Raw genomic sequence first — 55,438 nt, forward strand, 5'->3', positions numbered from 1 at the left:
TCGGCCAGCGCTCACCCAAGGCGATCGCCGCGCTCGTCGGCCTTGCCCCGTTCGACAACAAGAGCGGCAAGCTCAACCGCAGGAGCCAGATCCAGGGCGGGCGATCACGCGTGCGCCGCGCCCTCTACATGGCAGCCCTCACCGCCATCAGAACCTGTGAGCGCTTCAAGACATTCTACACAGCGCTTGCTGCCCGCTCGGGGTCCAAGAAACTGGCCATCATCGCCGTCGCAAGGAAGCTCCTGGTCGTCCTCAACGCCATCATTCGCGACAAAACCGCATTCGCGTGAACACAGTTGCCATGCCGAGACTTGGAAGCGCCGCGGCGATCCAGAATTCTGCACCGTTGCACACTTCGGTCCAGGCAACGGCATGGATTCCAGGGTCTGCGCGCGTCGCTTCGCTCCTTGCTCCGCCCTGGAATGACGAGGTTCAGGAGCCTTCAGCTCATCGCCAGCGTTTGCGCTGACCACCCAACAGACGTTGATGGCCTTGCACGACAAGTCTGCGGAACCCGCAATTCTCGGCTCGCCCTGACCTCAATCTCAACGTACCTCAGCGCGGTCCAGCACGAAATCCAGCAGATGCTCCGCCCAGGCGATAGCCTGCTTCGGAAGCGTGGATGCCGTCAGAGGCGAAGCCGGCTTTCGGGTTGGTGATCGGCAGGCGCGAGGCGGGCACGGCGCCGCGTTCGTTGCGGAGCCGCACGCCCATGCGGTTTATTTCCGTGTTAGCGCATGTTTCAGTCGAGGTGAACGAGACGATCACGCGCAGCAGTCCGGCCGGTCCTCGTCCCTGTCCTGGTATTCGTCGTGGAGGCGCACCCAGTCCATCAGGTTGTGATAGGGGCCTGTCTCGCCGCGGCCCTTCGGCGTCATGTCGAGATAGTGATAGGCGCCGATCAGCGCGTCCCCACCGCGGGCCCGCGACAGGAAGGTGAGGAAGATGTCGCCATTGCCGTGGCGGTAGAAGATGCTGGTGCCGGGCAGGTCTTTCGAGCGCAACGGTCGCTTCTCGAAATTGTAGGTGGTGTCGCCCGCCGCGATCTGCATGTCGGTGAAGGAGACCTGCAGGTCGAAGTTGAAATCCGACGCGTAGGACGACACCCAGTCGAACTTCCAGCCCATGCGCTGCTTGTAGGGCAGGATCTCGGCCAGCGGCGCGCGTGCAACAACGACCAGCGATACGTCATGATGTTTCAGATGCTGGTTGGCGCCGTCGATATGGTCGGCGAGGAACGAGCAGCCGTGACAACGATGATCGCAACCCGGCGTCATCATGAAATGATAGACGATGAGCTGGCTCTTACCGGCGAACAGGTCGCCAAGGCGTTTCGGCCCCGCTTCGCTCTCGAAGACATAATCCTTGCGCAGCTTGAACCAGGGCAGCTGCCGCCGCTCGGCGGCAATAAGGTCGCGGAACTTTGTCAGTTCCTTCTCGCGTTCAAGATGCTTTCGGTGCGCTTCGAACCAGTCCTCGCGTGAAACCACGGCATTGCGTTGCATGACCATCTCCTGTCCTCTCCTGCCAAGGACGTTCGACATGGGCGCGACCCGACATCGCTGCCTCAGGTAGGAGTGCGGCCTGCAAAAAACAAAACCCGGGCCACTGGCCCGGGTTGTCGATGAACGAGATGGATAAACGTCAGGCGGCTTTTTCAAGCGCCGGCTGCCATTTCCCGAGCGCCGCCAGATGGTTCATATGGGCGCGGTGGGTGAAGGCGGCCTGGCCGGCGGCGATGTTCGAGGCCTTGCCGCTCCATGCCTTCTGCGGCGCGGCCTGCAGGGCCCGGCCGTAGGAAAAGGTCAGTTTCCAGGGGTGCGGGCCGATGGCGTTGATGGCGTTGAGGTTGGCGGTCGCCTCCTCGTCCTCCTGGCCGCCGGAGAGGAAGGCAATGCCGGGCACCGCCGCCGGCACCACTTCGCGGAACAGTTTTATCGTCTTCTCGGCGATTTCCTCGGGGCTGTCCGTCTTGCCCGATTTCTTGCCGGAGATGACCATGTTCGGCTTCAGGATCGAGCCTTCCAGAACGACGCGTGCGGCATAGAGCTCGTCATAGAGCTTGATCAGCGTTGCCTTGGAGACGTCGTAGCAGGTGTCGATCGAATGCGCGCCGTCCATCAGCACTTCCGGCTCGACGATCGGCACGATGCCGGCCTCCTGGCAGAGCGCGGCATAGCGGGCCAGCGCATGGGTGTTCGAGGCGATCGAATTGGCCGATGGCACGCCTCTGCCGGTGTCGATATCGATCACCGCGCGCCATTTGGCGAAGCGGGCGCCGAGCTTGTAGTAGTCGGCGAGCCGCTCACGCAGCCCGTCCAGGCCCTCGGTGATGGTGTCGCCGGGAAAGCCGGCAAGAGGCTTGGCGCCTGCATCGACCTTGATGCCTGGAATGGAGCCGGCCGCCTTGATGATATCGACCAGCGGCGTGCCGTCGGCAGCCTTCTGGCGGATGGTCTCGTCATAGAGGATGACGCCGGAGATGTACTTCGTCATCGCCTCTTTCGAGCGGAACATCATCTCGCGATAGTCGCGCCGGTTGTCGGCGGTCGATTCGACGCCGATGACGTCGAAGCGCTTTTTGATGGTGCCGGAGCTCTCATCGGCGGCCAAAAGGCCCTTACCACCGGCCACGATGGCAGCGGCAATATCTTCGAGACGTTCGCTCATGGGTGCTCTCCTTGACGGTGTCGGTTCCGCGCTTAGCGGAACTCTACCGCCAATGGAATGGCGTCGAAAAGCACGAATCGATTGAAAGTTTTCGCGACTGAAATCGGCCAGCCCAGAGTTGGTCGCCCCTTGCCGGTCTTACCGCTTCAGCACCTCGACGCCGGGCAGCGGCTTGCCTTCCATCCATTCGAGGAAGGCGCCGCCGGCGGTCGAAACATAGGTGAAATCGTCGGCGACACCGGCATGGTTGAGCGCCGCCACCGTGTCGCCGCCACCGGCGACCGACACCAGCTTGCCTGCCTTGGTGCGGGCCGCGGCATGCTTTGCCGCCGCCACCGTTGCGCGATCGAAAGGCTCGATCTCGAAGGCGCCGAGCGGGCCGTTCCAGACCAGCGTCGCGGCACGGTCGATCCAGTCGTTGACGCTCTGCACGGTCTTTGCACCGACATCGAGGATCATGCCGTCGGCCGGCACGGCCTCGATGGCGACGGTCTCGCTCGCAGCACCAGCCTTGAATTCCTTGGCGACCACGCCGTCGGCGGGAAGGATGATGGCGCAGCCGGCTTCCGCCGCCTCGATCATGATCTGCTTGGCGGTGCCGGCAAGGTCATGCTCGCAAAGCGACTTGCCGACATCGGTGCCGCGCGCGGCGAGAAAAGTGTTGGCCATGCCGCCGCCGATCACCAGCGCGTCGACCTTCTTCACCAGGTTCATCAACAGGTCGATCTTGGTCGAGACCTTGGCGCCGCCAACGATGGCCACCACCGGCCGAACCGGATTGCCGAGGCCCTTCTCCAGCGCGTCGAGCTCCGCCTGCATGGTGCGGCCGGCATAGGCCGGCAGATGACGCGCCAAGCCTTCGGTCGAGGCATGCGCCCGATGCGCGGCGGAAAAGGCGTCGTTGACATAGATGTCGCCATTGGCGGCGAGTTTTTCGGTGAAGGCGGGCTCGTTCTTCTCCTCGGCCCTGTAGAACCGGGTGTTTTCGAACAGCAGGACGTCGCCGTCCTTCATGGCGGCAACCGCTTCGGCGGCCTTGTCGCCGACGCAGTCGGCGGCGAAGCCGACCGGGCGCCCGAGAACTTCAGCCGTGGCCCTGGCGATCGGCTCCAGCGAGAACTCGGCAGAGGGGCCGTCCTTGGGACGGCCGAAATGCGCAAGCAGGATCACCTTGGCGCCCTTTTTCGAGAGCTCGGCGATGGTCGGCGCGATGCGCTCGATGCGGGTTGCGTCGGTCACCTTGCCGTCGGCGACGGGAACGTTGAGGTCGACGCGCACCAGCACGCGCTTGCCGCTGACGGCGCCGATATCATCGAGTGTCTTGAAGCTGGCCATGGTCGTCGTTCCTTCCTGGTGCCTTGACGCAATTCCGGACGGAAAACCGCCCACACTTTTCCTGGAATTGCTTTAGCGAAAACGCGGGCGACCTTACCCGGCGCGAAGGACGATGCAAGGGTCGCGTCGACGGCGCGCGCGCAAAAATGATGTCGCCGTGAGACATCAGCCTTCGCCGATAGCCTTTTGCTCGCCCGGTGCCGGCGCCACGGGGTCGATCGGCACGTCCTCGACCGGTTGCTTTTCCACCGGCCTGCGCCAGTTGCGGATCAGGGCGGCTATGCGGTCGCCGATCTCACCGGCGCTCATGAACACCGGCACGCGCGCCACCGGCGCGGTTGGCTCGAAGGAGAGGCCAAGTCCGGTGATCCTGCCCTTTTCGTCGACATCGCGCACGATCAGCTCGATCGGACCGATCACGACGCGGTCGGCATATTCGGGACGGCCGCCGAGCCGCTCCGAAACCAGCGCTGCGACGGTGAGTTTCTGCTCGGCCTCGGTCAGGCCAGGTCCATAGGCAGCTTCCAGTTCGGCCGCCGGGCGGGCCGGATCGAGGGCGAAGGCGCCGAAAAAATCGGCATCCTCGGGATCGACGATGGCACGGCTGGCGAAAAGCTTGTCGAGCAGGCGCGGATAACGGTCCGGCACGAAGATATAAACCTGATCGCCGGCGGTGAGCCGGCCCATGTCCTGGAAGCGCATCGAGCGGCCGTCGCGCAGCACCAGCGAGGGCCTGGCCCAGCGGGGAATGCGCTCGCCGCGCGCCACCGGACTGCCGGGCGCCACGCGATAGGCGAGCAGCTCGTGATGGGCCGAGCCAGGCAGTTCGAGCTCCACCTTGTCCAGCGGCCCGAGACGGGCCGGCACGATCAGGCCGAGGCGGCGCGCCAGCGGGCCGACGGTCCAGCCTTGAACCACCAGCGAGACAAGCACGATGATGAAGGCGGCGTTGAAGATCAGGCGGCCATGCTCGAGGCCGCCAAGCAGCGGCGTGATGGCAAGCAGGATCGAGACCGCGCCGCGCAGGCCGACCCAGGAGACGAAGGCGACCTCGGGCCGCGGCAGGCGGAACGGGATCAGGCACAGCCAGACGGCGACCGGCCGCGCCACGAAGATCAGGAACAGGCCGAGCAGGATCGCCGGCACCAGGATCGCCGGGAACTGCGAGGGCGTGGCGAACAGGCCGAGGATCAGGAACATGATGATCTGCGCCAGCCATGACATGCCGTCCTGGAAGCGCTTCAGGATGGTGACGGCGCGGATATCGGAATTGCCGGCGATCAGCCCGGCTAGGTAGACGGCGAGGAAGCCCGAACCGCCGATCGCGCCGGCCGCCGCGAACACCATCAGCGACAGCGTCAGCACGAAGATCGGCAGCAGGCCATGGTCGAGGTTGAGACGCTCGACCAGCCGCACGATGCCGAAGCCGCCGAGCACGCCGATGACGGCGCCGAGCCCCATATTCACGAGGAAGCCGAGCAAAAGGCTGGTGGCCAGCACATTGGCTTCCGGGTTGGCGTGCGCGGCGATGATCTCGACAAGGGTGATGGTGAGGAAGATGGCGATCGGGTCGTTGGTGCCGGATTCCACTTCGAGCGTCGAACGCACGCGTTCGCGCAGATGGATCTCGCCAGCGCGCAGCAGGAAGAACACGGCGGCCGCGTCGGTGGAGGCGACGGCGGCGCCAAGCAGCGAGGACTCCAGCCAATCGAGTTTGAGAACATAGGACGCGGCGGCGGCAAAGATGCCGGTGGTCAGGATCACGCCGATCGTGGCCAGCGACAGAGCGGGTCCGGCCGCTTGCCTGAGCGCGTTGAGCGGGGTGCCGAAACCGGAATCGAACAGGATGATCGCAAGAGCCAGTGAGCCGGCAAAATAAGCCAGCCGGGCATTGTCGAATTCAATGCCAAGCCCGTCGACGCCGGTGGCAAGTCCAATGCAGAGGAAGAGCAGCAGCAAAGGAGCGCCGAAGCGGAAGGCGATCAGGCTCGAAAACGCGGCGGCGACAATGAGCGCGGTGCCGACCAGCGTCACAAGATAGATCGCATGCTCCATCAGCCAGTGCCCCCCAAGTCCCTCTCATTTGTCGGTTTAAGGGAGAGTGGGGCGAAGACATGACCAGTGCAAGGCAACGGCGTGGTTTTTTGGATTCTGCTGGCATCGGGAAATGGAGGAGCCGCTTTCCTGTCGTCATCCACGGGCTTCGCTCCCTGCTCCGCCCTGGAATGACGACGTGACTTGTGTTCCGCCAGGTCTTAAACGAAAACGCCCGGCCGAAGCCGGGCGTCAAATTGCCGAATGAACCTTGGATCAGGCGATGGTCTTGCCGAAGGCGACGGCGGTGTCGCCCATGCGGTTCGAGAAACCCCACTCATTGTCGTACCAGGACAGCACCGAAACGAAGTTGCCGTCCATGACCTTGGTCTGGTCGAGCGCCGCGATCGAGGAATGCGGATCGTGGTTGAAGTCGATCGAGACGTTCGGGTGGTGGGTGACCGAAAGGATGCCCTTCAGCTTGCCCTTCGAGGCGGCGATCAGCGCTTCGTTGATCTCCTGCGCGGAGGTCGAACGCTTGGCGATGAACTTGAGGTCGACGACCGAGACGTTCGGGGTCGGCACGCGGATCGAGATGCCGTCGAGCTTGCCCTTGAGATCGGGCAGGACCAGGCCGATCGCCTTGGCGGCACCCGTCGAGGTCGGGATCTGCGACAGCGCTGCCGCGCGGGCGCGGTAGAGGTCCTTGTGCATGGTGTCCAGCGTCGGCTGGTCGCCGGTGTAGGAGTGGATCGTCGTCATCATGCCCTTCTCGATGCCGACGGTCTCATGCAGCACGGCCGCCAGCGGCGCCAGGCAGTTGGTGGTGCAGGAGGCGTTCGAGATGACGACGTGGTCCTTGGTCAGCTTGTCGTGGTTGATGCCGTAGACGACGGTGAGGTCGGCGCCTTCGGCCGGTGCCGAGACGAGGACGCGCTTGGCGCCGGCGGTCAGATGCGCGGCGGCCTTGTCGCGGGCGGTGAAGATACCGGTGCATTCAAGCGCGATGTCGACGCCGAGTTCCTTCCACGGCAGCTGGCTCGGATCCTTGATCGCCGTGACCTTGAACTTCTCCTTGCCGACCGAGATCTGGTCGCCGTCGACGGTCACCTCGTGCGGGAAGCGGCCATGCACGCTGTCATAGCGCAGCAGATGCGCGTTGGTCTCGACCGGGCCGAGATCATTGACGGCGACTACGTCGATGTCCTTGCGGCCGGATTCATGGATGGCGCGCAGGATGTTGCGGCCGATACGGCCAAATCCGTTGATGGCAACTCTGACGGTCATTGTTTTCTCCCTAGGGACTGGGGCGATTGGGTCCGCTGCTTCATAGCGGCGATGGGCCAAAGAATCCAGCCGCAGAAGGTCGAACTTAAATCGATTAGGTTGGTCCAGCATCGCGGAGCGCATATTTGCGGCCCCGCGAATTGACGCAGCCGGTCAGCCGTGCAGACGAGTCTCGACCGCCTTCGCCGCGGCCTCGGCGGTGATGCCGAAATGCGGATAGAGCTGCTCGATCGAGCCGGAGGCGCCAAAACCGTGCATGCCGATGAAAATGCCGTCGGTGCCGATCAGGTGATCCCAGCCCTGGCGGATGCCGGCCTCGATCGCAACCTTCACCTTGGCGTTGCCGATGGTCTTCTTGCGGTAATCGTCGCTCTGCTGGTCGAACAGCTCGAAGCAGGGCACCGAGACGACGCGGGTCGGATGGCCGTGCTTTTCGAGCAGCTCGCGCGCGCCGAGCGCGATCTCGACCTCGGAGCCGGTGGCGAAGATCGTCACCACCGCCTCGCCGTTTGCCGCGGCCAGCTCGTAGGCGCCCTGGCTGGAGAGGTTCTTCTGCGAATGCTCGGTGCGCACCGTCGGCAGGTTCTGGCGGGTCAGCGCCAGGGTCGACGGCGTCTTTTCGGATTCGAGCGCGATCTGCCAGCATTCGGCGGTTTCCACCGCATCAGCCGGGCGGAAGAAGTTGTGGTTCGGAATGGCGCGCAGCGCCGCCATGTGCTCGACCGGCTGGTGAGTCGGGCCGTCCTCGCCGAGGCCGATGGAGTCATGCGTCATGACGAAGATCGAGCGGATGCCCATCAGCGAGGCCAGGCGCATCGACGGGCGGGCATAGTCGGAGAAGCACAGGAAGGTGCCGCCATAGGCGATCAGACCGCCATGCAGCGTGAGACCATTGATGGCCGCCGCCATGCCGTGCTCACGGATGCCGTAGTGCACATAGCGCTGGCCGTAGTCGTCGGGCGTGATGTTCTTGGTCTGGCTGGTCTTGGTGTTGTTGGAGCCGGTGAGGTCGGCCGAGCCGCCGATGGTTTCGGGAACCGCGCCGTTGATGACTTCGAGCGCCATCTCGGAGGATTTGCGGGTGGCGACTTTCGGCTTGTCGGCCGACAGCTTCTGCTTGTAGTCGGCGATGACGGCGTCGAAATTGGAAGGCAGCTTGCCGGCGATGCGACGTTCGAACTCGGCCTTGAGCTTCGGCTCGGCCTTGGCCAGGCGGCCTTCCCAGTCGGCGCGCGCCTTGGCGCCGCCGGAGCCGACGGTGCGCCAGGCGTCGAGGATGTCGGCGGGAATCTCGAAGGGCGGCGACTCCCAGTTGAAGAATTTGCGCGCGCCGGCGATTTCCTCGGCGCCAAGCGGCGAGCCATGCGCCTTGTTGGTGCCGGCCTTGGTCGGGGCGCCGAAGCCGATGGTGGTCTTGCAGGCGATCATCGTCGGCTTGTCGGAATGGCGCGCCGCCTCGATGGCATAGGCGATCGCTTCCGGATCGGTGCCGTCGATATGGCTAGCGTTCCAGCCCGAGGCCTGGAAGCGGGCGACCTGGTCGGTGTTGTCGGCCAGCGAAACCGGGCCGTCGATCGAGATGTTGTTGTTGTCCCAGAAGACGATCAGCTTGTTGAGCTTCAGATGTCCGGCCAGCGCGATGGCTTCCTGGGAGACGCCTTCCATCAGGCAGCCGTCGCCGGCCAGCACATAGGTGTAGTGGTTGACAAGGTCATTGCCGAAGGCGGCGTTCATGATGCGCTCGCCGAGCGCGAAGCCGACCGAATTGGCAAGGCCCTGGCCGAGCGGACCGGTTGTGGTCTCGATGCCGGCGGCATGACCGTATTCGGGATGGCCGGCGGTCTTGGAGCCGAGCTGGCGGAAACTCTTGATCTGGTCGATCGTCATGTCCTCGTAGCCGGTGAGGTACAGCAGCGAGTAGAGCAGCATCGAGCCATGGCCGGCCGACAGGATGAAGCGGTCGCGGTCGGCCCAGTGCGGGGCCTTGGCGTCGAATTTCAGGAAACGGCTGAACAGCACGGTGGCGATATCGGCGCAGCCCATTGGCAGGCCGGGGTGACCGGAATTCGCCTTCTCGACGGCGTCCATGGAAAGGAAACGGATCGCGTTGGCCATCCGATCATGTTGTTCACGCGAGGTCATGCTTCCTCCGGAAGTGGGTTGGAGCCTAGGGAGAACCCTTGGAAAAGGATGCCGCGACACATAGCAGGCGCGGCCTTTTAGTCAACAAATCGGGACGGATTTTGCCGGGCTTGTGATGGCGTCTTTTTGTGGGTCGGGCGGCTTACATTAGCGATAGCGGGGGACAGTCGCGAGAGCTTTGTTGACGCGCCCTTCACCCGGCGCCTAATCTTTCCGAGGTAACGCGTTCTGAATGCGTGCGATTCGGTGATGGGCAGGGCATAGGACGAAGGCCATGACCGGGGAAACGACCCTCAAGGAAGTCATCGCCAGGCTGGGCAAGGCCATGGAAGGGCTGGAAAACGCCGTGGCGGCGAAGCTCGAGCATGAGCGTGACTATTCGGAAGCCGAGGCGGAGGTGCAGCGCATGAACGCCGACCGTTCGCGCCTGGCGCAGGAGCTCGACAATTCCGAGGCGCGCGCCGAGCGCCTCGAAGACGCCAACAAGGAAGTGTCGCGACGGCTGGTGACCGCCATGGAAACCATTCGCGCGGTGCTGGACAGGTAAGGCAATGGCACAGGTCACGGTTTCCATCGATGGCAAGCAGTATCGCATGGCCTGCGACGAGGGCCAGGAAGAGCACTTGATCGACCTCGCCGAGCGCTTCGACCGCTATGTCTCGCATCTGAAGGATTCCTTCGGCGAGATCGGCGACCAGCGGCTCACCGTCATGGCCGGCATCATGGTGATGGACGAACTCTCGGAGCTCACCAAGCGCGTCAAGGGCATGGAAAGCGAGGTGCTGACCCTGCGCAAGACGCGCGACGAGGCGCTGACCAAGGCCGACAAGAGCGACAGCGTGCTGACAACCGCGCTTGGCGCGCTTGCGCAGCGCATGGAAGATCTCGCGCTGACGCTCGCGGTGAAGAAGGCCTGAGCGGCTCCCCTATCTCCGCAAGCAGAATAACTGTCGCGGATTACCGGCGGTCGCGGAAAAATTTCGCGCGGTGACGTTCTCGATTGCGGCTCCCGACGTTGGACCGTTACCGCGATGGTGCTAGCTTAGCACCCGCGCCGGTCCATGCCGGCCATTGCTTCACAAAAAAGGGTTGGGAGAGCGTCATGAGTCTTCGTATCAACGATGTCGCGCCGGATTTCACCGCCGAGACCACGCAGGGCACCATCAAGTTCCATGACTGGATCGGTGACGGCTGGGCGGTGCTGTTCAGCCATCCAAAGAACTTCACGCCGGTCTGCACCACCGAGCTCGGCACCATGGCCGGTCTCGAGGGCGAGTTCAAAAAGCGCAACGTCAAGATCATCGGCATCTCGGTCGATCCGGTGTCGAGCCACGACAAGTGGCAGGCCGACATCAAGACCGCTACCGGCCATACGGTGCACTATCCGCTGATCGGCGACAAAGACCTTCACGTCGCCAAGCTCTATGAAATGCTGCCGGCCGGCGCCGGCGAAAGCTCGGAAGGCCGCACGCCGGCCGACAACGCCACCGTGCGGTCGGTCTATGTCATCGGCCCGGACAAGAAGATCAAGCTGGTGCTGACCTATCCGATGACCACTGGGCGCAACTTCGACGAGATCCTGCGCGTCATCGATTCCATCCAGCTGACCGCCAAGCACCAGGTGGCGACGCCGGCCAACTGGAAGCAGGGCGAGGACGTGATCATCACCGCCGCCGTCTCCAACGAGGATGCGATCAAGCGCTTTGGGGCGTATGAGACCGTTCTTCCTTACCTCAGGAAGACCAAGCAGCCGACGGCGTGAGCTTTTTTCCTTCTCCCCGTTCAACGGGGAGAAGGTGCCCGAAGGGCGGATGAGGGGCGGCGCGGCGGTCGATGGATGAGCGCCAAGCTGCTCGGAGATTTGTGTTCAGCAATCAACCTCGCAGCTCGGCGCTGCCCCTCATTGCCCTGCCGGGCATTTCTCCCCGTATAGTGACGGGGAGAAAGGGCTGGTTCGCCGCCTTCGCCAATAAAAAAACGGCGGCGCCAGATCGTGGCGCCGCCGTTTTGTCTTTTGCGTAATGCTTCGAGCTTATTAAGCCGCCGGCTGCGCTTCGATGGTGCGCAGCGCCTGCATCTGGCGCTTGGCGGCGGCCTTGACCGCGTCCTGCACCTTCTCGAAGGCGCGCACCTCGATCTGGCGCACGCGCTCGCGGCTGATGTCGAACTCGGCCGAGAGCTCTTCCAGCGTCAGCGGCTCTTCGGCGAGGCGGCGCGCCTCGAAGATGCGCCGCTCGCGATCGTTGAGGACCGACAGAGCGCCCGACAGCATGGAGCGCCGGTTTTCCAGCTCGTCCTGCTCGATCAGCATCTCTTCCTGGCTTTCGTGGTCGTCGACCAGCCAGTCCTGCCATTCGCCGGACTCGCCTTCGCTTGCCCGGATCGGAGCGTTGAGCGAGGCGTCGCCCGACAGGCGGCGGTTCATCGACACCACTTCGGCCTCGGAAACGTTGAGGCGGGTGGCGATCTCGGCGATCTGGTCGGGCTTCAGGTCGCCTTCGTCAAGCGCCTGGATCTTGCCCTTCACCTTGCGCAGGTTGAAGAACAGACGCTTCTGATTGGCGGTGGTGCCCATCTTGACCAGGCTCCACGAACGCAGGATGTATTCCTGGATCGAGGCCTTGATCCACCACATGGCATAGGTGGCGAGCCGGAAACCACGCTCCGGTTCGAATTTCTTCACGGCCTGCATGAGGCCGACATTGCCTTCCGAAATCACCTCGCCGATCGGCAGGCCGTAGCCGCGATAGCCCATGGCGATCTTGGCGACGAGCCGCAAATGGCTGGTGACGAGCTTGTGCGCAGCCGTGGTGTCCTGATGCTCGGCGTAGCGTTTCGCGAGCATGTACTCTTCCTGCGGCTGAAGCATCGGAAAGCGGCGGATTTCTTCCAGGTAACGGGCGAGACCGCCTTCACCGGAAACAATACTGGGTAACGATTGGGCCATGATAGCGCCCCCTCTCTCTTTGGAGTGGATGCCCCCGAAACGCGGCGGGCATTCGTCACGGATGCCAAAGGCTCATCCGCGACAACCTGTGTATATAGGAACAAAACCAGAAAAGACAGGCATTTGTTCAACGCTAAACAGTCTGTCACGTTGAAGTGAACAACGCCGGTCAGGTTTTTTGATGGCTGGTTTGCAGCTTGTTCGTGGCGGGTGGAATTCAAAGTCTCCGGAAGTCGCCGACGAGTTCCTCCATGTCTCCGGGCATCGGCGCTTCGAACCTCATCGTTAAATGGGTGGTCGGGTGCCGGAATTCAAGGAGCCAGGCGTGCAGGGCCTGCCGGGGAAAGGCTTTGACCTTGGTTTTCAAGGGTTCGGGCAGCCGCTTGGCCTTGGTGCGGAAGGCCTGGCCGTAGTCCGGATCGCCGACAACCGGATGGCCGATATGGGCCATGTGGACGCGGATCTGGTGGGTGCGGCCGGTTTCGAGCCGGCATTCGACCAGGCTTGCGGTGGCAAAGGCCTGCTGTTCCACGCCGAAGCGCTCGACGACGCTGAAATGGGTGACGGCATGACGGGCGTCGTCGCGGCCCTCGGGAACGACCGCGCGGCGCACACGGTCGGCGGCGCGGCCGAGATGGGCGTCGATCGTGCCGGTCGGCCGCTGCGGAATGCCCCAGACCAGCGCCAGATAGGCGCGTTCGAGATCGCCGGTGCGGCCATGGTCGGCAAAGGCCTCCGACAGGGCCTTGTGGGCGCGGTCGGTCTTGGCCACGACCATGACGCCGCTGGTTTCCTTGTCCAGCCGGTGGACGATACCCGGCCGCCTAACGCCCCCGATGCCGGACAGGGTCTCGCCGCAATGATGGATCAGCGCGTTGACCAGCGTACCGGTCCAGTTGCCCGCGCCGGGATGGACGACCAGTCCCGCCGGCTTGTTGATGACGACCAGCTCGTCGTCCTCGTAGAGGATGTCGAGGGGAATGTCCTCGCCTTGCGGCGCGGCCGGTTCGGGTGCGGGGACCAGGATTTCGATGCGCTCGCCGGCCGTCAGCTTGCGCTTGGCTTCCAGCACCGGCTTGCCGTCGATAGAGACCGCGCCTTGTTTGATCAGCGCCTGTACGCGGCTGCGCGAGAGATCCGGGCCGAGCTGGGCGGCAAGCCACTGGTCGAGGCGCTGGCCGGCGGCGTCGGGGCCGGCTTCCAGCGCGACGGCTTCGCCGGATTCCTCGTCGGCCAATTCGTCCTCTATCAATATCGGGGTCTCTTCGTTATGAGCGCTCATCGAAACCCGTTGCGGATTGTTTAGCCATGGCCCGGCCGATCGCCGAAGAAGATGAGGAAAAGCCGCTCGACCCTGCGGCCGAGAATGTGCGCCGCAAGCTCGTTCGCTTCATGATCGTCAATCTCGGCCTTCTGTTTCTCGCCCTTATGGTGGTGATCGGCGCGCTTGTCTACAAAGCGCGCAACGCGCCTGTTGCCGGATCAGCGCCCGTCGGCGATGTCCAGGTTCCGGTCGGCGCGTCGCTCTCGGGCGACATCGTGCTTCCCGTGGGCGCCAAGGTGATCAGCCAGTCGCTCTCCGGCAACCGCCTGTCGATCGATGCCGAGCTTGCCGATGGCAGCCGGTCGATCTTCGTCTACGACATCGCCGAGCGCCGCGTGATCGGCCAATTCCCAATCCGAAACAAATGAGCCCGCAACAAATGAGCGGCTTTGCCGAACGCCGCAGCGTCGCGACCGTGGCCCTCGTCGTCGACAGTTACGACGAGGCGATCTCCTGGTATGTCGAGCGGCTCGGCTTCGTGCTCATCGACGATGTCGACCTCGGCGGCGGCAAGCGCTGGGTCACCGTCGCGCCGGCGAAAGGCCAAGGCGCGCGGCTGCTGCTGGCGGAGGCAGCCGACGAGGAGCAGGCCAGCCGCATCGGCAATCAGACCGGCGGCCGGGTTTTTCTCTTCCTCGAGACCGACGATTTTGCCCGCGACCATCAGGCGATGCTCGCCAGGGGCGTCGAGTTCCGCGAGGCGCCGCGCTTCGAGGCCTATGGCACGGTGGCGGTGTTTGCCGATCTCTACGGCAATCTCTGGGACCTGATCGAGCCGAAACGGCAAGGCTGACCGGGGCATTTCGCAAAGTCTGCGGACAGCCCGAAACCCCAGTTGCTTTTTCCAAGCGGCCAGCCTATGTAGCCGGTTCTTGAGCGCGCCCATCGTCTAGCGGTCAGGACACCGCCCTCTCACGGCGGGAACAGGGGTTCGATTCCCCTTGGGCGTACCAAGCTTCCAAAAACCGACTTTCGAAGAGAATTCCGCAGGGCTGGTCATTCCGCAGCAAGGGAGACGGCGGCTGATTCGGCTGCGGTTCTTTCGCGTGATGCTTGCTCCAACAACCTCGACAGATGCTGGAGGTGCATCGATTGCGCGTCTTCAAGCAATTGCAGGAAGGTGGCCGCCTTGCCCCGCGGCAACCGACGATGCTTCAGCGCGGCGATGCGCGCGCGCTGGCACTTTATGTGTCGCTCGGCTTGCAGAACGTGCCGTTCCGCCATCTGGATGTCATCAGTCAATGCCATCAACCGCTAAACGGTCACTGCGGGCAGAGGGTTCCGTGGGACAGGCGCCATCTTAAAAACGCAGGTCTCGATTGGAGCCTACCCCAGCTACAGCTATCGCGACAATGCAAAGCATGTCCGAGTCGGTCCAGACTGCTGAGCCGTCCGCCGGCCTAGAGGCGCTTTAAGAGCAACTTTCCCAATGGATACACTATGGGACTGCTGCGAAACTTGTCGATGATTTTCACCGGTGAAAGGTCCCAGCAGGACGTTTCACGTTTCCGCATCGGCAGACACGAGCCTGCGCGTTCGCCAGACCGCTCGACGGACTCCGTATGGTGTCTTTGCTGTTCGGCGTAGAAGGCCATGTAGCGATCGAGCGCGGCTCGAAACTCCTCCTCACGACCGGCAGGGCTTGGAGCCTGCCGTACAGTTGGGGCTTCAGTTGCTATCGTCGGGTACTCCCGGCTCCCAGGCATTGCACGCTCTCCTGTGGCTGAGCTGGAGCCAAGATGTCGAGCCGCCTACAAAACGTATCGAAGCGCGGCCGAACAGTTCCGAAAATCCCCGAAAACACATAATGTCTCGCAATGCCGGAGCAGCGGCTCGCATTTGGCCCTTTTGTGCTCAACCCCGAGGCGGGAACGCTTCTGAGGCAGGGCCTGCCTGTCGCGATCAGCTACCGGGGGCTGCTGCTCCTGTCGGCGATGGCAAGGAACGCCGGTGAGGTCCTGACCAAGTCCGAACTACTGGACGCCGCCTGGCCTGGGACCGCAGTCGAGGAAAGCAATCTCTCGGTTCAGGTCGCATCCCTGCGGCGCCTTCTCGGCTCCACGGCAGACGGAACAGAATGGATCGCAACCGTTCCGCGGGTTGGTTACCGTTTCATCGGCGCGATCGAGAGGCTCGACGAGGCAGCAGCCGCGCGAAATTCTGCGGAGCCTGAGCCTTCGATTGCCGTGCTCCCTTTCGTCAACCTGAGCGACGATGCCGAGCAGCAATATTTCGCTGACGGTCTGGCGGAAGATATCATCGTGCGGCTGGCGCGGCTAAGGTGGCTTTTCGTCTGCGCCCGCAACTCGTCCTTCAGCTACAGGAACAAAGCCATCGACGTGAAACAGGTCGGGCGTGAACTCGGAGTCCGCTACGTGCTGAGCGGCAGTGTTCGCCGCTCGGGTCAGCGGCTCAGGATCAGCGCCGAGGCGAGTGACACCTCCACTGGGCGCCAAGTATGGACAGAGCGCTACGACGTCCAACTGGCTGATTTCTTCACGCTACAGGATCAGATCGCCGATAGCGTCATCGGTGCCGTCGAACCTAAACTCTATGCGGCAGAGCATCAGCGTTACATCAGCCGGCCTCCCGCCAGCCTGGACGCCTGGGGCTTCGTAATGAAGGCGATGCCTCACATATGGAGCTGGAGCTCAGAAAGCGAACTCGCGGTCGCCGAGCAACTGCTACGCAGGGCCGTAGACGCTGACCCGGATTACCCGCGTGCCAATAGCCTGCTCGCCTGGACGATGGCATCCCGGGTGCTGCTCGGATTGGCGGAGCCGGCCGAGGTTCTTCCGAAGGCGAATGAGATGGCTCAGCGAGCCATTGCGCATGATGCCGACGATCCTTGGACGCATTTCGCCGCCGGTTACGTGCACATGATGGCACGCCGAACGCAGGCTGCCATCACCACACTAACCGATGCGATCACGCTCAATCCAAACCTGGCCATCGCACATGTCATTCTGGGCGCCGCCTACGGCTTTGGTGGAATGCCTGAGGACGGCCTGCATCATCTGGCGATCGCCGAGCGACTTAGCCCGCGCGATTCCACGCAGCAGCCGGGAATTTTGACCGTGACCGGGATGTGTCACTTCGTTGCCCAACGATATGTCGACGCAGCGAGTTTCGAGCGCCGGGCAGTGCAGCTTCGGCCACATTTTGGCGCTGCGTGGCGTACGCTGGCCGCCGCGGCAGGAATGGCAGGGGATCTCGATGAGGCGACACATGCCTTTTCAGAGGTGAAGCGACTCCATCCAAAGCTGTCGGTCCATTGGGTGGAGAAATATTACCCGATGATCCGGGAGCAGGATCGCGCCGCCTATATCGAGGGGTTGCGGACCGCCGGCCTAGAATAATGTACGCGTTTCGAGGAGCGTTGCCTCGCGAGGGGCAATTGCCACGGCGGGAACTAGGGGTTCGATTCCCCCTCAGCCATACAAGGTCTTTCGGTCCAGGTTCAGATCTAGCGGCACATGTCCCTTCTGGCGTGGTATCGCGGATTGAATTAGCATTACATCATGCTCCTCTGGCCGAAGGCGCCAGGGAATGCGGTTTCGAACTTGCCCGGCGGAAGAGGCGAGCGGAATGCGGGGAGGAACCAATGCGGAAGCTGCAGTCGCAAGGCGTTCATCACATCACGCTGGTCGGCGCCGGACGCCAGACCTCGATCGACTTCTGGGAAGGGGTGCTCGGCATGCCCTTCATCTTCGAGCAGCCCAATCTCGACAAGGCTAGCGAGAGCCATCTCTATTTCGATCCTGGCGACGGGCGGCTGATCACGGTCTTCACCGACGAGAGCCGGACTCCGGTCAAGCGGCGGACGCCGACCGATATCGGCTGCGTCCATCACATCGCCTTCGCGGTGTCGCGGGTCACCTTCCTGCAGGCGGTAGCGCGGCTCGACGAGCGCGGCATCAAGCACAGCGGCGTCAAGGACCGCGGTTTCATGGATTCGATCTATTTCGAGGATCCACTGGGGCTGCTGATCGAGCTTGCTTCCTACCGTTTCGAGCCGCCGGCCGGCTTCACCCATGCAGACGTGCTGATGGAGGCGCACAAGATCCGCGTGGCGCGCGGTGATTACAATATCGCCGAACTCCATCTGGCCGACGCCATTCAAGCGCTGGTCGAGCGGTCGCGCGAAACCCTGTCGGATGAGCGGACGGCCAAGAATCCATATTGAGCAAGCCATAAGGGGAGGAACAGATGGCAAAGGCTGCAGCGAAGAGCGTGAAGAAACCCACGGCCAAGGCCGCGGCAAAGCCGACGGCGAAGGCTGCGACGGCAAAAGCCGCGCCTAAGGCGACAACTAAAGCCGCACCTAAAGTGACGGCAAAGGCCGCACCTAAAGCCAAGGCCAAACCGGCCAAGAAGCCCGGCATAAAACTCAGCATGCTGAGGCCGAGCGTCAACAACATGACGGTCAGGGTGTTCGCGCGCGCGGCCGGCCTCGATCCCGCCGAGACCGATGCCTGGGGCCATACGCGCTCGCCTGAGTTCCTGGCGCGCAATCCGGCGCATCTGACGCCGATGATCGAGGACAAGGGTCTGCCGCGCGGCGTGCTGTGGGAAAGCTGCGCCATCATGCAGTATCTTGCCAACAAGCACGGGCTGGAGAAGTTCTATCCGAAGGCGCCAGCCAAGCGGGCGATGATCGACAGCGCCATGTTCTATCTGATCGGCACGCTTTATCCTTATGTCGCGCGCGCCACCTATCCGGCGCTCGGCTTCCCGCAATATGCCGGCGAGGTCGGCCACAGCGACGCCCATCCCGACAAGAAATCGGAAGCGCAGAAGGCGGCGATGGCCGCGATCGCCGAGCCGCTCGAGGTGTTTCACTCATTCTTCCGCAACGGCAAACCGTTCATCGGCGGCAACCACCCGTCGATCGCCGATATAAGGCTGGGGGCAACGCTCGAATTCCTGGCGGTCGTCGACTACCCACTGCCCAAATGGGCGCAGGAGTACATGGCGGCGCTGGAGAAGAAGCTCGGCAAGGCCTATGCGGAACCGGCCGGCGACGTGCGCGGCTACATCGCGCATGTGAAATCGCAGGCGAGAGCCTAGCGGCGGTTAAGGTTTCGTTTACCCAAGGCCTGTCTACTGATCTCAGTCCTCGCAGCGACCACGGATGTACTGGCGCGATGGCGAGGCAAGGGAAAGGTCGGCTCCGTGCCGGCCTTTTGCTTTTTTGCGGACATCGCCGAAATCATGACAGTATGATTGCACCATCGACGGGTGGACTGAAAGCCTATTGTCATCCTCGTCATGGATCGTACGATGCCGTCAGGGCAGAGCGACGGCGACGAGGACCTGCGATGAACACGGCAAGATTTCTGATGATGGCGGGCGCGCTGTCGGTTGTGCCCTTTCCAGCGGGCGCCACCGCACCGCTCAACGGCATGAACGAGGTCGGCGCCGCCCTGCTCGCCTGCTGGACGCCGCCGGCCAATTCGGACAATTCCTCGGTCACGCTCAGCTTCAGCTTCAAGCGCGACGGCACGCTGATCGGGCCGCCTAAAACAACCGCCATCCATGTCGCCGGCGACGACAAGGCGCGCAAGGCCTATGTCGATGCGGCGATAAAGGCGCTGAATGATTGCCTGCCGCTCAGCCTTTCGCCGGCGCTGGCGCAAGGCATTCCCGGCAACGTCTTCACGCTGCAGTTCAACTCGCCGAAGAAATGAGCGGCAGGCTCACCGTTTCAGGTCAGGCCGTGCACGCCTGACCTGGCACGCCTGAGTTGGGCATGTTTTTCCAACTCCGGCATCTCGAAGACATAGTCGCTCCAGGCCGAGTCCGGAATCTGCCCGGCCAGGTAACAATCCAGCAGAAGCTTCTGTTCCGGAGTAAGGGGCCTCGGCGCCGGCTCATGATCCAACCCAAGCGAATGGATCAGGTTCCTGGTCAGGCCAGAGACAGTGAAGTGAATCGACATCTTCAGTCTCCTGGGTGCAGCGCGGATCGCATCAGTGCCAGAAAACGTCCACCACCGGTCGAAGGTTTCATCAGCAATCCGTGATCGCGACGGCGGCTCGGTTTCTTACGCCGGCGGTTGTTCGGCGCTGTCCGGCCGGCACTGGGTCCACGGAATGAAGGAACGTTATTCGCAGATGACGCGATAGCGCTTGCCGTCTTCCCCGACATTCCTGCAGGTGAGGGGGCTCTGCTCGCCGGCTGCCGGGTCGGGCAGATCCTGGCCGAAGGACGGCTTCGCCGAAGCGGGTCTGGAATGGCGCCGGACGGTCGGGCTCGCCGGCAGGCTTGCCGGCGCGCTCGGCGGCGGGGGAAACACATTCGACACGATCTGCCGCGAGACGGCCGTTCCGGGCGGCGCCTCGTCCCAGACACGCCTGACATCCATCCGGCTTGGAACGATCACCGTGCCGTCGTCGCTTCGCGTGCAGGCGCCCGCTGCAAGCAGCGCCGGGCACAGGACGAAAGCGGCGATTCGACTGAACATTAGCAACACCTCAGCCGCTTTATAATGTGTCGTTGCCCCAATCGCCAACAGGCGGATTACCGCAACCGGCGCCACGATCCTGGTTCTCTCAACGGCATCGAAAGACAGGCGGTTGCAATCGTTATGGTTAGCGGATCGTTAATGCTTGTCGGGCACATTCCGCCGACGAACCGCGAAGGGGCGTTCGGCTGGGGGTGGCAACAGCATGGCGGACGTGGACAAGACGAGTGGGACGGGCGGCATGCGCAACCCCCTCGGCGCAACGGTTGGGCATGACGACGACACGCCCGTGGGCGAAGGCGGCGAGCAGCATCTTGCCGATCTCGAACGCACGATGGACGCCATGCGTATGGGCGTCGTGCTTCTGGACGCCCGGCTCGATACGCTGATCATCAATAAAGCCTACCGGGAGTTGTCCAAGATCCCCGAGGGGGCGGTGACTGTCGGTGCGCCGTTCAGCCGCCTGATGGATCTCAATCGCCGCAACGGCATCTATGGCGAGATCGAAGAACAGGAGTGGCAGCGCTACCTGGCCAGCCGAATCGCGGAAATTCGTGCCGGTTCCGTCGCGCCGCGCGAGTTCGTCCATGCCGACGGCCGCACGATGATATTCTCGGTGACGGCGTTGTCCGGCGGCAAGCGCCTGTTGACCTACTATGACGTCACCGAGGTCAAGCGCCGAGACGCCGAGATCGAAAGAGCCAATGCCAGGACGGCCGAGACGTTCAGCAATCTCAGCCTGATGGTAAATTCGATGCCGATCGGCGTCATCGTTGTCGATGCCGAAATGCGGGTCGAGGTGATCAACCGGGCCTTCTACGACTTCTGGAAGGTCGATCCGCTGCGCGCTCCGGCCGGCATCTCTTTTCGCGACCTCATGGAAGCCACTCGTGCCGCCGATCCGTTCGGCGGCGAGGAGCGGAACTGGCAAAGCCATGTGGCCGAGCGGGAAGCCGAAATCCGGGCCGGCGCCGCAGGCTCCAGACAGTTGCCGCGCAGCGACGGCCGCACGCTGATCGCCTCGCTGGCGCCGCTTCCAGGCGGCAAGCGGCTGATCTCCTATGTCGACATCACCGACATGAAGCAGCGCGAGACCGAGGCCGAGGACGCGCGCAGGAACCTCGCCACCGTTCTGGAATCGCTGCCGGCCGGCGTCATCATCTACGACCGCGACGACCGCTTCGTCTTCGCCAACCGCAAGCTGCAGGACACGCTGCCGGCGCTGAAGCCGGCCTGGCAGCCGGGCTGCACGTTTCGCGAAGCATTGGTTCTCGGTCATTCGGTCGGCTATTTCCGCTCGAGCGGCGACACCCAGATCGACAGTCTGTACGGCGTCGACACCGAGCGCTGGCTTGACGCCATGCTCAAGCGGTACCGTTTGCCAAATTCCGCCTACGAGCGCCTCAACGCCGACGGGCGCTGGTACCAGGTCTATGACATGCGCACCGATGACGGGACGTTCATCGGCGTGCGCGTCGATATCACCGACATCAAAGTCCGCGAGAAGGCGCTGCGCGACTCCATGCGCCAGATCGACCTCTACCGGCACGTGATGGACGAGCTGCCGGTGGCGGCCTTCATCAAGGCCGACGATCTCAGCATGGAATTCGTCAACAAGGCCTGGTGCGCGCTGACCGGACTCGCCAAGGACGAGGTGCTCGGCAAGACGGATCGTGAGCTTTTCGCGTCGGAAGAAGCCGACGGCTTCAGCAATGACGATACCGAAGTCGTGGCGACCGGCGCGGGACGCGAGATCGAGGAGGCTGTCACCCATCGTGACGGCACGGTGCGGCAGCTGATGACGCGCAAGAGCCGGCTGGTGGCGACCGACGGCTCGGTGCATCTGGTTGGCTCCAGTACCGACATCACCGAGGTCAAGGCGCGCGAGCAGGCGCTTCGGCAAAGCATGAGCGAGAACGAGGTGTTCCGCAGCCTCATCGACAATGTGCCGGTGTCGATCTACGCCAAACGCTCGGACCTCAGGCAATTCTACGTCAACCAGGGCTGGTGCGATCTCACCGGCTTCAGCAGGGAAGAGGCGATCGGCAGGACCGACGTCGAGATATTCGGAGCGGATGGCGAAGCCTTCGTCGCCGGCGACCTTGCCGTGCTGCGCACCGGAGAGACGCAGGAGATCGAAGAGACGGTGACGCTGCCCGACGGCAGCGTGCGCCATCAGTTCGCGCGCAAGGGCGCGATGATCGCCTCGGACGGCTCGCTCTATCTCATCGGCTCCACCACCGACATCACCGAGCTCAAGCAGCGCGAGGCTGAGCTCAGCGAAGCGCGGCAACGTGCCGTGCTCGCCGACCGGGCCAAGTCGGAATTCCTCGCCAATATGAGCCACGAGATCCGCACGCCGATGAACGGGGTCCTTGGAATGGCGGAACTGCTGGCAAAGTCGGACCTCGATCCGAAGCAGAAGACGTTCACCGACATCATCGTCAAATCCGGCAACGCGCTGCTCACCATCATCAACGACATCCTCGATTTCTCCAAGATCGACGCCGGCCAGCTGGTGCTCGACCCGGCGCCCTTCAACCTCGCCGAGGCGATCGAGGATGTGGCGACGCTGGTCTCGACGCGCGCCAAGGAGAAGGACCTCGAGCTCATCGTCCGCGTCCAGCCGGGGCTCGACGGCGAGTTTGTCGGCGATGTCGGCCGCATCCGGCAGATCGTCACCAACCTGCTCGGCAATGCCGTGAAATTCACCGATGAGGGCCACGTCCTGGTCGACGTGACGGGCGAGCGGGTTCCGGCGGGAACGAAGCTCACCATTTCCGTGACAGATACCGGCATCGGCATTCCCGAGGACAAGCTGAAGCTGGTGTTCGAAAAATTCAGCCAGGTCGACACCTCCTCGACCAGGCGGCATGAAGGCACCGGCCTCGGCCTCGCCATCACCTCGCGGCTGGTGGAGATGATGGGCGGCGAGATCGGCGTCGACAGCGCGGAGGGCAAGGGTTCGACCTTCTGGTTCACCGTCACGCTGCCCAGGGCCGAGCAGGGCGCGCAGCGCATCACGCCGGTCGACGTCACCGGCGCGCGCGTGCTCATCGTCGACGACAATGGCGTCAACCGCTCGATCCTGAGCGAGCAGATGGCATCGTGGACGTTCGATGCCTGCGCGGCCGAAAGCGGCGCCGAAGGGTTGAAGGTGCTGATTGCCGCCGCGGCCTATGGCGTGCCGGTCGATTGCATCGTGCTCGACTACCAGATGCCTGGCATGACCGGCGCCGAGATGGCGCGCATCGTGCGCAACACGGCGGGTCTGGCGCACACGCCCATCATCATGCTGACCTCGGTCGACCAATCGCTCGCCAATACGGCCTATCGCGACCTCGGCATCGATGCGCAGTTGATCAAGCCGGCGCGCTCCTCCGTCCTCCTGGAAACGCTGGTCGCGACCATCCAGCGCCATCGTCACAGCAGCGCCGTGGTGCAACCCGCCGTTGGCGGCGGCCCGCCGCAAGCGGCGCCGGCGCAGACGGCGGCGTCGGACCGCGCCATGCTGCAGCCACCGCCCGTGCGTGCGCGCCCACGCCCGACCGAAGCCGAGCGCGAACTCGACATCCTCGTCGCCGAGGACAATGAGGTGAACCAGATGGTGTTCACCCAGATCCTGGGCGAGACCGGATACCGCTTCGAGATCGTCGGCAACGGCCGCAAGGCGCTCGACGGTTTCGGCAAGCTCAATCCGCGCATGATCCTGATGGACGTGTCGATGCCGGAAATGAACGGGCTGGAGGCGACAGGCGCCATTCGCAAGCTCGAGCAGGACACGGGCACGCATGTGCCGATCGTGGGCGTCACGGCGCATGCGCTGAAGGGCGATCGCGAACGCTGCCTCGAGGCCGGCATGGACGATTACCTGCCGAAGCCGATCAGCCCGCGGGCGCTGCTGGAGAAGCTCGAGCGCTGGCTGGGTTCGGACATCGAGACCCGGCGCAACGCGGGTTAGAGCGAATTTGGCCGGCAGGCGGGCGCAAGGCGTTGACGCATGCGTATGGTGCGATCGCGCCATACCAAAGCAAGCCAAGCTTGGACAATGTGTCATTGATTCCGCTCCTCGGTTACGGGCGGGAGCAGCGACCGCCAACAAGAAACAGCGTCGACTCTACCCCAACGGACCTGTTTTCGGCGATGGCCAGGCCATGATCCGCTCTGGCATTCAGGCAACGCGCTCTCGTCCGGATTTTATTTCCCGGCGGCCACCATATGGCCGCCGGGATAATTTTTGATTCAAAAGTCAGACAAGTTGCTGATTCCCGCGGCAAACTTCGGCCGGTCCTTCGGGGCCTCCGCCGACCTCTCCAGACATCCTCGTCCAGACGTTACCGGGCTGACACGAAACTGTCATGCGACTGTAATAATCGAGGGCTATTGCGCTCACCGGGCGCCGATAGAACGGGTGCCGAAGACCATCTTCCGAACAGGAGCAGGCCACATGAGACATTTCATCCGCTCGGCGGCCGTTGCGATTGCAATGGCTGCGGCATCTACCTTTAGCATCGTCGCCGCGATGGCTGCCGACATTTCCGGCGCCGGCGCCACCTTCCCCTATCCGATCTATGCGAAGTGGGCCGACGCCTACAAGAAGGAGACCGGCATCGGTCTCAACTACCAGTCGATCGGTTCCGGCGGCGGCATCAAGCAGATCAAGGCCAAGACCGTGACTTTCGGCGCTTCCGACGCGCCGCTGAAGGGCGACGAACTCGACGGCACCGGCCTCGCACAGTTCCCGATGGTGATGGGCGGCATCGTTCCGGTCGTCAACCTCGAAGGCGTCAAGCCCGGGGAACTGGTTCTCGACGGCCCGACGCTGGCCGATATCTTCCTCGGCAAGATCACGAGCTGGGATGACCCGGCGATCAAGAAGCTCAACCCTGACGTCAAGCTGCCTTCGCAGGCGATCGCCGTGGTTCACCGTTCAGACGGTTCGGGCACCACCTTCAACTTCACCTACTATCTCGGCGACGTCAGCGCCGACTGGAAGTCGAAGGTCGGCGTCGACAAGGCTGTGGAATGGCCTGTCGGCATCGGCGCCAAGGGCAATGAGGGCGTAGCCAACAACGTTTCCCAGACCGGCGGCGCGATCGGCTATGTCGAATATGCCTATGCCAAGCAGAACAAGCTCACCTATACCGACCTGATCAACAAGGACGGCAAGAAGGTCGAGCCGACCGCTGCGGCGTTCTCGGCTGCGGCGGCCAGTGCCGACTGGAGCTCGCAGCCGGGCTACGGCGTGATCCTGGCCAACCAGGCCGGCGCCGAAACCTGGCCGATGACGTCGGCCACCTGGATCCTCGTCTACAAGAAGCCCGACGACGCGGCGGCTACGACCGAAGCGCTCAAGTTCTTCGCCTGGTCCTACGCCAAGGGCGACGACATGGCCGCCGAGCTGGACTATGTTCCGATGCCCGACGCGGTGGTGAAGAGCGTCGAGGAAATGTGGGGCAAGGACATCGTCGACGCGAACGGCAAGCCGCTCTATTCCGGCATGTAATTCTGACGAACAAGGGAGGGCGCTTCCGGCGCCCTCCTGTCTCTTTCGAAATGCGAGGGGCTAGATGAGTGCCGCTTCCGAAGCCGTGACCGCGTCCTCCATGCGCACCAGAGAAGCGACGGTGCGCCGCTTCGCCCTCACCGATACGATCTTCCGCTCCGCCACGCGTCTTTCCGCCATCCTCGTGCTGGTTATTCTCGGCGGCGTCGCCATCTCGTTGTTTGCCGGCTCATGGCAGGCGCTGTCGAAGTTTGGTTTTTCTTTCCTGACGACCGAGGCCTGGAACCCGGTCACTGAGAATTTCGGCGCCCTGGCGCCCATCTATGGCACGCTCGTCACGTCGGCCATCGCCATTCTTATCGCCGTGCCGATCGGCATCGGCATCGCCGTCTTCCTGACCGAGTTGTGCCCGCGCCCGCTGAGGCGCCCGATCGGCATCGCGGTCGAATTGCTCGCCGGCATTCCCTCGATCATCTATGGCATCTGGGGCCTGTTCGTCTTCGCGCCGTTCCTGCAGACGACGATCCAGCCCTTCATCATCTGGGTCTTCAAAGGCATCCCCGGCCTCAACAGCCTGTTTGCCGGCCCGCCCTACGGCATCGGCCTGCTGACCTCCTCGCTGATTCTCGCCATCATGGTGCTGCCCTTCATCACCTCGATCACCAAGGACGTGTTCGACACGGTGCCCGCCGTGCTGAAGGAATCGGCCTACGGCATCGGCTGCACGACCTGGGAAGTGACGCGGCGCGTGGTCATCCCGTATACACGTGTCGGCATCATGGGCGGCGTGATGCTCGGCCTCGGCCGCGCGCTCGGCGAGACCATGGCCGTCACCTTCGTCATCGGCAATGCGCACCGCATCAGCGCCTCGCTGTTCGCGCCCGGCACCACGATCTCGGCAACCATCGCCAACGAATTCACCGAGGCCGACGGCGAGCTCTACACCTCCTCGCTGGTGGCGCTCGGCCTGATCCTGTTCATCATCACCTTCGTCATCCTTGCCATCGCACGCTACATGCTGCTGCGTATCGATCGCCGTGCGGGAGCCTGATCCATGTCGACAGCCCTGTCTCTCCACCGGAGCCGCAAGCGCAAGAACGGCGTGATGATGGCGCTTTGCGTCGTCGCCGCCGGCATTGGCCTCGCCTGGCTGGCGCTGATCCTCGGCGCGCTGATCTACAAGGGCCTGTCCGGCGTCTCGCTGGCGGTGTTCACGCAAATGACGCCGCCTCCCGGCGATGCCGGCGGTCTGCTCAATGCCATCTACGGCAGCATCGTCATGACCATCATCGGCATCGTCGTCGGCACGCCGATCGGCGTGCTGGCCGGCACCTACATGGCCGAGTACGGGCGCTTTTCACGCCTTACGACAATCGTGCGTTTCATCAACGACATCCTGTTGTCGGCCCCTTCGATCATCGTCGGCCTGTTCGTCTATGAGCTGCTGGTGCGGCCGATGGGTCATTTCTCAGCGATCGCCGGCGCCGTCGCGCTGTCGATCCTGGTGATCCCCGTGGTGGTTCGCACCACCGAGGACATGCTGAACCTCGTGCCCAATGCGCTGCGCGAGGCGGGCACGGCAATCGGCGCGCCGCGCTGGGTGGTTATCCGTTCGGTCGCCTACCGCGCCGCGATGTCGGGCATCGTCACCGGCATCCTGCTGGCGATCGCCCGCATCTCCGGCGAGACGGCGCCGCTTCTCTTCACCGCGCTCAACAACCAGTTCTGGTCGAGCAATCTCAATGCTCCGATGGCCAGCCTGCCGGTGACCATCTTCCAGTTCGCTCTCAGCCCCTACGAGGAATGGCAGCAACTGGCCTGGACGGGCGCTCTCATAATCACCCTGACGGTTCTCGGGCTGAGCATCTTCGCCCGCAGCCTGACCGGACGCAGAGAGGACAGATGAAACCGATGTTGTCCACCGACCTGAACGTAGCCGACACGACCGTCGAGAAGGCCAAGATCGAGGTCAAAGGCCTCAACTTCTACTATGGCCAGTCCAAGGCGCTGAAGGACATCAACCTGTCCCTGCCGGAGCGCAGCGTGACCGCATTCATCGGGCCGTCGGGCTGCGGAAAGTCGACGCTGCTGCGCGTCCTTAACCGCATCTACGAGCTCTATCCGAAGCAGACCGCCGAGGGCCAGGTGCTGCTCGACGGCAAGAACATCCTCGACCGCTCGCAGGACCTCAACCTGCTGCGCACCAAGATCGGCATGGTGTTCCAGAAGCCGACGCCGTTCCCGATGTCGATCTACGAAAACATCGCCTTCGGCGTCAGGCTCTATGAGAAGATCAGCAAGGCCGAGATGGACAACCGCGTCGAGTCGGCGCTGAAGCGCGCCGCGCTGTGGAACGAGGTCAAGGACAAGCTCAACGCCAGCGGCCAGAGCCTGTCGGGCGGCCAGCAGCAGCGCCTGTGCATCGCCCGCACCGTCGCGGTGAAGCCGGAGGTCATCCTGCTCGACGAACCGGCCTCGGCGCTCGATCCGCTGTCGACGGCCAAGATCGAGGAGCTGATCGACGAATTGCAGGCCGACTACACGATCGTCATCGTCACCCACAACATGCAGCAGGCGGCGCGCGTGTCGCGGCAGACGGCGTTCATGTATCTCGGCGAGCTGGTGGAGTTCGACCGGACCGAGAAGATCTTCACCTCGCCGCGTGAGAAGCGCACGCAGGACTACATCACCGGCCGCTTCGGCTGAGTTCATACGAGGACATCATCATGGCCGAACATACCGTTGCCTCGTTCGACGAGGATCTGAGGCAGATCAGCCGGCTGATCAACGACATGGGCGACCTGGCCGGTTCGATGGTTGGCGCCGCGACCAGGGCTCTGCTGGAGACCGACAATGCGCTGGCGCAGCGCGTCGTCTCCGACGACACCATCATGGACGCGCGCCAGCGCGAGCTCGACGACCGCGCGATCACGCTGATCGCCAAGCGGCAGCCGATGGCGGACGATCTTCGCCACGTGGTCGGCTCGATCCGCATGGCGGGCGATCTCGAACGCATCGGCGATCTTGCCAAGAACATCGCCAAGCGCGTCGGCTCGGTCGGCATCAGCGCCGCGCCGCGCGACCTCACACATTCGATCGATTCCATGGCGCAGCTGGTGCTGATCCAGGTCCAGGCGGTAGTCCAGGAATACACGGTGGGCGATGCTTCGGCGCTGGCCAAGCTGCGCAACGACGACGAGCGCATCGACGTCAAATACACCTCCGTGTTCCGCGAACTCCTGACCTACATGATGGAAGATCCGCGCAACATCACCGCTTGCACGCATCTTCTGTTCTGCGCCAAGAATCTCGAGCGCATCGGCGACCATGTGACCAACATCGCCGAGAACGCCTATTATGTGCTGACCGGCATGCAATTGCCCGCCAACCGTCCCAAGCAGGACGAGACGGCAATGTCGGCGCCGGCGGCCTGACGGAAAAGGTTACCCCGATGATCGCGCCACGCATCATGGTGGTGGAGGACGAGGAGCCGCTGGGGGTGCTGCTCCGCTACAACCTCGAATCCGAGGGTTACCAGGTTGAAGTGGTGACCCGCGGCGACGAGGCCGAAATCCGCCTGCAGGAAAACGTTCCCGACCTGCTCGTGCTCGACTGGATGGTGCCGGCGGTTTCCGGCATCGAGCTTTGCCGGCGCCTGAGGATGCGGCCCGAGACCGAGCGGCTGCCGATCATCATGCTGACCGCGCGCGGCGAGGAAAGCGATCGGGTTCGAGGTTTGTCCACCGGCGCCGACGACTATCTGGTCAAGCCGTTCTCGACGCCGGAATTCATGGCGCGCGTCAAGGCGCTGCTGCGCCGCGCCAAGCCGGAGGTGCTGTCCAGCGTGCTCAAGGTCGGCGACATCGTGCTCGACCGCGAATCGCACCGCGTCTACCGCAAGAAGAGCGAGATCAGGCTCGGCCCGACCGAGTTCCGGCTGCTCGAATTCATGATGCGGCATCCCGGCCGCGTGTTCTCGCGCAGCCAGCTGCTCGACAATGTCTGGGGCGAGACGATCTATATCGACGAGCGCACGGTGGACGTTCATGTCGGACGCCTGCGCAAGGCCGTCAACAACGGCCGCATGCCCGATGTCATCCGCACCATTCGTGGCGCGGGGTATGCGATCAGGGAAGACTAGGCTAGAGCCCCGCCATCCCGATGGATCGAAATCATGTTCGAGGGGCAGAACTCAATAGCAGGCGGTTGCCGATGCCGCAGTAGTGGCGATGCGGGGGGATGTGCATGAGGCCCGGCTCGCCTGGCCTCAAGCCTTCCTCCGGCTTTCCCGCAGGCGCTTCACCGTGGCATCGACGATCGGGCCGATGTCACTGCGATCGATACCCACATCCTCGAGATAGTGGTCGTTGAGCCTAGTCAGTTCCTCGATCGCGGCGATCCGGAATACTTCATCCTGGCACCAGCCCACCAGTTTGCCGAGAACGCGCCCGACACCAGAAGAGGACCAGCGACGCCAGGCATGCGGCCTTGCGTATGGCGGCAGGGACTTCACACTAGTTGTCACGTCGAACCTCCCGGAAATGTTTATGCAGTCTCTGCCTTCTCCGGCGGAAAGACCTGAAATGCTCCTGAAAGAGTTCGGAAAAGTTTCCGAAGTCGAGTAGATTTCGGCCCATGGTGACGATCCACCGAATGGGACCGTTCCGTCTCGATACCGAGACGGGAATCGTGTTTCGAAATGCCGAGCCCCTCGCATTGGGACAGCGAGCGGTTGCACTCCTGCGCGTGCTGGTGGAGCGAGCGGGCGCACCCGTCTCCAAGGCTGCGCTGATGGATGCCGGATGGTCCGGTCTCGCCGTTGAAGAAAGCAATCTAACTGCCCAGATCGCGGCACTCCGCCGGGTGTTCGGGGAAGAACCCGGCGGCGAGCGCTGGATCGAGACGCTCCCGCGCCGCGGCTACCGATTCGTCGGACCGATGATCGCGATAAGGAACCCGCCCCAAGAGGAAGGAACGGAGGTGAAGCCGGCGCTCCCCGAAGCGCCCTCCCTCGCCGTTCTGCCCTTCGTCAACATGAGCGGCGACCCCGAGCAGGAATACTTCAGCGACGGCATCACCGAGGACATCATCACCGACCTGTCGAAGGTCTCTACGCTCAACGTTCTGTCGCGCCACACCACGTTCACGTTCAAGGGCAAGGCTGTCGAGATAGGGCAGTTGGCGCAGCGGCTGAAGATTCGATACGTCGTCGAAGGCAGCGTGCGCAAGGCTGGCGGGCGGGTGCGGATCACGGCGCAGCTGATCGACGCAAGCAAGGACAGCCAGGTCTGGGGCGAGCGCTATGACCGCGAACTGAAAGACATCTTTGCGCTGCAAGACGAAATCGCGCAGGCCATCGTGGCGGCGCTGAAGATCAGGCTGCTGCCGGCCGAAAAGACGGCGATCGAGAGCCGCTCAACGCAAGACCCGAAGGCCTATCAGCTCTATCTCCTGGGTCGGCACTACCTCACGCAGCAGGGAGCGAGAAGCTTGGAGATCGCCGTTCGCTTCTGCCGGCAGGCGTTGGAGATCGATCCTGATTACGCCCGCGCCTGGGCTGTGGTCGCCCTCTGCCAAGCGTTCCTGCATTTCGGGGGATCGGAGGAGTCAGGCTTATCAGCCGCCGAAAAGGCGCTCGCGCTGGATGCGACATTGGCCGAGGCTCATGCCGCCAGGGCGCGGGCACTGGCCGCGCTGGGACGCAACGATGAGGCGCTGGCGGCCCATGAGGAATCGCTACGCCTTGAACCGGACTCGTTTGAGGTGCGAGTTAACTTTGGCCTGACCTGCCTTTACCTCGGCCGCTACGAAGACGCCATCGAGCATTGCGAGCGCGCCGCTCAGCTTCTTGAAGCAGACCATTGGGCTCTCCTCATTGCGGCTGATTGCTATCGATTGTTGGGACGACATGACGAACTGGGTGCTGCTTCACGCCGGGCTTTGGAGCGCGCCGAAAGGGAGATCGCGCTGCATCCCGACAACGCGCGTGCCTTATCGTTGGGAGCGATCGCGTTGGCCCATCTGGGAGAGAAAGAGCGCGCCGAGGAATGGGCCGCGCGAGCGTTGACGATCGAGCCGGACGATATGAGGGACTACCACAATATTGCATGCGCCTTTGCCCAAATGGGCGAGCCAGATCGGGCTCTCGATTTGTTGGAGACTTGCCTTCCCAAAGCGCACCTCCTCGCATGGATCAAGCGAGAGCCCGAGTTGATGCCCCTCCACGGCCATCCGCGATATCAAGCCCTGATTGCGCGCGAAGAAGCGCGGTTGGCTGCGATTGCGATCGGGGAATCGAGCTAAGCAGGTGGACATTGGTCGCTTGTCCGATATCTATCTAAGATATCGATGTCAGCATTTGGCGCAGAGCGGCAGCGTTCCCAATCGGGTCGTCTAGATGATTGGTTTCACCGTCAGGCGACGATCTTCCCCGCACCGCTTCTCGCCTGCATGCCCGGCGCGAAGATCTCCTGGTCGACGAAGGTCAGCGCGCGCATGGCGCAGCCTTCTCGGATCAGCGGCAGCTCGTTCGGCTCGGCGTCGAAGGAGATCGAGTTCGAGTGCTGGCCGCCGGCGGTCTGGGCGATCGCCTCTCTCAGCGCCGGCTCGATCAGGTCGAAGGCGGCCGCGCTGACGCCGACCATGGCGACCGGCGCCGGATCGATAAGGGCGAAGAGACTGCCCAGGCCGAAGCCCAGCGCTTCGCCGGCCCGGCGATAGGCCTCGCGCTCGGGGCCGTGCTTTTCGCGCGCCTTGGCGGCAAGGGCGCGCATGTCGGCGTCGCCGATGTCGATCGGCGCAGCGTCCTCGCTCATCCCCATGGCGCTGCGCCAGATGGCGTAATTGCCGGCATAGGCCTCGACGCAGCCGCGGCGGCCGCAGCGGCAAAGCGCGCCGCCCGGACGATGGATCATGTGGCCGAACTCGCCGCCGGAAGAATGCGTGCCGGTGAACAATTCGCCCTTCAGCACAAGGCCCATGCCGATGCCGTGCGAGAGCAGGATGGCGATGAAATTGTCGCGATAGCGCTCGGGATCGCGCCATCGCAGCGCCACCGCCATCATGTTGCAGTCGTTCTCCATGGTGGCAGGGATGTCGAATTCCCTCTCGAGGATGTCAGCGAACGGAATGTCGGTCAGCGGCGTGATCGGCGACCACAGCATGGCGCGCGAGTGGGAATCGGTGATGCCCTGAATGCCCATGGCGATGCGGGCGACACTGCTCACGTCGAGATCAGGATCCTGCAGCCGGCGCTGGACAATCGCCAGGCACTCGCCGATCAGCTCGTCGCGCGGCATGACGAGCGTGTCCAGCCGCCGCTGTTCCTCGGCGATCACCTGGCCGGCATAGTCGATGACGGCGACCGACAGGAAGTTCAGCGACAGCACCACGGTCAGCACCGCGGCGGCTTCGGGGTTCAGCGCCAGGCCGATCTGCGGCCGGCCGCGTTTCAATGCCGTCGGCTCGCTGGCCTTGCTTTCGGTGAGAATGCCCTCCTGGATCAGATCGGCGGAGATCGCCGAAATGGTCGAGTGGCTGAGGCCGGTGGTGGCGGCAATTTCCGTCCGCGACGGCTGGCCGGCGCGGCGCACGGCCGAAATCACCATGGCGCGGTTGCGCCGACGCAAATCGTCGTGGCGGATTCCGACCGACATCGTCTCGCACGTCCTCCCCGGTCATCGCGGCCTTGTGATGATGCCATGGCCTGTCGCTGACACGCCAGGGATAGTGGCAGAAGCCAAAGCCGATGTCATTATTTATTGCGGACCCCGAAAAAAATGCCTGGACCCATCAAATGCCATCAGAATCTCGGTTGACAGCATCATTTCGCTGCATCAGTATTTTTTTGAGGCTCGAAAAAAAGCCTCTATGCCGGCCTTCGGGCCAGTCTGGGTCGCGCCATACAGGGCGCAGGGAGGATATGATGAAAAAATTCGCAGCCGCCATTCTGGCGGGTGTTGCCATGTCGCTGACGCTGGCTTCGGTCGCCGAGGCGAAGGGCAAGGTGATTGGCGTCTCGTGGTCGAATTTCCAGGAAGAGCGCTGGAAGACCGACGAAGCGGCGATGAAGGCCGCCATCGAGGCCGCCGGCGACAAGTATATTTCGGCCGACGCGCAGTCCAATCCGGGCAAGCAGCTGACCGACGTCGAAAGCCTGATCTCGCAGGGCGCCAATTCGCTGATCATCCTGGCGCAGGATGCCTCGGCGATCGGTCCGGCCGTGCAGAAGGCGCTCGATGAAGGCATCCCGGTCGTCGGCTACGACCGCCTGATCGAGAACAAGGACGTTTTCTACCTGACTTTCGACAACAAGGAAGTCGGCCGCATGCAGGCCCGTGAGGTGTTCAAGGCCAAGCCCGAAGGCAACTACGTCTTCATCAAGGGCTCGGGTTCCGATCCGAACGCCGACTTCCTGTTCTCGGGCTCCATGGAAGTGCTGAAGGAGGCGATCGACAGCGGCAAGATCAAGAATGTCGGCGAGGCCTATACCGACGGCTGGCTGCCCGCCAACGCGCAGAAGAACATGGAGCAGTTCCTGACCGCCAACGACAACAAGGTCGACGCGGTTGTGGCGGCCAATGACGGCACCGCCGGTGGCGTCGTCGCGGCGCTGACGGCGCAAGGCCTGGCTGGCACCGTTCCGGTCTCGGGCCAGGACGGCGACCACGCGGCTCTCAACCGCATCGCGCTCGGCACGCAGACCGTGTCGGTGTGGAAGGATGCGCGCGAGCTCGGCAAGAACGCCGCCGAGATCGCCTCGCAGCTCGCCGACGGCAAGAAGATGGCCGACATCGCCGGCGCCAAGGACTTCACGACACCTGGCGGCAACACCGTCAAGTCGCTGTTCCTGACCCCGATCGCAATCACCAAGGACAATCTCAACGTCGTCATCGACGCCGGCTGGATCAAGAAGGACGAAGTCTGCGCTGGCGTTGCCGCCGGCAGCGTCAAGGTCTGCAACTAAGCTTTGCCGACACTAGACCAAAACCTTGCGCCGCGGCCCGAAGGCCGCGGCGTTTTCTCAAAGATTTACCGTTCCGCCGCGAGCGGATAGGCTTCCAGGCTGAGGTCCGGCATCCGCGTCAGACGGCAGGCCGGCGGGAGAAAATCATGACCGACACGACGTCTACCCAACCGGCAGACACCGCGCGTGCCTCGGAGCTGGGCGCCGTTGCCCGGTTCCTGAAGGCTACCGAGCTGGACACCCGCATGCTCGGCATGATCGGCGCGCTGCTCCTGATCTGGATCGGGCTGCATGTGATCTCCAGCCTGCGGCTTGGCGTCAATCCGCTCGATTTCGACAGCCGCACCTTCCTCACGCCGCGCAACCTCTGGAACCTGTCGGTGCAGACTTCGGCCGTGGCGATCATGGCCTCAGGCATGGTGCTGGTTATCGTCATGCGCAACATCGACCTGTCGGTGGGATCGGCCGAAGGGGTGATCGGCATGGTGATGGGCTTTGCGCAGGTGCATTTCCTCGTTCGCTTCGTCGGGCTTGAGCTCGGCAACCCGTGGATCTGGGTCCTGGCGCTGCTGATCGGCCTGGCGCTCGGCCTCATCATCGGCGCCTTCCAGGGCTTCATCATCGCCTATCTCGAAGTGCCGGCCTTCATCGTCACGCTGGGCGGTCTGCTGGTCTGGCGGGGCGCTGCCTGGTGGGTCACCAGCGGCCAGACCGTTGCGCCGCTCGACGCCACGTTCCAGCTGATGGGCGGCGGCCCGGCGGGTTCGATCGGCGCCAAATGGAGCTGGGTCGTCGGCATCGTCGCCTGCCTGGCGGTCATCTTCATGCATTATAACGGCCGCGTGCAGCGCAAGCGCTTCCGTTTCCCGCTGCGCCCGGTCTGGGCCGAGACGCTGCTCGCCACGGTCACCTGCGCGATCATCCTGGGCGCAGTGTGGCTCGCCAACTCCTATCCCTGGCCGGTCGGCATCGTGAACCGCTACGCCGCCGCCAACAACATCACCGTCCCCGAGGGCGGGCTGTTCATCGCGCATGGCATCGCCATTCCGGTGCTGATGGCGGTCGCCGTTGGCCTGATCATGACCTTCGTCACCAAGCGCACGCGCTTCGGCCGCTATGTCTTCGCCATCGGCGGCAATCCGGAAGCGGCCAACCTCGCCGGCATCAACACACGCTGGATCACCATGAAGGTGTTCATGATCATGGGCGTGCTGGCGACGATCGCGGCGGCGATCTCGTCGGCCAGGCAGAATTCATCCACCAATGCGCTCGGAACGCTGGACGAGCTGCTGGTCATCGCAGCGGCCGTCATCGGCGGCACATCGCTTGCCGGCGGTTCCGGCACCGTGCTCGGCGCCATGCTCGGCGCGCTGCTGATGCAGTCGCTGCAGTCCGGCATGGTGCTGCTCGGCGTCGATTCCCCGCTGCAAAGCATCGTCGTCGGTGCCGTGCTGGTCGTGGCGGTGTGGCTCGACACCCTCTATCGCAAGCGGGCCTGAGCATGATCCCGAAAAGTGGAAACCGGTTTTCGGGCGAGATCATGCTCAAGCATGAACTATAGGGAGGAGAAACAACATGGCTGACACATCCGCTCCCGCCAGCGTTCCGCTGGTCGACATGCGCAACATCTCGATCGCCTTCGGCGGTATCCGCGCCGTCGACGACGCGTCCGTCGATCTTTTCCCCGGCGAAGTGATGGCGCTGCTCGGCCACAACGGCGCCGGCAAGTCGACGCTGATCAAGATCCTGTCGGGCGCCTACAAGCGCGACAGCGGACAGATCTTCATCAATGGCGAGGAGGCTTCGATCTCGAACCCGCGCGACGCCAAGAAATACGGCGTCGAGACGATCTACCAGACGCTGGCGCTGGCCGACAATGTCGATGCCGCCGCCAATCTCTTCCTCGGGCGCGAGCTGATGACCGGCTGGGGCACGCTCGACGACGTCGCCATGGAAGCCGAGGCGCGCAAGGTGATGGGACGGCTCAATCCGCGCTTCCAGCGCTTCAAGGAGCCGGTCATCAAATTGTCGGGCGGACAGCGGCAGTCGGTGGCGATCGCGCGCGCGATCCTGTTCAATGCCCGCATCCTGATCATGGACGAGCCGACGGCCGCGCTCGGTCCGCAGGAGACGGCGCAGGTCGGCGAACTGGTCAAGCAGCTCAAGGCCGACGGCATCGGCATCTTCCTGATCAGCCACGACATCCATGACGTGTTCGATCTCGCCGACCGGGTCTGCGTGATGAAGAACGGCCAGGTGGTCGGCACCGCGCGCACCACCGACGTCACTCAGGACGAGGTGCTCGGCATGATTATCCTGGGCAAATGTCCGCCCGGCGCCATCCCCGGCCCGGGCGCGCTGAAGATCGCGGCTTGAGGTGGTGACTTAGCAAGCCGCCGACGGCCGGCTCCTGTGCCAGCCGCCTTCATGGTTTGGCCTCGCCATTGTCTTGTCACCCAGACTTGCCCATAAAGGTCCGAGCATTCCTGGACCCGGCAGTTGAAGAAACTCTTCCCCATCGTTGCTTTCATCGCCGTCGCGCTGATCAGCCTTACGATGGCGGGGTTCGCCTATTTCGCGACGCAAGAGGCGGCGCGGATAAAGTTCGAGGGCACCGCCGACGATGCGCTCAGCCGCATCGAGAGCCGCATCGACCTGCATCTGTCGCTGCTGCGCTCGACGCAGGCGCTGTTCGATGCGCGCAACGGTGACATCACGCGCGGCGAGTTCAAGGCCTTCTTCACCGCCCTCGACATCGACGACAATTTCGCCGGGCTGCGCGGTATCGGCTTCCTGAGGCTAGCCAAAGCCGGCGATGAGGCCGCGGTCGAACGCGATATCCTGCGCGACCATGGGTCGGCCCACCCAATCTACCCTGCGACGACCCAGCAATGGCGCACGCCCATCGTGCTGTTCGAGCCGCTCGACACGTCCAACCAGTCGATCATCGGCTTCGACATGTTCAGCGAGCCGGTGCGGCGCGCGGCGATCGAAAGGGCGATGGCCGACGACCAGCAGCATGCGAGCGGCATGGTCCAGCTCGGCCAGGGCGCCGGTGTGGCGCAGACCTTCACCGGATTCCTGGTTTTCGTGCGGCTGAACGTCGAAACCGCGCCCGAGGTGATCAATGCCAGCCGCTCCTCGACAGCCGGCTTTCTCTACGCCGCGTTCCGCGCGCAGGACCTGTTCCAGGTCGCGCTCAGCCATTCGCCGCTGCTGCCGGTCAATGTCGAGGTCTATGACGGCAAGCCGGAGGCCGGCAATCTGCTTTTCCGTTCAGAAGCACCGCCGGCGGAACGTATCGGCGCGAAGCTTTTGGCGCGTCGCGATATCGTCGTCGCGGGCCGGCCTTGGACGGTGCTGTTCAGGCCGACAAGCGCCTTCGAGCCACCGTCCTCGCGTGCCATCCCGGTGATGCTCGGGCTGTTCGGCCTTTTGCTCGCCGGCGCCATTGCCCTGGTGGCGCGCTATCAGGAGCGTGCCTATGACGCGAAATCGGCGCTGCACGAGACGACCGAAAAGAGCCTGCTGGAAAAGGACCTGATCCTGCAGGAGATGAAGCACCGCATCAAGAATTCGATCACCCGCGTGCTGGCGATCGCGCGGCAGACGGCTTCGCAAGCCACCGACGTCAAGGAGTTTTCGGCTTCGTTCTCGGCGCGCCTGCAGGCCATGGCCGCATCGCAGGATATGCTTACGCGCTCGCGCTGGCAGAAGGCCGATCTCGGCGACCTGCTGCGTATCGAGCTCGGGCAGGTGTTCGGCAAGGATCTTCCCGAAGGTGTGCTGTCCGGGCCGCAAGTGCTGCTCGACGAGACGACGACTCAGGCGCTCGGGCTTACCTTCCACGAACTCGCCACCAACGCGCTGAAATATGGCGAAGCCGGCAATTCGGTGGGCGCCCTCAAGGTCGATTGGAGCGTCGAAACGCGCGGCGGTGCGCGGACGCTGCTCCTGAACTGGCGCGAAGCGGGGCAGAAGAAACTGGAGGCGCCGGCAAAGACCGGCTTCGGCACCAAGCTGATAGATCTCAACGTCACGCGTGAATTGCGCGGCACGATCGCGCGCGACTATCGCAGCGACGGATTAAAGGTGGAAATCAAAATCCCGCTCGCCGAGTGAGCGGTCAAAATGGTCCCGCGATGGCGGGCTTATCAGCGGATTAGAACCGGAAGCCGGTTAGAGCGGTTCACCGTTTCACAGAAACGGCGAACGCTCTATCTCTTTGTTTTTACGCAATTCCGGACGGAAAACCGCTCACACTTTTCCTGGAATTGCTCCGGCCTCCGGTTCTTTTCTGGTATCAGTTGCAGCGAGCCGTGTAGATCCGGCCGCGATGATCGCGATACTGGCAATAGCCGTTGCGCAGGTTGCGAACCAGGAGGCCCGACCCGGCGCCGACGGCTGCGCCGATCAGCGCACCCTTGCCGCCGCCGACCAGGCCGCCCACGCCGGCGCCGATCAGGCCACCGCCCACGACATCCTGCTCGGTCGTGGTGCAGCCGCTGACAGCGACAACGGCAACCATGGCAATAATCATTTTCCGCATTGAAATGCTCCTCACTTTTGTCCTCACTTTCGGCAGTACCAGCCGCCATTTAGCATGAAAAAACGGGCTTTGCCTGCCCGATCTTACTGTTGTTTAAGATAGTCTTTTTCGGGGCGCCCGCTGTTCGACGCGACAAGCATGCCGGAAACCTCTAAAGACGCGACCAGCGTGCCGTCGGGCCGCACGTTCCAGGCGATGTGGTCGTAATCGTCCTCCAGGGCCGGATCGACGGCCAGGCATTTGCCGATAATGCGGGGAGCCCGGCCCTGCAGGTCGCCAAGGGCGAAGGGCCGTTCGGCCGTACAGGCCTGCGCGGTCTCAAAGACGCTGACCGGCACTTCGAGTTCGCGGCAATCGGTCATTGTGCTCGAGCAACCGACGACGAAGAGCAATGCGGCGATGTGTTCCATGGCTCCAAACCTCTCGCCGCAAACAACGATTCTCAACGAGCGAAAGTTCCGGGGCCGGGTTCAAAGCGCGACGTTGAATTGGATTCAGGCGACGCGCTTTACGTCCCGTTCCTGATGGCTGTCATCTACCAAGCCGCCGCACAACTTTGGTCGACATGCTCGCGGTCCAAGCCGCATGCGGGGATCAGAACAATTGCCAGGCGGCGGTCAGGGCCACGGCGGCGAGAAGCGCGACCGCGCCAAGGCGAAGCGAAATATGGGACGGTCGCGGCGCCGGCTGCGGCTCGGCATCCTGGAAGCCGCTCATCGAAACACGGGCGGCCTGCTCCAGTCTGTTCGTATCGGCAACCATCATTTCAGTCGGCCAGATCGCGCGCCGGCAGGCACGGACGGGTTTCCGGCGCATCGCCAGCCGGCAACACAGGACCGGACTTTATGGTGAACAGGGGGTTAAAGGCCTTCGCCTGCAAAGCTTGGCGCCATAGGGGCGCAATCAATCCGTCTCGAAATTTCCATGCGGGACGGTGAGGCGGTATTCCATGCGGTCCTTGCCGATCTCGAGCGTCGCGGAGCCGTTCAGCGACATCGGCACGACGCGCTCCAGCGCCACGCTGCCAAAGCGCTTTTCGTTGCGCGGCGCGTCGCCGACCGACTCCGTCCAGGTCAGCAAAAGGCTGGGCGAAGTTCCGCCGTCGGGTTCTAGCCTTGCACTCACTTCGACATGGCCGTCCGGTTGCGACAGCGCGCCATAGCTCACCGAGTTCACAGCCAATTCGTGCATCGCCAGGCCGATGTGCAGGGCGGCATTGGGATTGAGATAGGGATTGTCGCCCGCGAACCGCAGGCTTCGCGCCAGATCGGCGCTGTAGCGGCCGACCTGGCCGGATACGAGTTCATGCAGTGCCGCTCCCCGCCAGTTGGAGGATGTGACCAGGTCCTGCGAGGAAGCGAGCGATTGCAGCCGGCCGCGAAACCGCGCCAGGAACTCGCCGAGCGTCTCCGTGTAGCGCCCTGTCTGTGTGGCGATGCTCTGGATGATGGCCAGGAGGTTTTTCGATCGATGACTGACTTCGCGCAGCAACGTCTTCAGCGTCTGCTCGCGCCGTTTCTGCTCCGTCGTCTCGACCATGGTGGTGACGACGCCGAGGACTTCGCTGGTGTCGCTGCGGTCGGCGTCGATCCAAAGCTGGAACCAGCGGACGCCTTGGCTTCCTGGAATGCTGAGCTCGAGCTGGTCCGCGTTGCCGGATTCGATCACCTTGAGCTTGACGGCCCTTATGCGTTCGGCCTGCGCCGGCGAAAGCAAATCCTTGCCGTCGGCGGTTTCGGAAGCCCAGGGCGCGCTCATGTTGCGCGCCCAGACCGTTTTCATCTGCCGATCCTGATAAAGAACCGAGATTCCGGCATTGTGCAGGGCATGAAGCAAGGCTCGCCCCACCTGCATCCCGCTTTCGGCGGGATGCATCGCGATTACCTCACCGTCACGCTTTTCAGTTCTGTCCTTCGTGGGATCCTCGGGAGGCATTGGAACATCCCCGCACTCGGTCCTTGAACGGCTCAATCCGCAACTGGTTCCGACGACCATGCTCTCCAAAACGGTCCGCCGGACGGCGCTCTCTCGAGACGCCGCCCGGCGGTGGCTGGAAACCGTTTGAGGGGTGCGGCTTCCAGTGTCGCGGTCAGGCTCTCCTGAAGAGGCCTGCGATGAGCGAAATCACCAGGAAGGCGAGGAAGATGAAGAACAGGATTTGCGCGATGCCAGCCGATGTGCCGGCGATGCCGCCGAACCCAAGCGCGCCGGCGATGATCGCAACCACGAGAAATACGAGCGCCCAGTACAGCATGATGCGTCTCCTTGTTATGTCGGGAAAAGAACGTGGGTCGGTGCCGTTTGTTCCACCATTTGCTGAAAAAGACGATCCCCTTTGAAGGGACTTTTCAGATCGCAAACGGATGAGCGTCATGCGAGGCGCGAAGGCCTCGCATGACGCTCAAAACGGTCCAAAACGCGGATCAGGCGGCGGCTTTGGCCTGCCGGTCGAAGAACAGGGCCTGGCTGATCAGAGCCTTGACCATGTCGGGATTGAAAGGCTTGGTGACCAGGAAGGCCGGCTCGGGGCGTTCGCCGGTCAGCAGGCGTTCCGGGAAGGCGGTGATGAAGATCACCGGTACCGGCGTCGACGACAAGATCTCGTTGACGGCTTCGATGCCAGAGCTGCCGTCGGCGAGCTGGATGTCGGCCAGCACCATTTTCGGCCGCGTCTTGCCGAACATGGCCACTGCCTCGGCATGTGTACGTGCCGTGCCGACGACCCGGTGGCCGAGGCTTTCGACCATCTCTTCGATGTCCATGGCAATCAGCGGCTCATCCTCGATGATCAGCACATCGGTCGCGACCTGTCGCGAAATCTCGTTGCTTGCCTGCGCAAGCAACTCTGAGAACTCGTCCTCGTCGACGTCGAGAACTTCCGCCGCCTCGTCCTCGCTGAAGCCTTCCACGGCGACAAGAAGGAAAGCCTGCCTCGGCAGGGGCGCGATCGCGTTCAGATTGGCCGCCGCCCGCTGCTCCCAGGCTGTCTGGGCCTGCTCCTGCGGCACGCGGATGGCAACGGAGGTGAAGAGCCTGGCGAAGACCTTATATAGCGCAATACGGTCGCTGGAGGCTTCGGGGAAGATATTGGTGTCGGCGATGATGGCTTCCAGCATCGCGGCGACCAGCGCGTCACCGCTCTCCTGCGATCCCGACACCGCGCGCGAGAAGCGGCGCAGGAACGGAAGATGCGGAGCGATGGTTGCGGACAAGCTCATTATTTACGTCTCCCTCAGATGACGTTGCACGTTCAAGGCCATGCCGTTGCAAGCCCCTGAAAACCAACGCCGGCTTCTGGAAAAAGTTCCGCCGGCCGTGGAACTAAATTAGCAGACCGGCGTTTCGCGGTCTCGGGATGGGCAACCAGACGAAGGTTCCGCTTGCGTTGTGGTTTGAAGTCGAAGAGCGGTTCGGGTGCTGGAAATTAGGGCGACCATGAAAGAAATGTCAAAAAAACAGATGGCTGATGCCAAAAGCAGGCATCGGAACGGGGATGGCAACCCGCTTGGGGCGAACTCCGAAATTGCCCGCAAGCTCAAGCAATATTACGACGAGTTGGTCTCGGACCAGGTGCCGGACCGCTTCGCTCAGTTGCTGAGCCAACTGGAACAGACCGAACCTGCCCAGAAAAAGGACTGAGGCATGGTGGCGGTATCCCAGAGCTTCAAGACCGAGCTGCTCGGTGCGATCCCGAGCCTGCGTGCTTTTGCGGTGTCGCTGACGCAGAACGCCGACCGGGCCGACGACCTCGTCCAGGAAACGCTGGTCAAGGCGTGGGACAAGCATGAGAGTTTCCAGCCGGGCACCAATCTCAAGGCCTGGCTGTTCACCATCCTGCGCAACGAATTCTATTCGCAGATGCGCAAACGCGGCCGCGAGGTGCAGGACAGCGACGGCATCATGACCGCCAGGCTTGCCGTTCATCCGGCCCAGCATGGCCAGCTGGACCTCAAGGATTTCCGCGGCGCGCTCGAGCAGCTGCCCGAGGACCAGCGCGAAGCCATCATCCTGATCGGTGCTTCCGGCTTTTCCTACGAGGAAGCCGCCGAAATCTGCGGCTGCGCGGTCGGCACGATCAAGAGCCGTGTCAGCCGGGCGCGCACAAGGCTGCAGGAGATCCTCAAGATTTCCGGCGAGGACGAATTCGGACCTGACGCGATCTCGGCGCAAGTGACAGGCTCGAACGCGGCGTGAGCCGATCGCCAACAATTCCGATAGCATAATGGCCTCAGGCCGAGGCAACCCGGCCGCAGGCCATCGCCACGGCTTCGATCAGATCGTCGCCCGAGTAAGGCTTGGTCACCAGCCTTATGTCTGGGAATGAACCCTTGATTTCATCCGAATCCGAATAGCCGGAGGCGAATACGAACGGCACGCCCTCGCTGCGCAGCCGCGCGGCGAAATCCAGGGTCGAGACGCCGCCAAGCATCAGATCGACGACGGCCGCGTCGAAGCGCTCCGGCAGCGCCTGCCCGTCGATCTCCGCGAGCTCGCGGGCAATCGTCACATCCGCGGCGCCGTGGTCGCGGCAAAGCTGCTCGACATCCATCGCGATCAGGAACTCGTCTTCCAGGATGAGGATACGCAGTCCGTCAAGCAATGCTGGCACCTATGTCTCCTCGGCAGGGCCGCACTCATGCGCGGAATTGGCTGTCATGTCATTTAAAAAAGACATGGGGTCCGCCTCGCGGAACCCCTGCGCCCGCAAGGGCAGGGATTTCGAAGAGGGGTCGAAATGTCCAGCCAAAGCGCACGTCCGGTCGCCAGCCGTCAATATCCTTGCGAAAAGTGCCCGTTGCGGCCCTTGCCTGCATTCCGTGAGTTCGACAAGCAGGAACTGTCATTCATCAGCACCTTCAAGCGCGGTGAACTTGCCGTCGACAAGGGGGCGACGGTCCTGGTCGAAGGCAGCCACAGCGCCCATCTCTACACGGTACTGTCGGGCTGGGCCTTCCGCTACAAGCTGTTGCCCGACGGGCGGCGGCAGATCCTCAATTTTTCCATGCCCGGCGACCTCATCGGCCTGCAGGGCAGCCTGATGGGCGAGATGCAGCATTCCGTCGAAGCCCTGTCGCCAATGCTGCTTTGCGTCTTCGAACGCGAGCAGTTGCAGGAACTCTATCGCAACCACCCCGGCCTTGCCTATGACATAACCTGGATCGCTTCGCGCGAGGAGCGCATGCTGGACGAGAACCTGCTCAGCATCGGCCGTCGCACCGCGCTCGAGCGCGCCGCCTATCTTATCGCCTTCATCGCCAGCCGGGCTCGCGGCGCCGGCCTCAACGGCAAGACGCCGGTGCAGATCCCGATCACGCAACAGCACATCGCCGACACGCTTGGCCTCTCGCTTGTTCACACCAACAAGACGATCCGCAAGCTGATGGACCGCAAATTGGTCCTGTGGCGGGATGGTGGCTGCGAAGTGATCGACTATGATGGGCTGAAGAAGCTGGCCCGCTGGGAAGGGTTGGGCGAGGAACGCAGGCCGCTGATCTAGGGTATGTCGATATTCAGGTCAGGCCGGCCTGCAAATGGCGGCTTCCTGCGCTTCCGGTGCTCACGTACTTTAAGTACGCTCCGCTCCGGTTCTCGGAAGCCACCATTTTCGACTCGGCCTGACCTGAATCTCAACACGCCCTAGGGTGCTGTGAGCGACCAGGCCCGGAACCATGGTGCAGAACGGGCGTTGAAACCAACGCAAACGCAAGGAGTTAGAGAATGGCAACCGCCGCAGGCAAATCCGCAACGGACCAAGCAACCACCGCCGATCTCGAGGCCGATATCGAGCAGTTGAAGGCGGATATCCAGAAACTGACGGAGCAACTCGCCAAGACCAGCCAACACGGTTACGGCGCCGCCCGACGCGCCGCCGCGGATGGTGTTGAACAGTTGCGCGCGCAAGGCGAAGCCGCGTTCGAGAGCGTGCGGGGAAGTGCCGAGGACATAGAGGCGCAACTGATAGCCAAGGTGCGTGAGAAGCCGGTGACGTCGCTGGCGATCGCCGCTGGCGTCGGCTATCTCTTCGCCCTCCTTTCCCGCCGCTAACCGCAGATGGGGACGCTTGTCTCGCTGATCTCGGCCCTCGCCTCGGGCGAGGCCATGGCTGCCGTGCAAAGGGCGCGGATAACGGTCATCCTTTATGGGCTTGCCGCCATTCTTGCCCTCTGCGGCGTCGGCTTCCTTATCGGCGCCGCCTATATCTGGCTGGCGGCGCGCTACGGGCCGTTGGCGACCAGCCTGGGCTTCGGCATCGGGTTCCTGGTGGTTGCCGGGCTGATCATCGCCATCCACAAGCTAACGGCCCGCATGCGCGGCAAACGGCGCGCGCGACGGCGACAGGCCGACATGACGGCGGTGGGTGTTACCGCGGCGCTTGCCCTGCTTCCGGCCCTGGCCAAGAGCAGGGGCGGACTGGCAGCCATTGCCGCGCCCGCCCTCGCGGTCGTCGCTTACGCCATCTATCGGGAGAACACCAAGCCTCCGCCGCCAAGGCAAGGTCCGGACGACCTGCATTAGGCCGTCGAGGTCTTTCAGCGCTGCGGCCTGCTTAAGCATGGCCCTCACGGCTGACTTGCTGGCGAGCTTCAAACGCCTGCATCGGGCCGTCCAATGATCCTCACCCGCTCGGAACCTTCACGGCAAGGGCCCGTTACCCGATCGTGCCGCGCCCGAGATGCCCGCCGCCACGCAACATGGAGGCCAATCATGACCAAGATCGTTCCTGAAGACAAAGCCCGGCAGGGACACTGGGGCTGGCACGCCTTAAGGATTCTCATAGCCGGCCTGTTGCTGGCCTTCATTGCGTGGGGCGCGGTGGAGATTTACGGGGAATTGATAAAGTCGCCGACTTCCGGCGAGCAGCATGTCCCGCAGCCGCCCGGCGCCGAGCAGGGCACTGCTCCAGGCCAGCCGACCGCGAAACCCTGAAGCAGCGCTCTTCAAGCTGCCTTTGCGTTGACGCCGCTTGACGGAACCAGCACTTTCAACGCGCCGGGGTGGATTTCGATCGTGGTTTCGCGCTCGAGCCTGATCAGTTCGCCGTCGAGGACGGCGCTGAATTTCCTGGCGGGCGAGAGGACCTTCAGGACAACCTTGCGGGCCTGATGAACTTCCACATGCGCGCTCTGCCGCAGCCGGCCGCGCAGCATGTCGAGCAGCAGCTTTGCCAAATGGTGACGTCGGCGCGCGATGCTGACATAGATGCCGAGCACGCCGCCGGCCGGATTGTCCGCATAGGGCAGGTGGCCTTCCCCGAACAGATTGTTGGAGATGCCGATGCCCGTCGTGCGCGTCACGATCTCGGCCTTGCCAATGCTCAGGCTGACTTTCAGCGCCGGTGGATTCTTGATCGCCGCCCAGGCGGCGCGCACGGAGGCCTGCATCTTTCCAAGGCGCGAGCCGAAATCCATTTTCTCGCGCAGCTGGACCATTTTGGCATGCATGCCGACCGAGAACTGATGCACGAAAGGCTGGCCATTGGCGCTCGCCATGTCGACGGCGATCACCTCGCCATCGGCAAAGGACTGCAGCGCTGCCTCCAATGTCTGTGGAATGCCCAGGCCCCGCGCGAAGAGGTTCATTGTCCCTGCAGGTAAGATGGCCAGCGCCTTCTTGTTGTTCATGAGAAGGGACGCCGCGGTCGAGATCGTGCCGTCGCCGCCACCGGCAAGGACTACGTCGATGTTGCGCCTGGCGATGGCCTTCGCCAGCGCGGTAGCGACATCCCGGCCGGCAACGATGTCGATCTCGACCGAATGTCCCGCCGCTTCAAGCGTCTGACGCAGCTGTCCGGAAAAAGCTTCCATGTCGACGGTGCGGAGCGTGCCGCCGTCCCGATTAAGCACCGCAGCAAACCGCATACCAACTCCGTATTCCCTTCAGGCGGTTTTGAGCCGCCTGCCCCCTCAGCCGCAGGCTGGAACGAGGATGCGGCCGCAAAGGTTCCACGGAGCTTTAGCAACCCAGAGGCTGGTGGACGGGGTCGTGGTTGGAACAACACCTCGGTCACGACGTTGTGAACCTGCAGACACTGCCGCTCCGGGCCCGCCGTTCAGCGGCTGGCCGCGTGAGCGCCATGCAGAAATCAGGCACGAGGAGAGACCATCATGATCCGCACTCTTTTTGCAACAACCGCGATCGCTACACTGCTCGCAACCGGCGCTTATGCGCAGACGGCGCCCGCTCCGGCGCAACAGGCCCCAGCGACCCAAAACACGGCTCCGGTGCCGCGCGCCGACGGCGCGCTGATGTCCAACATCATCGGCGAGTCCGTCTATAATGGCACTGGTGACGATGCCCAGAACATCGGCAAGGTCGATGACGTCGTCTTCGATTCCAGCGGCAAGGCCAAATCCGCCATCATCGGGGTCGGCGGTTTTCTCGGCGTCGGCAAAAAGGACGTCGCCTTCGACTACGCGAAGCTGGAATGGGCCGAAAAGAACGGCGACCGCTGGCTGGTCGCTAAGTCGACCAAGGATGAGCTGAACGCCCTGCCGGCCTTCGACCGCAAGCCTTATGACCCGGCCCCGGCGCAGTCGACCGACACAACGCAGCCCGCCAACAACACGACGACAGCGCAGGCTCCGGCGGCCGCACCGGCCGAGCCGGTGAAGAAGGCGGAGGGAAACCTCGCTTCCAATATCATGGGCGAGTCGGTCTATAACGGCACCGCGGACGATGCCCAGAAGATCGGCGACGTGAAGGACATCGTGCTTGCCAAGGACGGCAAGGCGGACTCCCTGGTGATCGGTGTCGGCGGCTTCCTCGGCATCGGCACGAAGAACGTCACCTATGACTTCGACAAGGCCAAGTGGGCCGAGAAGAACGGCGACCGCTGGCTGGTGGCCGAGACGACGAAGGAACAGCTTCAGGCCCAGCCGGACTTCGACCGCAAGGCCTATGATCCGGCACCGGCCACGACGGCGGCCGCGAACAACGCTCCTGCAGCGACCACGCCTGCGGTGGTGTCTTCGGACACGACCTCCGACAAGGGCGCCAAACCTGCAGAGCCGGCCAAGTCGACCGCGGAGACCAAGCCTGCGACGCCGCCGGCCCAGAGCACGGCTGAAAACAAGCCGGCCGATACCGGCGCTGCTGCTACAGACGCGACCAAGACCGCTTCGATCGACAAGTCGACGCTGACGGAAATGCCCATGGGCAATATCAGGGTCGACGATCTTAAGGGGACGACGGTCTATGGCGCCAACGACGCCAAGATCGGTACCATCGGCGATGTCGTGCTGACGCCCGAAAACAAGCCGGACGCGGTTGTTATCGACGTCGGCGGCTTCCTCGGCATCGGCGCGAAGGAAGTGGCGGTCGGCATGGACAAGCTCAAATTCATGACCGACAAGGACGGCAACAAATACCTCTACACCAACTTCACCAAGGAGCAGCTGCAGGCGCAGACGGCCTATGACAAGAGCAGTTATGCCGCCAATCGCGACCAGCAGCGGATGATGCTGAAGTAAGGGAATAGGGCAGTAGGGCAGTAGGTAGCGGTTCCCATACTGCCCTATTGCCTTACTGCCCTACTGCCTTGGCAACGTATCCAGCCACGCCATCGTCCGTCAGCTCCGCCAGCGCCAGCGACTGATCGAGGTGAGCGGCGCGCCAGGCGAGCATCTTCTCCGCGAACGCCAGCCGTACCGGCAGATAGGCCTGGTCGTTCGCCACGTTGTTCAGTTCTCCCAGGTCTTTCGACAGGTCGAACAGAAGCGGCGGCAGGCCGCCACCGAAATGGACATATTTGAAGTCGGCCGAGCGGATGACGGCGAGGTTGCAGTCGCGCGATTCCATACCGAAATGGCGTTCGGCTTCGCCTTCCGCGACAGTGCGGAAGTCGAACTCCCAATGCGCGGCGTTGCGCCAGTTTCCGGGCCGGTCGCCGTCAAGCCACGGCGTAAGCGAGCAGCCGTCGAGATGGCGCTGCGGCGCGGCGCCGATCAGGTCGAGCAAGGTGGGAAATACGTCGACGGCTTCGGTGAAATGATCCACGGATGAACCGGCCGCGGCGCTCCGGCGCGGGTCGCGGACGATCAACGGAATGTGGTAGCTGCCATCGAAGAAGCCGCCTTTGCCGAGCATGAAATGGTCGCCCATCATCTCGGCATGATCGGAGGTCAGCACGATGACGGTGTCGTCCCAGGCGCCCACCGACTTGATCGCCTGCCAGAGGCGGCCGAGCTGCGCGTCGACCTCCGAAATCATGCCGTAATAGATCGCGCGGATGCGGCGAAAATTCTCCTCGCTCCAGTCCGGCACGTTACCCTCCATGCCCGGAATGAATTTCGTTCTTTTCTGGAGGGCGAGATCGTAGGCGAGGTAGGGGTGGCTCGCGGCTTCAGCTTGGGGGTTTGCCGCGCGCTTGAAGGCAGGACCTTGGGCCGGATCATACATGGTGTTGTAGGGCTCCGGCACGATGAAAGGCGGGTGCGGGCTGATGAAGGAGATATGCGCGAACCATGGCGCGCGCTTCTCCTGCTCGCCAAGCCAGCGGATGAATTCGCCGGCCAGGAAGGCGCTCGGCGTCTGGTCCTTCGAATAGACCGGCGGCGCGTTGGTGACGTCGCGTTCGGGCTGCCCTTCGGCCGGACGGTGGATGCCGGGGCTTCCGGCGCTTGTGTCTATGCCTTGCGCGCGCAGCCATGACAGCCACTGCTTCTGATGCTCGGGCAAAGCTTGCCGCACGGTGAAGCCGGGCAGCACGCCTTCATAACTGCGCAGGCGCGGATCCCCCGCCGCAAGCTGGCGGGGGTCGAGGGAGACATCGGTGTAGCCGAACAGGGTTGGATCGTAGCCCGCGGCGCGCGCCGAAAGCGCGATGTTGCCATGGCGCGCGTCGAGCGGCGTGCCGTTGCGGCAGACGCGATTGTTCATCTGGTAGAGGCCGGTATAGAGACAGGCGCGGGCTGGAGAGCAAGGCGCTGCCCCGCCATAATGACGGCGGTAGAGCACGCCCTCGGCGGCGAGCGCATCCGCATTCGGCGTCATCACCACCGGATGGCCGGCCGCCGACAGGCAATCGCCACGCCATTGGTCGCAGGTGATGAGGAGAACATTCGGGCGTCGAGGCTGGTGGTCCAAGATCGTCTCCTTGTGGAAGCGCTCAGATGGAACGGAAATCATCGGCGGCGCAAGCCAGCGACAGTGATAGATTGGTGAACATATTTCGAACAGTCGTTCACTTTTATGACACAGTCCATTCTGTGTTTGACCGCTTTGCCGCTGGCCCGCCTATCCTCATATTGGCGTGGACAGCGGCGAGGGCCGCGCAAGAACAAAGGAAGGAGCGATCATGCTCAACCAGATCCAGGGCCTGCATCACGTCACCTCGATGGCGAGCGATGCACGCCGCAACAATGAGTTCTTCACGAAAAAGCTCGGCCTGCGCCGGGTGAAGAAGACCGTCAATTTCGACGCGCCGGATGTCTACCACCTCTACTATGCCGACGAGGTCGGCACGCCGGGTTCGGTGATGACCTATTTCCCGTTCCCCGATATCGGCAAGGGCCGGCACGGCGTCGGCGAGGTCGGCACGACGGTGTTCTCGGTGCCCGAAGGCACGCTCGCCTATTGGGAAAAGCGCTTCGCCGACGAAGGCGTCGGCAACGTGGCGCGTAGCGAAAGTTTCGGCGAGAAGCGGCTCACCTTCACCGGCCCGGACGGCGACAGTTTTGCCCTCGTCGAGGACAAGGCCGACAGCAGAGCGCCGTGGGTCAAGGGCGGCGTTCCCTCCGACGAGGCGATCCGCGGCTTTCACTCGGTCTCGCTCCGGCTGAAGGATGGCGGCGCCACCGAGGAGCTCTTGAAGTTCATGGGCTATGAGGAGGTCGACAAGTCCGGCAACGTCCGCCGGCTGGCGATCAAGAACGGCAATGGGGCCGATGTCGTCGACATCGAATCGCTGCCGGGCGCTGGCTTTGCCAATCTTGGCGCCGGCTCGGTGCACCACGTCGCCTTCGCGGTCGAGGATCGCGCCAAGCAGCTCGAGGTGCGCAAGGCGCTGGTCGACACCGGTTACGGTGTGACGCCGGTCATCGATCGCGACTATTTCTGGGCGATCTATTTCCGCACGCCGGGCGGCGTGCTGTTCGAGGTGGCCACCAACGAGCCGGGCTTCGACCGCGACGAGGACACCGCGCATCTTGGCGAGGCGCTGAAGCTGCCGACGCAGCATCAGCATCTCAGACCTTACCTCGAAGAGCATCTGCAGAAGCTGGAAGACTGAAGCCATGAGCAAGGACGCTTACATCCACAAAATGCTGCCCGGTTCGCCGGGCAGCCCGCTGCTCTTCGTCTTCCACGGCACCGGCGCGGATGAGAACCAGCTTGTTGGCTTCGGCCGCGAGCTTGTGCCTTCGGCGACGATCATCTCGCCGCGCGGCGATGTGTCGGAGCATGGTGCTGCCCGCTTCTTCCGCCGCACCGGCGAGGGCGTCTACGACATGGACGACCTGGCGCGCGCGACATCGAAGATGGCGAGCTTCGTCAAGGCGCATGTCGAGGCGGCAAAGCCTTCGGCGGTGTTCGGCCTCGGCTACTCCAACGGCGCCAATATCCTGGCTTCGGTGTTGTTCGCCGAGCCCGGCCTGTTCGACGCCGCGGCGCTGATGCATCCGCTGATCCCGTTCGAGCCTCGTGTCCAGGGCAGCCTTGCCGGCCGCCACATCCTGATAACGGCCGGCAGGCGCGACCCGATCTGCCCGCCCAATTTGACGTCGCGGCTGGAGGCCTATTTGCGCGCCGACGGTGCCGATGTCACAGTGGAATGGCACGACGGCGGGCATGAGGTTCGGCCGAATGAAATCGAAGCGGCGCGGCGGCTCTTTGCGCCGGCGCCGGCTGTCGAAGGAGACAAGTGAAATGGCTGACCAATTGCCCGAGATCGAACTGGAAGACCGCGGCTCCAAGGGACGCTATGTGCTGCGCGGCCCCGGCGGCGCCGAGGCCGAGATGACCTTCACCAAAATCGGCGAGCACCAGCTCATCATCGATCACACCGAGGTGCCGGACGTCTTTCGCGGCCAGGGCGCCGGGCTTCGGCTCGTCACCCGCGCCGTCGAGGACGCGCGCGCCGCCGGCAAGAAGATCATTCCGCTCTGCCCCTTCGCCAATGCCCAGTTCCGCCGTCATCCGGAATGGGCGGACGTGTTGAAGCAGTGAGCGCTTTTACCTTCTCCCCTTGTGGGCCCACAAGGGGAGAAGGGGAAGTCTTCGCATTTGCACCGCCCGGTCATCTTGCCTAAGTTGACGGTTCGCTCGGACGAACGTCCCGCCCGTCACTGATTTGAATGGCTCCCCTGATGACCGATACCGACCTGATCCCCGTTTTCGACGGACATAACGACACGCTGCTTCGGCTCTACCAGTCGAAGGAAGCCGATGTCGAAAAACTGTTCATCGAGGGGACGCCGGGCGGCCATATCGACCTGCCGCGCGCCAGGAAGGGCGGCTTTGCCGGCGGCATGTTCGCGATCTTTCCGCCGCCGGTCGAGAAGTCGAAACGCAGCGCCGTGCCGCCGGCGCCGAGCGACAACGAGCCGTTGCCGCCCGAGCTGCCGCAGGCGGAAGCGATCACCTCCACCATCGGCATGGCTTCGATCCTGTTCCGGTTGGAGCGCGCCGGCGCGCTGACCGTCTGCCGCAGCGCCGGCGATGTGCGAGACGCCATGGCGAAGGGCTCGATCGCCGCAATCTTCCATATCGAGGGCGTCGAGGCGATCGATCCGGGGCTTGCCATGCTCGACGTGCTGCATGCCGCCGGCCTGCGTTCGCTCGGCATCGTCTGGAGCCGGCCGAACGCCTTCGGCAATGGCGTGCCGTTCCGCTTTCCGTCGTCGCCCGACACCGGGCCCGGCCTCACGGATGCCGGCAAGGCGCTGGTCAAAGCGTGCAACCAGCTCAGGATCATGATCGACCTGTCGCATCTCAACGAGAAGGGGTTTCGCGACGTGGCGGGCTTGAGCGACGCGCCGCTGGTTGCCACCCATTCCAACGTGCATGCGATCTGCGGCCATTCGCGCAACCTGACCGACTGGCAGCTCGGCGCGATCCGCGAATCGGGCGGCATGGTGGGCCTGAACTTCGCCACCGGCTTCCTGCGCGAGGACGGAAGGATGAATGCCGACACCAGCATCGACATCATGGTGCGCCATATCGACTCGCTCTTGCAGGCGCTGGGTGAGGACGGCGTCGGCCTCGGCTCCGATTTCGACGGCGCCATGATCCCGGCCCCGATCGGCGACGTCGCCGGCCTGCCCAAGCTCATCGACGCGCTCGCCGCGCGCGGTTTCGGCCGCGCGCTGATCGAGAAGATCGCTTATCGGAACTGGTTGAGCGTGCTGGAAAGGACGATCGGGTAAGCGCGCCTACTGCGCGTAGCCCATCCGCTTCAGCCATTCCTTGCCGACGCCGCGGTCGCGGATGATCGGCAAGGGATCTTCAGCGTCGAGCCGGGCGCAGATGCGGTAGACCTCCAGCGTCTCGGCATTCATCTCGCCGCGCTTGAAGAAGAACATCGCCGCCGCATAGCGGGTGCGGCCGGACCACATCTCGCCGAGCGGCGTGTTGACCAGCTGCCATTGTTCGGCGGCTTCTGCCTCCAGCTCTTCCGCTTCGCTTGCCACGGTCAAAAGTCCGCCGGCGGGTTGGCGGTTCGGCGGTCGAGCTTGATGAAGGGCCGCGGCACCACCTTCGCCTTCTTCATCAGCTTCTGGTACTGCAGCTCGCGCATGGCGTAAATCTCGACCCAGAGGTCGTCGACGATCGTATCGCCATAAGGCCGCTGCAGCGAGGCGAGCGCGATGTTGCGCTTGGCCATAGGCGACCACATCGCCGCGCTGACCAGCCCGACTTCCTGGCTCTTCTTGTAGTAGACCATGGCATGCTCGGCCGGGATGTTGCCTTCGATCTCCAGCCCGACCAGCACGTGGCGCAGTTTCTTTTTCGCCCGCGCTTCGAGGATGGCGCGGCGGCCGTTGAAGTGGCCCTTGTCCGGATCGATCATGAAGCCGAGGCCGATCTCGTCCGGCATGCGCAGACGGTCGGTGCGGATGGCATGCTCGGACGTTGTGAAGTCGGCATTGGCGACGATCAGGCCGGCTTCCAGCCGGGTGCGGTTCAGCGCGGTATAGCCGATGGCGCGGATGCCGCGCAGCTCGCCCGCCGCCATCAGCCGGTCCCACAGGCTGAGCGCCTTGTCGGCAGGCACGAACAATTCGTAGCCGAGATCGCCGGTGAAACCGGTGCGCGAGATGGTGACGGTCGCGCCGTCATGTGCGAACTCGGCAAGGTCGAAAACCTTCAGCCGCTCGACGCCGGCAAAGCCCGCGTCGCGCAGGATGGCGAAGGAGGTCGGGCCTTGCAGCGCCAGGCCGGCGACGGCCTCGGTCTCTTCCTCGACAGTCACATCGTACCGAAAAGCGCTGTCGAGCAGCCAGGGCAGATGCCGCTCCTGCGAGCACAGCCGAAAGCGCGTCGGCGATAGCCGGAACAAAGTGCCGTCGTCGAGCACGAAACCCTCGTCGTCGCACCAGGCGGTGTAGTGGACGCGGCCGGATTTCAGTTTGGTCACGTCGCGCAGCGTGACGCGGTCGAGATAGGCTTCGGCGTCCGAGCCCTCGATCCGGTACTTCGTCATCGGTGAGATGTCGAAGAGCGCCGCCTGGCTGCGGATGGCGAAATATTCAAGCTCCTCGTCCCACAGCGAATGCGGCGCGCGATAGCCGGCCCAGCTGTACCAGTCCTGCTTCAGTCCAAGCGCGTCGATGCGCGGCTGGAACGGCGTGCCCAGCCGCAGCGTGCGGAAGTGGGATTGGGCTGCTGTGCGGGCGTCGGTTGATGGCTTGATCGTGGAATGATGGTTCATGACGGCGTTCCTTCGCCGTGGAGCGCTACTTCGACGAATTTCATCCTCATGCCCTCATCGCTATGATGCGGCGCGCGGCGTTGAGGCCGGGCGCGCCGGAGATGCCGCCGCCGGGATGCGAGCCGGCGCCGGCAAGGAACAGTCCTTCGAGCGGCGTGTCGTAGCCCGACCAGCCGGAGACCGGCCGCGACATCAGCATCTGGTCGGCCTGCAACTCGCCATGGTGCCAGTGGCCGCCTGGCATGCGGTAGCGATCCTCGATATCGCCGGGCGTCAGGAGCTCGGCGTGGCGCACCGTCGCGCCGATGCCGGGCGCATAGGTTTCGAGCTCACCCATGATCGCCT

At 63.5% G+C, this 55,438-nt stretch carries 58 protein-coding genes, 1 tRNA gene and 1 pseudogene (1 of these 60 cut by a window edge); 34 read left to right on the forward strand and 26 right to left on the reverse strand.

What is annotated here, in order from left to right; all coding sequences use genetic code 11:
• Nucleotides 1–290, forward strand: a 290-nt coding sequence (locus tag EN852_RS21285; RefSeq protein WP_135879549.1) for a transposase, incomplete at its 5' end; no start/stop codon positions are given.
• A gap of 255 nt (nt 291–545) precedes the next feature.
• Here the strand turns inward: EN852_RS21285 and EN852_RS21290 are convergent.
• From EN852_RS21290 to tkt, 7 genes and pseudogenes are all read right to left on the reverse strand, one after another.
• Nucleotides 546–729, reverse strand: a pseudogene (locus EN852_RS21290) (SGNH/GDSL hydrolase family protein); the annotation flags it as partial.
• A gap of 35 nt (nt 730–764) precedes the next feature.
• Complete coding sequence (locus EN852_RS21295; RefSeq protein ID WP_127865653.1) at nt 765–1,505, reverse strand: thioredoxin family protein; 741 nt, start codon at nt 1,503–1,505, stop codon at nt 765–767.
• Nucleotides 1,506–1,644: 139 nt separating this feature from the next.
• Nucleotides 1,645–2,670: a class I fructose-bisphosphate aldolase gene (locus EN852_RS21300; protein ID WP_127876813.1), complete on the reverse strand. Its 1,026-nt coding sequence runs from the start codon at nt 2,668–2,670 to the stop codon at nt 1,645–1,647.
• Nucleotides 2,671–2,808: 138 nt separating this feature from the next.
• On the reverse strand, nt 2,809–4,005 hold the full coding sequence (locus tag EN852_RS21305; RefSeq protein WP_127876815.1) for a phosphoglycerate kinase: 1,197 nt from the start codon (nt 4,003–4,005) through the stop codon (nt 2,809–2,811).
• Between the two features lie 165 nt (nt 4,006–4,170).
• Nucleotides 4,171–6,060, reverse strand: coding sequence for a potassium/proton antiporter (locus EN852_RS21310; RefSeq protein WP_246694342.1), 1,890 nt, complete (start codon nt 6,058–6,060; stop codon nt 4,171–4,173).
• A 255-nt stretch (nt 6,061–6,315) separates the two neighbouring features.
• Nucleotides 6,316–7,326 carry a type I glyceraldehyde-3-phosphate dehydrogenase gene (gene gap / locus EN852_RS21315; RefSeq protein WP_127876817.1) on the reverse strand — a complete coding sequence of 337 codons (1,011 nt, stop codon included), beginning with the start codon at nt 7,324–7,326 and terminating at the stop codon, nt 6,316–6,318.
• 153 nt (nt 7,327–7,479) lie between these two features.
• A complete protein-coding gene (gene tkt / locus EN852_RS21320; RefSeq protein ID WP_127876819.1) occupies nt 7,480–9,468 on the reverse strand; it encodes a transketolase in 1,989 nt (662 codons plus the stop codon).
• A 274-nt stretch (nt 9,469–9,742) separates the two neighbouring features.
• On the opposite strand from tkt, the gene EN852_RS21325 reads away from it, so the two are divergent.
• From EN852_RS21325 to EN852_RS21335, 3 genes are all read left to right on the forward strand, one after another.
• A complete protein-coding gene (locus EN852_RS21325) occupies nt 9,743–10,015 on the forward strand; it encodes a DUF4164 domain-containing protein (protein ID WP_023763725.1) in 273 nt (90 codons plus the stop codon).
• Between the two features lie 4 nt (nt 10,016–10,019).
• Nucleotides 10,020–10,385 carry a cell division protein ZapA gene (locus tag EN852_RS21330; protein WP_127865658.1) on the forward strand — a complete coding sequence of 122 codons (366 nt, stop codon included), beginning with the start codon at nt 10,020–10,022 and terminating at the stop codon, nt 10,383–10,385.
• A gap of 185 nt (nt 10,386–10,570) precedes the next feature.
• Complete coding sequence (locus EN852_RS21335) at nt 10,571–11,230, forward strand: peroxiredoxin (RefSeq protein WP_127865659.1); 660 nt, start codon at nt 10,571–10,573, stop codon at nt 11,228–11,230.
• Nucleotides 11,231–11,503: 273 nt separating this feature from the next.
• Here EN852_RS21335 and rpoH read toward each other — a convergent pair whose 3' ends face one another.
• A complete protein-coding gene (gene rpoH / locus EN852_RS21340; RefSeq protein ID WP_127865660.1) occupies nt 11,504–12,415 on the reverse strand; it encodes an RNA polymerase sigma factor RpoH in 912 nt (303 codons plus the stop codon).
• A 217-nt stretch (nt 12,416–12,632) separates the two neighbouring features.
• Complete coding sequence (locus EN852_RS21345; protein WP_127876821.1) at nt 12,633–13,697, reverse strand: RluA family pseudouridine synthase; 1,065 nt, start codon at nt 13,695–13,697, stop codon at nt 12,633–12,635.
• Between the two features lie 26 nt (nt 13,698–13,723).
• On the opposite strand from EN852_RS21345, the gene EN852_RS21350 reads away from it, so the two are divergent.
• The 3 genes from EN852_RS21350 to EN852_RS21360 all read left to right on the forward strand — a co-directional run bounded on the left by EN852_RS21350 (nt 13,724) and on the right by EN852_RS21360 (nt 14,692).
• Complete coding sequence (locus tag EN852_RS21350) at nt 13,724–14,107, forward strand: fimbrial protein (protein WP_127865662.1); 384 nt, start codon at nt 13,724–13,726, stop codon at nt 14,105–14,107.
• An 11-nt stretch (nt 14,108–14,118) separates the two neighbouring features.
• Nucleotides 14,119–14,532: a VOC family protein gene (locus EN852_RS21355; RefSeq protein ID WP_127876823.1), complete on the forward strand. Its 414-nt coding sequence runs from the start codon at nt 14,119–14,121 to the stop codon at nt 14,530–14,532.
• Nucleotides 14,533–14,617: 85 nt separating this feature from the next.
• Nucleotides 14,618–14,692 (forward strand) — tRNA-Glu (locus EN852_RS21360).
• 43 nt (nt 14,693–14,735) lie between these two features.
• On the opposite strand, the gene EN852_RS21365 is transcribed toward EN852_RS21360, so the two are convergent.
• A complete protein-coding gene (locus EN852_RS21365; RefSeq protein ID WP_127876825.1) occupies nt 14,736–14,981 on the reverse strand; it encodes a hypothetical protein in 246 nt (81 codons plus the stop codon).
• A 575-nt stretch (nt 14,982–15,556) separates the two neighbouring features.
• Here EN852_RS21365 and EN852_RS21370 point away from each other — a divergent pair.
• The 4 genes from EN852_RS21370 (at nt 15,557) to EN852_RS21385 (ending at nt 19,429) form a co-directional block, all read left to right on the forward strand.
• Nucleotides 15,557–17,098: a winged helix-turn-helix domain-containing protein gene (locus tag EN852_RS21370; RefSeq protein ID WP_127876827.1), complete on the forward strand. Its 1,542-nt coding sequence runs from the start codon at nt 15,557–15,559 to the stop codon at nt 17,096–17,098.
• A 245-nt stretch (nt 17,099–17,343) separates the two neighbouring features.
• A complete protein-coding gene (locus EN852_RS21375) occupies nt 17,344–17,925 on the forward strand; it encodes a VOC family protein (protein WP_127258366.1) in 582 nt (193 codons plus the stop codon).
• Nucleotides 17,926–17,948: 23 nt separating this feature from the next.
• Nucleotides 17,949–18,809, forward strand: coding sequence for a glutathione S-transferase family protein (locus EN852_RS21380; RefSeq protein WP_127876829.1), 861 nt, complete (start codon nt 17,949–17,951; stop codon nt 18,807–18,809).
• A 275-nt stretch (nt 18,810–19,084) separates the two neighbouring features.
• A complete protein-coding gene (locus EN852_RS21385; RefSeq protein WP_245489385.1) occupies nt 19,085–19,429 on the forward strand; it encodes a hypothetical protein in 345 nt (114 codons plus the stop codon).
• 17 nt (nt 19,430–19,446) lie between these two features.
• Here EN852_RS21385 and EN852_RS21390 read toward each other — a convergent pair whose 3' ends face one another.
• Both EN852_RS21390 and EN852_RS21395 read right to left on the reverse strand, forming a co-directional pair.
• On the reverse strand, nt 19,447–19,680 hold the full coding sequence (locus tag EN852_RS21390; protein WP_127876831.1) for a hypothetical protein: 234 nt from the start codon (nt 19,678–19,680) through the stop codon (nt 19,447–19,449).
• A 165-nt stretch (nt 19,681–19,845) separates the two neighbouring features.
• Complete coding sequence (locus tag EN852_RS21395; RefSeq protein ID WP_127865669.1) at nt 19,846–20,205, reverse strand: hypothetical protein; 360 nt, start codon at nt 20,203–20,205, stop codon at nt 19,846–19,848.
• 205 nt (nt 20,206–20,410) lie between these two features.
• On the opposite strand from EN852_RS21395, the gene EN852_RS21400 reads away from it, so the two are divergent.
• The 7 genes from EN852_RS21400 (at nt 20,411) to phoB (ending at nt 29,852) form a co-directional block, all read left to right on the forward strand.
• A complete protein-coding gene (locus EN852_RS21400) occupies nt 20,411–24,166 on the forward strand; it encodes a PAS-domain containing protein (protein WP_246694343.1) in 3,756 nt (1,251 codons plus the stop codon).
• Between the two features lie 486 nt (nt 24,167–24,652).
• Nucleotides 24,653–25,711, forward strand: a complete 1,059-nt coding sequence (pstS, locus tag EN852_RS21405) for a phosphate ABC transporter substrate-binding protein PstS (protein WP_127876833.1) — start codon at nt 24,653–24,655, stop codon at nt 25,709–25,711.
• A gap of 64 nt (nt 25,712–25,775) precedes the next feature.
• Complete coding sequence (gene pstC / locus EN852_RS21410; RefSeq protein ID WP_127865671.1) at nt 25,776–26,762, forward strand: phosphate ABC transporter permease subunit PstC; 987 nt, start codon at nt 25,776–25,778, stop codon at nt 26,760–26,762.
• A gap of 3 nt (nt 26,763–26,765) precedes the next feature.
• Nucleotides 26,766–27,617: a phosphate ABC transporter permease PstA gene (pstA, locus tag EN852_RS21415; RefSeq protein ID WP_127865672.1), complete on the forward strand. Its 852-nt coding sequence runs from the start codon at nt 26,766–26,768 to the stop codon at nt 27,615–27,617.
• Nucleotides 27,614–28,417 carry a phosphate ABC transporter ATP-binding protein PstB gene (gene pstB / locus EN852_RS21420; protein ID WP_127876835.1) on the forward strand — a complete coding sequence of 268 codons (804 nt, stop codon included), beginning with the start codon at nt 27,614–27,616 and terminating at the stop codon, nt 28,415–28,417. Before pstA ends, pstB begins: the two co-directional genes overlap by 4 nt.
• 20 nt (nt 28,418–28,437) lie before the next feature.
• Nucleotides 28,438–29,145, forward strand: a complete 708-nt coding sequence (gene phoU, locus EN852_RS21425; RefSeq protein ID WP_127225293.1) for a phosphate signaling complex protein PhoU — start codon at nt 28,438–28,440, stop codon at nt 29,143–29,145.
• Nucleotides 29,146–29,162: 17 nt separating this feature from the next.
• Nucleotides 29,163–29,852 (forward strand): phosphate regulon transcriptional regulator PhoB, encoded by a 690-nt coding sequence (gene phoB, locus EN852_RS21430; RefSeq protein ID WP_010911896.1) that lies wholly within the window; start codon nt 29,163–29,165, stop codon nt 29,850–29,852.
• Between the two features lie 126 nt (nt 29,853–29,978).
• On the opposite strand, the gene EN852_RS40905 is transcribed toward phoB, so the two are convergent.
• Nucleotides 29,979–30,236 carry a DUF1127 domain-containing protein gene (locus EN852_RS40905; protein ID WP_189546089.1) on the reverse strand — a complete coding sequence of 86 codons (258 nt, stop codon included), beginning with the start codon at nt 30,234–30,236 and terminating at the stop codon, nt 29,979–29,981.
• A 110-nt stretch (nt 30,237–30,346) separates the two neighbouring features.
• Here EN852_RS40905 and EN852_RS21440 point away from each other — a divergent pair, with 110 nt between their 5' ends.
• Nucleotides 30,347–32,014, forward strand: coding sequence for a winged helix-turn-helix domain-containing protein (locus EN852_RS21440; protein WP_127876839.1), 1,668 nt, complete (start codon nt 30,347–30,349; stop codon nt 32,012–32,014).
• A 110-nt stretch (nt 32,015–32,124) separates the two neighbouring features.
• On the opposite strand, the gene EN852_RS21445 is transcribed toward EN852_RS21440, so the two are convergent.
• Nucleotides 32,125–33,366, reverse strand: coding sequence for an ROK family protein (locus EN852_RS21445; RefSeq protein ID WP_127876841.1), 1,242 nt, complete (start codon nt 33,364–33,366; stop codon nt 32,125–32,127).
• A 269-nt stretch (nt 33,367–33,635) separates the two neighbouring features.
• Here EN852_RS21445 and xylF point away from each other — a divergent pair, with 269 nt between their 5' ends.
• The 4 genes from xylF (at nt 33,636) to EN852_RS21465 (ending at nt 38,798) form a co-directional block, all read left to right on the forward strand.
• Nucleotides 33,636–34,676, forward strand: coding sequence for a D-xylose ABC transporter substrate-binding protein (xylF, locus tag EN852_RS21450; protein WP_127876843.1), 1,041 nt, complete (start codon nt 33,636–33,638; stop codon nt 34,674–34,676).
• 146 nt (nt 34,677–34,822) lie between these two features.
• Nucleotides 34,823–36,175, forward strand: coding sequence for a sugar ABC transporter permease (locus tag EN852_RS21455; protein WP_127876845.1), 1,353 nt, complete (start codon nt 34,823–34,825; stop codon nt 36,173–36,175).
• A 76-nt stretch (nt 36,176–36,251) separates the two neighbouring features.
• Nucleotides 36,252–37,052, forward strand: coding sequence for an ATP-binding cassette domain-containing protein (locus EN852_RS21460; RefSeq protein WP_127876847.1), 801 nt, complete (start codon nt 36,252–36,254; stop codon nt 37,050–37,052).
• A 123-nt stretch (nt 37,053–37,175) separates the two neighbouring features.
• A complete protein-coding gene (locus EN852_RS21465; protein ID WP_127876849.1) occupies nt 37,176–38,798 on the forward strand; it encodes a CHASE domain-containing protein in 1,623 nt (540 codons plus the stop codon).
• 181 nt (nt 38,799–38,979) lie between these two features.
• Here EN852_RS21465 and EN852_RS21470 read toward each other — a convergent pair whose 3' ends face one another.
• The 6 genes from EN852_RS21470 to EN852_RS21490 all read right to left on the reverse strand — a co-directional run bounded on the left by EN852_RS21470 (nt 38,980) and on the right by EN852_RS21490 (nt 42,443).
• The gene (locus EN852_RS21470) at nt 38,980–39,225 is read right to left on the reverse strand and encodes a YMGG-like glycine zipper-containing protein (protein ID WP_027166589.1); all 246 of its coding nucleotides are present in this window, start codon (nt 39,223–39,225) and stop codon (nt 38,980–38,982) included.
• A gap of 83 nt (nt 39,226–39,308) precedes the next feature.
• Complete coding sequence (locus EN852_RS21475) at nt 39,309–39,635, reverse strand: hypothetical protein (protein WP_127865681.1); 327 nt, start codon at nt 39,633–39,635, stop codon at nt 39,309–39,311.
• Nucleotides 39,636–39,819: 184 nt separating this feature from the next.
• Nucleotides 39,820–39,990, reverse strand: a complete 171-nt coding sequence (locus tag EN852_RS40910) for a hypothetical protein (RefSeq protein WP_189546091.1) — start codon at nt 39,988–39,990, stop codon at nt 39,820–39,822.
• Between the two features lie 138 nt (nt 39,991–40,128).
• Nucleotides 40,129–41,160, reverse strand: coding sequence for a sensor histidine kinase (locus EN852_RS21480; RefSeq protein WP_127865682.1), 1,032 nt, complete (start codon nt 41,158–41,160; stop codon nt 40,129–40,131).
• A 154-nt stretch (nt 41,161–41,314) separates the two neighbouring features.
• On the reverse strand, nt 41,315–41,479 hold the full coding sequence (locus tag EN852_RS21485) for a DUF1328 domain-containing protein (RefSeq protein WP_018429836.1): 165 nt from the start codon (nt 41,477–41,479) through the stop codon (nt 41,315–41,317).
• Between the two features lie 169 nt (nt 41,480–41,648).
• On the reverse strand, nt 41,649–42,443 hold the full coding sequence (locus EN852_RS21490; protein ID WP_095816782.1) for a response regulator: 795 nt from the start codon (nt 42,441–42,443) through the stop codon (nt 41,649–41,651).
• 217 nt (nt 42,444–42,660) lie between these two features.
• On the opposite strand from EN852_RS21490, the gene EN852_RS21495 reads away from it, so the two are divergent.
• A complete protein-coding gene (locus EN852_RS21495) occupies nt 42,661–42,864 on the forward strand; it encodes a NepR family anti-sigma factor (RefSeq protein WP_112129764.1) in 204 nt (67 codons plus the stop codon).
• 3 nt (nt 42,865–42,867) lie between these two features.
• Nucleotides 42,868–43,419, forward strand: coding sequence for an RNA polymerase sigma factor (locus EN852_RS21500; protein ID WP_042641628.1), 552 nt, complete (start codon nt 42,868–42,870; stop codon nt 43,417–43,419).
• 34 nt (nt 43,420–43,453) lie between these two features.
• Here EN852_RS21500 and EN852_RS21505 read toward each other — a convergent pair whose 3' ends face one another.
• A complete protein-coding gene (locus EN852_RS21505; RefSeq protein WP_127865683.1) occupies nt 43,454–43,834 on the reverse strand; it encodes a response regulator in 381 nt (126 codons plus the stop codon).
• Nucleotides 43,835–43,960: 126 nt separating this feature from the next.
• Here EN852_RS21505 and EN852_RS21510 point away from each other — a divergent pair, with 126 nt between their 5' ends.
• From EN852_RS21510 to EN852_RS21525, 4 genes are all read left to right on the forward strand, one after another.
• Complete coding sequence (locus EN852_RS21510) at nt 43,961–44,722, forward strand: Crp/Fnr family transcriptional regulator (RefSeq protein WP_112129573.1); 762 nt, start codon at nt 43,961–43,963, stop codon at nt 44,720–44,722.
• 221 nt (nt 44,723–44,943) lie between these two features.
• Nucleotides 44,944–45,270 carry a DUF883 family protein gene (locus tag EN852_RS21515; protein ID WP_127876851.1) on the forward strand — a complete coding sequence of 109 codons (327 nt, stop codon included), beginning with the start codon at nt 44,944–44,946 and terminating at the stop codon, nt 45,268–45,270.
• Between the two features lie 6 nt (nt 45,271–45,276).
• Nucleotides 45,277–45,741 carry a phage holin family protein gene (locus EN852_RS21520; RefSeq protein ID WP_127876853.1) on the forward strand — a complete coding sequence of 155 codons (465 nt, stop codon included), beginning with the start codon at nt 45,277–45,279 and terminating at the stop codon, nt 45,739–45,741.
• Nucleotides 45,742–45,930: 189 nt separating this feature from the next.
• Nucleotides 45,931–46,152: a hypothetical protein gene (locus EN852_RS21525; RefSeq protein ID WP_127876855.1), complete on the forward strand. Its 222-nt coding sequence runs from the start codon at nt 45,931–45,933 to the stop codon at nt 46,150–46,152.
• Nucleotides 46,153–46,163: 11 nt separating this feature from the next.
• Here the strand turns inward: EN852_RS21525 and EN852_RS21530 are convergent, their stop codons facing one another.
• Nucleotides 46,164–47,084 (reverse strand): diacylglycerol kinase family protein, encoded by a 921-nt coding sequence (locus tag EN852_RS21530; protein WP_127876857.1) that lies wholly within the window; start codon nt 47,082–47,084, stop codon nt 46,164–46,166.
• A 246-nt stretch (nt 47,085–47,330) separates the two neighbouring features.
• Here EN852_RS21530 and EN852_RS21535 point away from each other — a divergent pair, with 246 nt between their 5' ends.
• On the forward strand, nt 47,331–48,695 hold the full coding sequence (locus tag EN852_RS21535) for a PRC-barrel domain-containing protein (protein ID WP_127876859.1): 1,365 nt from the start codon (nt 47,331–47,333) through the stop codon (nt 48,693–48,695).
• A gap of 52 nt (nt 48,696–48,747) precedes the next feature.
• Here EN852_RS21535 and EN852_RS21540 read toward each other — a convergent pair whose 3' ends face one another.
• The gene (locus EN852_RS21540) at nt 48,748–50,310 is read right to left on the reverse strand and encodes an alkaline phosphatase family protein (protein ID WP_246694344.1); all 1,563 of its coding nucleotides are present in this window, start codon (nt 50,308–50,310) and stop codon (nt 48,748–48,750) included.
• A 211-nt stretch (nt 50,311–50,521) separates the two neighbouring features.
• Between EN852_RS21540 and EN852_RS21545 the strand changes: the two genes are divergently transcribed.
• The 4 genes from EN852_RS21545 to EN852_RS21560 all read left to right on the forward strand — a co-directional run bounded on the left by EN852_RS21545 (nt 50,522) and on the right by EN852_RS21560 (nt 53,588).
• Nucleotides 50,522–51,454: a VOC family protein gene (locus tag EN852_RS21545; protein WP_127876861.1), complete on the forward strand. Its 933-nt coding sequence runs from the start codon at nt 50,522–50,524 to the stop codon at nt 51,452–51,454.
• Nucleotides 51,455–51,458: 4 nt separating this feature from the next.
• A complete protein-coding gene (locus EN852_RS21550; RefSeq protein ID WP_127876863.1) occupies nt 51,459–52,088 on the forward strand; it encodes an alpha/beta hydrolase in 630 nt (209 codons plus the stop codon).
• A 1-nt stretch (nt 52,089) separates the two neighbouring features.
• Entirely contained in the window at nt 52,090–52,389 is a 300-nt protein-coding gene (locus EN852_RS21555) for a GNAT family N-acetyltransferase (protein WP_027166574.1), read from the forward strand.
• A gap of 140 nt (nt 52,390–52,529) precedes the next feature.
• Entirely contained in the window at nt 52,530–53,588 is a 1,059-nt protein-coding gene (locus tag EN852_RS21560; protein WP_127876865.1) for a dipeptidase, read from the forward strand.
• Nucleotides 53,589–53,594: 6 nt separating this feature from the next.
• On the opposite strand, the gene EN852_RS21565 is transcribed toward EN852_RS21560, so the two are convergent.
• The 3 genes in view from EN852_RS21565 to EN852_RS21575 are tightly spaced (at most 46 nt apart) and all read right to left on the reverse strand, a layout consistent with a single transcriptional unit that may run on beyond the window.
• Nucleotides 53,595–53,858 (reverse strand): hypothetical protein, encoded by a 264-nt coding sequence (locus EN852_RS21565; protein ID WP_127876867.1) that lies wholly within the window; start codon nt 53,856–53,858, stop codon nt 53,595–53,597.
• The gene (locus EN852_RS21570) at nt 53,855–55,093 is read right to left on the reverse strand and encodes an aminomethyltransferase family protein (RefSeq protein WP_127876869.1); all 1,239 of its coding nucleotides are present in this window, start codon (nt 55,091–55,093) and stop codon (nt 53,855–53,857) included. The genes EN852_RS21565 and EN852_RS21570 overlap by 4 nt, the downstream gene beginning before the upstream one ends.
• Before the next feature lie 46 nt (nt 55,094–55,139).
• Nucleotides 55,140–55,438 carry the 3' portion of an NAD(P)/FAD-dependent oxidoreductase gene (locus tag EN852_RS21575; RefSeq protein WP_127876871.1) on the reverse strand. Its footprint extends 1,276 nt past the window's final position, so the window shows 299 of its 1,575 coding nt (coding positions 1,277–1,575); the start codon falls outside the window, past its right edge; the stop codon is at nt 55,140–55,142.

The organism is Mesorhizobium sp. M2E.F.Ca.ET.209.01.1.1 (assembly GCF_004010375.2).
Lineage (GTDB): Bacteria > Pseudomonadota > Alphaproteobacteria > Rhizobiales > Rhizobiaceae > Mesorhizobium.

Bases quoted from the DNA above. Each gene is read 5' to 3' on its own strand.
- EN852_RS21295 (WP_127865653.1), bottom strand. From the start codon at position 1,505: ATGCAACGCAATGCCGTGGTTTCACGCGAGGACTGGTTCGAAGCGCAC.
- EN852_RS21300 (WP_127876813.1), bottom strand. From the start codon at position 2,670: ATGAGCGAACGTCTCGAAGATATTGCCGCTGCCATCGTGGCCGGTGGT.
- EN852_RS21305 (WP_127876815.1), bottom strand. From the start codon at position 4,005: ATGGCCAGCTTCAAGACACTCGATGATATCGGCGCCGTCAGCGGCAAG.
- EN852_RS21310 (WP_246694342.1), bottom strand. From the start codon at position 6,060: ATGGAGCATGCGATCTATCTTGTGACGCTGGTCGGCACCGCGCTCATT.
- gap (WP_127876817.1), bottom strand. From the start codon at position 7,326: ATGACCGTCAGAGTTGCCATCAACGGATTTGGCCGTATCGGCCGCAAC.
- tkt (WP_127876819.1), bottom strand. From the start codon at position 9,468: ATGACCTCGCGTGAACAACATGATCGGATGGCCAACGCGATCCGTTTC.
- EN852_RS21325 (WP_023763725.1), top strand. From the start codon at position 9,743: ATGACCGGGGAAACGACCCTCAAGGAAGTCATCGCCAGGCTGGGCAAG.
- EN852_RS21330 (WP_127865658.1), top strand. From the start codon at position 10,020: ATGGCACAGGTCACGGTTTCCATCGATGGCAAGCAGTATCGCATGGCC.
- EN852_RS21335 (WP_127865659.1), top strand. From the start codon at position 10,571: ATGAGTCTTCGTATCAACGATGTCGCGCCGGATTTCACCGCCGAGACC.
- rpoH (WP_127865660.1), bottom strand. From the start codon at position 12,415: ATGGCCCAATCGTTACCCAGTATTGTTTCCGGTGAAGGCGGTCTCGCC.
- EN852_RS21345 (WP_127876821.1), bottom strand. From the start codon at position 13,697: ATGAGCGCTCATAACGAAGAGACCCCGATATTGATAGAGGACGAATTG.
- EN852_RS21350 (WP_127865662.1), top strand. From the start codon at position 13,724: ATGGCCCGGCCGATCGCCGAAGAAGATGAGGAAAAGCCGCTCGACCCT.
- EN852_RS21355 (WP_127876823.1), top strand. From the start codon at position 14,119: ATGAGCGGCTTTGCCGAACGCCGCAGCGTCGCGACCGTGGCCCTCGTC.
- EN852_RS21370 (WP_127876827.1), top strand. From the start codon at position 15,557: ATGCCGGAGCAGCGGCTCGCATTTGGCCCTTTTGTGCTCAACCCCGAG.
- EN852_RS21375 (WP_127258366.1), top strand. From the start codon at position 17,344: ATGCGGAAGCTGCAGTCGCAAGGCGTTCATCACATCACGCTGGTCGGC.
- EN852_RS21380 (WP_127876829.1), top strand. From the start codon at position 17,949: ATGGCAAAGGCTGCAGCGAAGAGCGTGAAGAAACCCACGGCCAAGGCC.
- EN852_RS21385 (WP_245489385.1), top strand. From the start codon at position 19,085: ATGGCGGGCGCGCTGTCGGTTGTGCCCTTTCCAGCGGGCGCCACCGCA.
- EN852_RS21390 (WP_127876831.1), bottom strand. From the start codon at position 19,680: ATGTCGATTCACTTCACTGTCTCTGGCCTGACCAGGAACCTGATCCAT.
- EN852_RS21395 (WP_127865669.1), bottom strand. From the start codon at position 20,205: ATGTTCAGTCGAATCGCCGCTTTCGTCCTGTGCCCGGCGCTGCTTGCA.
- EN852_RS21400 (WP_246694343.1), top strand. From the start codon at position 20,411: ATGGCGGACGTGGACAAGACGAGTGGGACGGGCGGCATGCGCAACCCC.
- pstS (WP_127876833.1), top strand. From the start codon at position 24,653: ATGAGACATTTCATCCGCTCGGCGGCCGTTGCGATTGCAATGGCTGCG.
- pstC (WP_127865671.1), top strand. From the start codon at position 25,776: ATGAGTGCCGCTTCCGAAGCCGTGACCGCGTCCTCCATGCGCACCAGA.
- pstA (WP_127865672.1), top strand. From the start codon at position 26,766: ATGTCGACAGCCCTGTCTCTCCACCGGAGCCGCAAGCGCAAGAACGGC.
- pstB (WP_127876835.1), top strand. From the start codon at position 27,614: ATGAAACCGATGTTGTCCACCGACCTGAACGTAGCCGACACGACCGTC.
- phoU (WP_127225293.1), top strand. From the start codon at position 28,438: ATGGCCGAACATACCGTTGCCTCGTTCGACGAGGATCTGAGGCAGATC.
- phoB (WP_010911896.1), top strand. From the start codon at position 29,163: ATGATCGCGCCACGCATCATGGTGGTGGAGGACGAGGAGCCGCTGGGG.
- EN852_RS21440 (WP_127876839.1), top strand. From the start codon at position 30,347: ATGGTGACGATCCACCGAATGGGACCGTTCCGTCTCGATACCGAGACG.
- EN852_RS21445 (WP_127876841.1), bottom strand. From the start codon at position 33,366: ATGTCGGTCGGAATCCGCCACGACGATTTGCGTCGGCGCAACCGCGCC.
- xylF (WP_127876843.1), top strand. From the start codon at position 33,636: ATGAAAAAATTCGCAGCCGCCATTCTGGCGGGTGTTGCCATGTCGCTG.
- EN852_RS21455 (WP_127876845.1), top strand. From the start codon at position 34,823: ATGACCGACACGACGTCTACCCAACCGGCAGACACCGCGCGTGCCTCG.
- EN852_RS21460 (WP_127876847.1), top strand. From the start codon at position 36,252: ATGGCTGACACATCCGCTCCCGCCAGCGTTCCGCTGGTCGACATGCGC.
- EN852_RS21470 (WP_027166589.1), bottom strand. From the start codon at position 39,225: ATGCGGAAAATGATTATTGCCATGGTTGCCGTTGTCGCTGTCAGCGGC.
- EN852_RS21475 (WP_127865681.1), bottom strand. From the start codon at position 39,635: ATGGAACACATCGCCGCATTGCTCTTCGTCGTCGGTTGCTCGAGCACA.
- EN852_RS40910 (WP_189546091.1), bottom strand. From the start codon at position 39,990: ATGATGGTTGCCGATACGAACAGACTGGAGCAGGCCGCCCGTGTTTCG.
- EN852_RS21480 (WP_127865682.1), bottom strand. From the start codon at position 41,160: ATGCCTCCCGAGGATCCCACGAAGGACAGAACTGAAAAGCGTGACGGT.
- EN852_RS21485 (WP_018429836.1), bottom strand. From the start codon at position 41,479: ATGCTGTACTGGGCGCTCGTATTTCTCGTGGTTGCGATCATCGCCGGC.
- EN852_RS21490 (WP_095816782.1), bottom strand. From the start codon at position 42,443: ATGAGCTTGTCCGCAACCATCGCTCCGCATCTTCCGTTCCTGCGCCGC.
- EN852_RS21495 (WP_112129764.1), top strand. From the start codon at position 42,661: ATGAAAGAAATGTCAAAAAAACAGATGGCTGATGCCAAAAGCAGGCAT.
- EN852_RS21500 (WP_042641628.1), top strand. From the start codon at position 42,868: ATGGTGGCGGTATCCCAGAGCTTCAAGACCGAGCTGCTCGGTGCGATC.
- EN852_RS21510 (WP_112129573.1), top strand. From the start codon at position 43,961: ATGTCCAGCCAAAGCGCACGTCCGGTCGCCAGCCGTCAATATCCTTGC.
- EN852_RS21515 (WP_127876851.1), top strand. From the start codon at position 44,944: ATGGCAACCGCCGCAGGCAAATCCGCAACGGACCAAGCAACCACCGCC.
- EN852_RS21520 (WP_127876853.1), top strand. From the start codon at position 45,277: ATGGGGACGCTTGTCTCGCTGATCTCGGCCCTCGCCTCGGGCGAGGCC.
- EN852_RS21525 (WP_127876855.1), top strand. From the start codon at position 45,931: ATGACCAAGATCGTTCCTGAAGACAAAGCCCGGCAGGGACACTGGGGC.
- EN852_RS21530 (WP_127876857.1), bottom strand. From the start codon at position 47,084: ATGCGGTTTGCTGCGGTGCTTAATCGGGACGGCGGCACGCTCCGCACC.
- EN852_RS21535 (WP_127876859.1), top strand. From the start codon at position 47,331: ATGATCCGCACTCTTTTTGCAACAACCGCGATCGCTACACTGCTCGCA.
- EN852_RS21545 (WP_127876861.1), top strand. From the start codon at position 50,522: ATGCTCAACCAGATCCAGGGCCTGCATCACGTCACCTCGATGGCGAGC.
- EN852_RS21550 (WP_127876863.1), top strand. From the start codon at position 51,459: ATGAGCAAGGACGCTTACATCCACAAAATGCTGCCCGGTTCGCCGGGC.
- EN852_RS21555 (WP_027166574.1), top strand. From the start codon at position 52,090: ATGGCTGACCAATTGCCCGAGATCGAACTGGAAGACCGCGGCTCCAAG.
- EN852_RS21560 (WP_127876865.1), top strand. From the start codon at position 52,530: ATGACCGATACCGACCTGATCCCCGTTTTCGACGGACATAACGACACG.
- EN852_RS21570 (WP_127876869.1), bottom strand. From the start codon at position 55,093: ATGAACCATCATTCCACGATCAAGCCATCAACCGACGCCCGCACAGCA.